The sequence below is a fragment of the Enterobacter sp. 186315 genome (assembly GCF_053290175.1).
Map to the genome: position 1 here is coordinate 56,022 of NZ_JBPTTK010000004.1, position 56,462 is coordinate 112,483.

Annotated in this window: 54 protein-coding genes (2 of these 54 cut by a window edge); 40 read left to right on the top strand and 14 right to left on the bottom strand. The window is 58.4% G+C overall.

The genetic code is table 11. The features are described 5' to 3' along the window. The 6 genes from ACSVHP_RS06145 to ACSVHP_RS06170 all read right to left on the bottom strand — a co-directional run. On the bottom strand, positions 1-14 hold the 5' end (the start) of the coding sequence (locus ACSVHP_RS06145) for a hypothetical protein (protein WP_447551277.1). It extends 832 nt beyond the left edge of the window; 14 of the gene's 846 nt are visible here — the first part of the coding sequence; its start codon is at positions 12-14; its stop codon lies off the left edge, out of view. 30 nt (positions 15-44) lie between these two features. Further along, positions 45-908, bottom strand: a complete 864-nt coding sequence (locus ACSVHP_RS06150; RefSeq protein ID WP_417316031.1) for a helix-turn-helix transcriptional regulator — start codon at positions 906-908, stop codon at positions 45-47. Positions 909-1,151: 243 nt separating this feature from the next. Next, entirely contained in the window at positions 1,152-1,859 is a 708-nt protein-coding gene (locus tag ACSVHP_RS06155; protein WP_447551278.1) for an SAM-dependent methyltransferase, read from the bottom strand. A 9-nt stretch (positions 1,860-1,868) separates the two neighbouring features. Next, positions 1,869-2,126 (bottom strand): YjhX family toxin, encoded by a 258-nt coding sequence (locus ACSVHP_RS06160; protein ID WP_234675802.1) that lies wholly within the window; start codon positions 2,124-2,126, stop codon positions 1,869-1,871. 361 nt (positions 2,127-2,487) lie between these two features. Further along, positions 2,488-4,272: a diguanylate cyclase gene (locus ACSVHP_RS06165; RefSeq protein WP_447551279.1), complete on the bottom strand. Its 1,785-nt coding sequence runs from the start codon at positions 4,270-4,272 to the stop codon at positions 2,488-2,490. Positions 4,273-4,372: 100 nt separating this feature from the next. Beyond that, positions 4,373-5,482, bottom strand: a complete 1,110-nt coding sequence (locus ACSVHP_RS06170; RefSeq protein ID WP_234675798.1) for an AI-2E family transporter — start codon at positions 5,480-5,482, stop codon at positions 4,373-4,375. Positions 5,483-5,951: 469 nt separating this feature from the next. Between ACSVHP_RS06170 and mmuP the strand changes: the two genes are divergently transcribed. The 15 genes from mmuP to tauD all read left to right on the top strand — a co-directional run bounded on the left by mmuP (position 5,952) and on the right by tauD (position 19,637). After that, positions 5,952-7,352, top strand: a complete 1,401-nt coding sequence (gene mmuP, locus ACSVHP_RS06175) for an S-methylmethionine permease (protein ID WP_447551280.1) — start codon at positions 5,952-5,954, stop codon at positions 7,350-7,352. Beyond that, on the top strand, positions 7,339-8,271 hold the full coding sequence (mmuM, locus tag ACSVHP_RS06180; RefSeq protein ID WP_447551281.1) for a homocysteine S-methyltransferase: 933 nt from the start codon (positions 7,339-7,341) through the stop codon (positions 8,269-8,271). Before mmuP ends, mmuM begins: the two co-directional genes overlap by 14 nt. Before the next feature lie 260 nt (positions 8,272-8,531). After that, on the top strand, positions 8,532-9,920 hold the full coding sequence (locus ACSVHP_RS06185; protein ID WP_447551282.1) for a cytochrome-c peroxidase: 1,389 nt from the start codon (positions 8,532-8,534) through the stop codon (positions 9,918-9,920). 42 nt (positions 9,921-9,962) lie between these two features. Continuing rightward, the gene (gene ccmA, locus ACSVHP_RS06190; protein WP_447551283.1) at positions 9,963-10,574 is read left to right on the top strand and encodes a cytochrome c biogenesis heme-transporting ATPase CcmA; all 612 of its coding nucleotides are present in this window, start codon (positions 9,963-9,965) and stop codon (positions 10,572-10,574) included. After that, a complete protein-coding gene (gene ccmB, locus ACSVHP_RS06195; RefSeq protein WP_447551284.1) occupies positions 10,565-11,224 on the top strand; it encodes a heme exporter protein CcmB in 660 nt (219 codons plus the stop codon). Before ccmA ends, ccmB begins: the two co-directional genes overlap by 10 nt. A 23-nt stretch (positions 11,225-11,247) precedes the next feature. Beyond that, positions 11,248-11,985, top strand: coding sequence for a heme ABC transporter permease (locus ACSVHP_RS06200; protein ID WP_447551285.1), 738 nt, complete (start codon positions 11,248-11,250; stop codon positions 11,983-11,985). After that, positions 11,982-12,161, top strand: a complete 180-nt coding sequence (gene ccmD, locus ACSVHP_RS06205) for a heme exporter protein CcmD (RefSeq protein ID WP_447551286.1) — start codon at positions 11,982-11,984, stop codon at positions 12,159-12,161. The genes ACSVHP_RS06200 and ccmD overlap by 4 nt, the downstream gene beginning before the upstream one ends. Continuing rightward, complete coding sequence (gene ccmE, locus ACSVHP_RS06210; protein WP_234675782.1) at positions 12,158-12,619, top strand: cytochrome c maturation protein CcmE; 462 nt, start codon at positions 12,158-12,160, stop codon at positions 12,617-12,619. The genes ccmD and ccmE overlap by 4 nt, the downstream gene beginning before the upstream one ends. Then, positions 12,616-14,532 carry a heme lyase CcmF/NrfE family subunit gene (locus ACSVHP_RS06215; protein ID WP_447551287.1) on the top strand — a complete coding sequence of 639 codons (1,917 nt, stop codon included), beginning with the start codon at positions 12,616-12,618 and terminating at the stop codon, positions 14,530-14,532. The genes ccmE and ACSVHP_RS06215 overlap by 4 nt, the downstream gene beginning before the upstream one ends. After that, positions 14,529-15,074 (top strand): DsbE family thiol:disulfide interchange protein, encoded by a 546-nt coding sequence (locus ACSVHP_RS06220; protein WP_447551288.1) that lies wholly within the window; start codon positions 14,529-14,531, stop codon positions 15,072-15,074. The genes ACSVHP_RS06215 and ACSVHP_RS06220 overlap by 4 nt, the downstream gene beginning before the upstream one ends. Next, on the top strand, positions 15,071-16,093 hold the full coding sequence (locus tag ACSVHP_RS06225) for a cytochrome c-type biogenesis protein CcmH (RefSeq protein ID WP_447551289.1): 1,023 nt from the start codon (positions 15,071-15,073) through the stop codon (positions 16,091-16,093). Before ACSVHP_RS06220 ends, ACSVHP_RS06225 begins: the two co-directional genes overlap by 4 nt. Positions 16,094-16,224: 131 nt before the next feature. Then, positions 16,225-17,187 (top strand): taurine ABC transporter substrate-binding protein, encoded by a 963-nt coding sequence (gene tauA, locus ACSVHP_RS06230; RefSeq protein WP_234675097.1) that lies wholly within the window; start codon positions 16,225-16,227, stop codon positions 17,185-17,187. Between the two features lie 10 nt (positions 17,188-17,197). After that, positions 17,198-17,965 (top strand): taurine ABC transporter ATP-binding subunit, encoded by a 768-nt coding sequence (tauB, locus tag ACSVHP_RS06235; RefSeq protein WP_417314240.1) that lies wholly within the window; start codon positions 17,198-17,200, stop codon positions 17,963-17,965. Continuing rightward, the gene (gene tauC / locus ACSVHP_RS06240; RefSeq protein ID WP_234675099.1) at positions 17,962-18,789 is read left to right on the top strand and encodes a taurine ABC transporter permease TauC; all 828 of its coding nucleotides are present in this window, start codon (positions 17,962-17,964) and stop codon (positions 18,787-18,789) included. The genes tauB and tauC overlap by 4 nt, the downstream gene beginning before the upstream one ends. Further along, the gene (gene tauD, locus ACSVHP_RS06245) at positions 18,786-19,637 is read left to right on the top strand and encodes a taurine dioxygenase (RefSeq protein ID WP_447551290.1); all 852 of its coding nucleotides are present in this window, start codon (positions 18,786-18,788) and stop codon (positions 19,635-19,637) included. The genes tauC and tauD overlap by 4 nt, the downstream gene beginning before the upstream one ends. Positions 19,638-19,720: 83 nt before the next feature. Here tauD and hemB read toward each other — a convergent pair whose 3' ends face one another. Beyond that, entirely contained in the window at positions 19,721-20,695 is a 975-nt protein-coding gene (gene hemB / locus ACSVHP_RS06250; RefSeq protein WP_447551291.1) for a porphobilinogen synthase, read from the bottom strand. 562 nt (positions 20,696-21,257) lie between these two features. On the opposite strand from hemB, the gene ACSVHP_RS06255 reads away from it, so the two are divergent. Beyond that, positions 21,258-24,032 (top strand): autotransporter outer membrane beta-barrel domain-containing protein, encoded by a 2,775-nt coding sequence (locus tag ACSVHP_RS06255; protein ID WP_417314246.1) that lies wholly within the window; start codon positions 21,258-21,260, stop codon positions 24,030-24,032. Between the two features lie 96 nt (positions 24,033-24,128). Then, positions 24,129-24,755, top strand: a complete 627-nt coding sequence (locus ACSVHP_RS06260; RefSeq protein WP_234675105.1) for a helix-turn-helix domain-containing protein — start codon at positions 24,129-24,131, stop codon at positions 24,753-24,755. Here the strand turns inward: ACSVHP_RS06260 and ampH are convergent. Next, positions 24,752-25,918 carry a D-alanyl-D-alanine-carboxypeptidase/endopeptidase AmpH gene (gene ampH / locus ACSVHP_RS06265; RefSeq protein WP_447551292.1) on the bottom strand — a complete coding sequence of 389 codons (1,167 nt, stop codon included), beginning with the start codon at positions 25,916-25,918 and terminating at the stop codon, positions 24,752-24,754. The genes ACSVHP_RS06260 and ampH overlap by 4 nt on opposite strands. 339 nt (positions 25,919-26,257) lie before the next feature. On the opposite strand from ampH, the gene sbmA reads away from it, so the two are divergent. Both sbmA and ACSVHP_RS06275 read left to right on the top strand, forming a co-directional pair. Next, on the top strand, positions 26,258-27,478 hold the full coding sequence (sbmA, locus tag ACSVHP_RS06270) for a peptide antibiotic transporter SbmA (protein ID WP_447551294.1): 1,221 nt from the start codon (positions 26,258-26,260) through the stop codon (positions 27,476-27,478). A 14-nt stretch (positions 27,479-27,492) separates the two neighbouring features. Further along, positions 27,493-28,590, top strand: a complete 1,098-nt coding sequence (locus tag ACSVHP_RS06275; protein WP_447551296.1) for a DUF1615 domain-containing protein — start codon at positions 27,493-27,495, stop codon at positions 28,588-28,590. On the opposite strand, the gene ACSVHP_RS06280 is transcribed toward ACSVHP_RS06275, so the two are convergent. After that, on the bottom strand, positions 28,587-28,892 hold the full coding sequence (locus ACSVHP_RS06280; RefSeq protein WP_234675109.1) for a DUF2755 family protein: 306 nt from the start codon (positions 28,890-28,892) through the stop codon (positions 28,587-28,589). The genes ACSVHP_RS06275 and ACSVHP_RS06280 overlap by 4 nt on opposite strands. 247 nt (positions 28,893-29,139) lie before the next feature. Here ACSVHP_RS06280 and ACSVHP_RS06285 point away from each other — a divergent pair, with 247 nt between their 5' ends. Next, complete coding sequence (locus ACSVHP_RS06285; RefSeq protein WP_447551298.1) at positions 29,140-29,376, top strand: DUF2754 domain-containing protein; 237 nt, start codon at positions 29,140-29,142, stop codon at positions 29,374-29,376. Here the strand turns inward: ACSVHP_RS06285 and ddlA are convergent. Beyond that, positions 29,373-30,473, bottom strand: coding sequence for a D-alanine--D-alanine ligase (ddlA, locus tag ACSVHP_RS06290; RefSeq protein ID WP_234675111.1), 1,101 nt, complete (start codon positions 30,471-30,473; stop codon positions 29,373-29,375). The two genes, ACSVHP_RS06285 and ddlA, sit on opposite strands and share 4 nt — an antisense overlap. Before the next feature lie 103 nt (positions 30,474-30,576). Between ddlA and ACSVHP_RS06295 the strand changes: the two genes are divergently transcribed. The 6 genes from ACSVHP_RS06295 (at position 30,577) to adrA (ending at position 36,283) form a co-directional block, all read left to right on the top strand. Beyond that, entirely contained in the window at positions 30,577-31,260 is a 684-nt protein-coding gene (locus ACSVHP_RS06295; RefSeq protein ID WP_447551299.1) for an extensin-like domain-containing protein, read from the top strand. Positions 31,261-31,430: 170 nt separating this feature from the next. Beyond that, positions 31,431-32,645: a multidrug efflux MFS transporter gene (locus ACSVHP_RS06300; protein ID WP_234675113.1), complete on the top strand. Its 1,215-nt coding sequence runs from the start codon at positions 31,431-31,433 to the stop codon at positions 32,643-32,645. A 244-nt stretch (positions 32,646-32,889) separates the two neighbouring features. Further along, positions 32,890-33,150, top strand: coding sequence for an anti-adapter protein IraP (gene iraP, locus ACSVHP_RS06305; RefSeq protein WP_234675114.1), 261 nt, complete (start codon positions 32,890-32,892; stop codon positions 33,148-33,150). 99 nt (positions 33,151-33,249) lie between these two features. Then, positions 33,250-34,665 (top strand): alkaline phosphatase, encoded by a 1,416-nt coding sequence (gene phoA / locus ACSVHP_RS06310; RefSeq protein ID WP_447551300.1) that lies wholly within the window; start codon positions 33,250-33,252, stop codon positions 34,663-34,665. 91 nt (positions 34,666-34,756) lie between these two features. Then, positions 34,757-35,077, top strand: coding sequence for a phosphate starvation-inducible protein PsiF (psiF, locus tag ACSVHP_RS06315; RefSeq protein ID WP_447551302.1), 321 nt, complete (start codon positions 34,757-34,759; stop codon positions 35,075-35,077). A gap of 102 nt (positions 35,078-35,179) precedes the next feature. Then, the gene (gene adrA / locus ACSVHP_RS06320) at positions 35,180-36,283 is read left to right on the top strand and encodes a diguanylate cyclase AdrA (RefSeq protein WP_447551304.1); all 1,104 of its coding nucleotides are present in this window, start codon (positions 35,180-35,182) and stop codon (positions 36,281-36,283) included. Between the two features lie 16 nt (positions 36,284-36,299). Here the strand turns inward: adrA and proC are convergent, their stop codons facing one another. Next, a complete protein-coding gene (gene proC, locus ACSVHP_RS06325; protein ID WP_234675198.1) occupies positions 36,300-37,109 on the bottom strand; it encodes a pyrroline-5-carboxylate reductase in 810 nt (269 codons plus the stop codon). 110 nt (positions 37,110-37,219) lie between these two features. Between proC and ACSVHP_RS06330 the strand changes: the two genes are divergently transcribed. The 5 genes from ACSVHP_RS06330 to ppnP all read left to right on the top strand — a co-directional run bounded on the left by ACSVHP_RS06330 (position 37,220) and on the right by ppnP (position 39,866). Continuing rightward, positions 37,220-37,681, top strand: a complete 462-nt coding sequence (locus ACSVHP_RS06330; RefSeq protein WP_234675118.1) for a YaiI/YqxD family protein — start codon at positions 37,220-37,222, stop codon at positions 37,679-37,681. Positions 37,682-37,822: 141 nt separating this feature from the next. Next, positions 37,823-38,347 (top strand): shikimate kinase AroL, encoded by a 525-nt coding sequence (gene aroL / locus ACSVHP_RS06335; RefSeq protein ID WP_447551306.1) that lies wholly within the window; start codon positions 37,823-37,825, stop codon positions 38,345-38,347. Between the two features lie 52 nt (positions 38,348-38,399). Then, complete coding sequence (yaiA, locus tag ACSVHP_RS06340; protein WP_234675120.1) at positions 38,400-38,591, top strand: protein YaiA; 192 nt, start codon at positions 38,400-38,402, stop codon at positions 38,589-38,591. Between the two features lie 237 nt (positions 38,592-38,828). Beyond that, the gene (locus ACSVHP_RS06345) at positions 38,829-39,506 is read left to right on the top strand and encodes an AroM family protein (RefSeq protein ID WP_447551307.1); all 678 of its coding nucleotides are present in this window, start codon (positions 38,829-38,831) and stop codon (positions 39,504-39,506) included. A 72-nt stretch (positions 39,507-39,578) separates the two neighbouring features. Then, entirely contained in the window at positions 39,579-39,866 is a 288-nt protein-coding gene (gene ppnP / locus ACSVHP_RS06350; RefSeq protein WP_234675122.1) for a pyrimidine/purine nucleoside phosphorylase, read from the top strand. A gap of 42 nt (positions 39,867-39,908) precedes the next feature. Here the strand turns inward: ppnP and rdgC are convergent, their stop codons facing one another. Further along, positions 39,909-40,823 carry a recombination-associated protein RdgC gene (gene rdgC, locus ACSVHP_RS06355; RefSeq protein ID WP_234675123.1) on the bottom strand — a complete coding sequence of 305 codons (915 nt, stop codon included), beginning with the start codon at positions 40,821-40,823 and terminating at the stop codon, positions 39,909-39,911. A 123-nt stretch (positions 40,824-40,946) separates the two neighbouring features. On the opposite strand from rdgC, the gene mak reads away from it, so the two are divergent. After that, a complete protein-coding gene (gene mak, locus ACSVHP_RS06360; protein WP_417314261.1) occupies positions 40,947-41,852 on the top strand; it encodes a fructokinase in 906 nt (301 codons plus the stop codon). A 110-nt stretch (positions 41,853-41,962) separates the two neighbouring features. On the opposite strand, the gene sbcC is transcribed toward mak, so the two are convergent. Both sbcC and sbcD read right to left on the bottom strand, forming a co-directional pair. Then, positions 41,963-45,094, bottom strand: a complete 3,132-nt coding sequence (sbcC, locus tag ACSVHP_RS06365) for an exonuclease subunit SbcC (RefSeq protein WP_447551309.1) — start codon at positions 45,092-45,094, stop codon at positions 41,963-41,965. Next, the gene (sbcD, locus tag ACSVHP_RS06370; RefSeq protein WP_447551311.1) at positions 45,091-46,296 is read right to left on the bottom strand and encodes an exonuclease subunit SbcD; all 1,206 of its coding nucleotides are present in this window, start codon (positions 46,294-46,296) and stop codon (positions 45,091-45,093) included. The genes sbcC and sbcD overlap by 4 nt, the downstream gene beginning before the upstream one ends. A gap of 185 nt (positions 46,297-46,481) precedes the next feature. Between sbcD and phoB the strand changes: the two genes are divergently transcribed. The 8 genes from phoB to ACSVHP_RS06410 all read left to right on the top strand — a co-directional run. Further along, positions 46,482-47,171 carry a phosphate response regulator transcription factor PhoB gene (phoB, locus tag ACSVHP_RS06375; RefSeq protein ID WP_234675127.1) on the top strand — a complete coding sequence of 230 codons (690 nt, stop codon included), beginning with the start codon at positions 46,482-46,484 and terminating at the stop codon, positions 47,169-47,171. A 21-nt stretch (positions 47,172-47,192) separates the two neighbouring features. Continuing rightward, positions 47,193-48,488 (top strand): phosphate regulon sensor histidine kinase PhoR, encoded by a 1,296-nt coding sequence (gene phoR / locus ACSVHP_RS06380; protein WP_417314265.1) that lies wholly within the window; start codon positions 47,193-47,195, stop codon positions 48,486-48,488. A gap of 409 nt (positions 48,489-48,897) precedes the next feature. Next, positions 48,898-50,217, top strand: a complete 1,320-nt coding sequence (brnQ, locus tag ACSVHP_RS06385) for a branched-chain amino acid transporter carrier protein BrnQ (protein WP_234675129.1) — start codon at positions 48,898-48,900, stop codon at positions 50,215-50,217. Positions 50,218-50,297: 80 nt separating this feature from the next. Then, positions 50,298-51,671, top strand: coding sequence for a proline-specific permease ProY (gene proY / locus ACSVHP_RS06390; RefSeq protein ID WP_447551312.1), 1,374 nt, complete (start codon positions 50,298-50,300; stop codon positions 51,669-51,671). Positions 51,672-51,811: 140 nt separating this feature from the next. After that, a complete protein-coding gene (gene malZ / locus ACSVHP_RS06395) occupies positions 51,812-53,629 on the top strand; it encodes a maltodextrin glucosidase (RefSeq protein ID WP_447551313.1) in 1,818 nt (605 codons plus the stop codon). A 201-nt stretch (positions 53,630-53,830) separates the two neighbouring features. Then, a complete protein-coding gene (locus tag ACSVHP_RS06400) occupies positions 53,831-54,472 on the top strand; it encodes a hydrolase (RefSeq protein ID WP_234675132.1) in 642 nt (213 codons plus the stop codon). 49 nt (positions 54,473-54,521) lie between these two features. Further along, on the top strand, positions 54,522-55,067 hold the full coding sequence (locus ACSVHP_RS06405; RefSeq protein WP_447551315.1) for an antibiotic biosynthesis monooxygenase: 546 nt from the start codon (positions 54,522-54,524) through the stop codon (positions 55,065-55,067). A 21-nt stretch (positions 55,068-55,088) separates the two neighbouring features. Continuing rightward, a protein-coding gene (locus ACSVHP_RS06410; protein ID WP_447551316.1) for an amidohydrolase crosses the window boundary here: on the top strand, positions 55,089-56,462 show its 5' portion. 495 nt of this gene lie beyond the right edge of the window; 1,374 of the gene's 1,869 nt are visible here — the first part of the coding sequence; it begins with the start codon at positions 55,089-55,091; its stop codon lies beyond the right edge, outside the window.

Below are 56,462 nucleotides of genomic sequence, written 5' to 3' on the forward strand. Positions count from 1 at the left end.
GATCCGCGTAACATGTTCTACTCCTGCTGTGTATGTTCAAAAGGTCACTCGCCGCACTGCGATTCCATCTCCGCCAGTTGCTGTGAAAGCTCCTGGAGAAAATGACGTTGCAGGCCAGGCGGGGAAATAATGGTGAGATTCGGGAACCAGTAGCGTAACAATGGAAATAGCTGGTTCTCATGCGCCATCTCGGTTTGCACAATCACATCGCCGTTTGATTCCTGACGTATTATTTTTTGTGAAGGCAGCACGTTTCTGCGCTGAAAGTAATAGCTGACCTGCGCGGCAATCTTTATTTGTACCGTCTGCTTATCCAGGGAAAACCACACGTCATCTTCTTCGGCAAAATATCTGGCGATATGCGCTTCTGGTGTGAAATGTTCAGACGTCAGGCTTAACCAGCGAATTTTACTTAGCTGATAGCCTTTGACGTTGCCATTCTCGACCGCGCCGAGATACCACACCCCTTTGATGTTCAAAAGCTGATAGGGGGCAACGGAGCGCAGCCTGTCTTTATAATGAAATTCACAGATGCTGTTCTGGCGAATCGCTTTATCAAACAGGCTGAAATTATTTTCCAGCGCGCGTTTTGCATCAGGATCGCCGGGTAGCGCACGAATACTGAGAGAGGTTAAATCAGGCTTGAGAATGAGCTTGTTAGCCGGAATAACCTCTTCCATACCCAAAAGACTAACCAAATTCCGAAGCTCTTTTAGGGTTTGCGGTTTGGCATAGGCCGGGGCCAGCCTGTAAATGCCGTTACCGTCATGGACAATGCGATCGCCAAGGCGGTTAAGATCGCGATACAGCGTGCGTTCGCTAATGTTGAACTCATCCAGCAGCTTTTGCCGGGAGACAAAACCGTGCTGATATAACGCCGAAATGATGACGGTTATCCGTTGAACCATAACCTCATGCCCGCTCATGCACTTTCCCCTGACAATTTTTTCTTAAGGCTACGCTCGCCATCTGACAGGTGGTGTCATAAACAAGCGAGGGCTAAATCATTTCCTGTTTATTCTCATATCGGCAGAACAGGGGCATTTCTTAAAGAAAATTGTTGATAAGGGTCAACGCGTTGCGTGTATCGCCTTTTTTAGTGAAGGGTCATGCCAAGAAGCGCCACCCTTAAGGTGGCGCTCGTCGTGGATCTACGTTTTCTGACCAACCAGCTGAATCATATTAAAATACGCCCCAGCCCCCGCATTCATAATCGGGACCATCATCTCCTGCGCAATTTCGCATTCCATAAATTCATCCCAGGCCTGCTGGCAGGTATCCATCTCCCGCACGCACGTCAGTGCAATACCCGGCTCTTGTTCCCACAGCGCTTTCCACCAGTTAAGCGGGTAGAAATACCACTCGGGTGTCCAGAACGGTTTTACCACCTCGGGCAAGTTGTCTTCGCTGTAATCGCCGATAAAGCCCGGGACGGCGACGGCAAAGTGGCCGCCCGGTTTAAGGTACGGCAACAGCGTTGCCAGCATGGTGTCGTTGCTGCCGAAATATTGATACGCATCGACGCTGACGATCAGGTCAAAGTAATCATCCGCAAAGGGGATCTCTTTGGTGGCATCCACCCGCAGCGGGAAAATTTTCCCGTCCAGCCCGAGTGAGGTGAAACGCTCTGCGTTCTCGGTCGGGGCGATCCACAGATCGGCGGCGAACACCGTCGCGTCATATTTTTCGGCGAGCAGAATCGAGGAGATCCCCTTCCCGCAGCCGAGATCCAGAATGCGCATCCCCGGCTTTATCGGAAGCTGGCTGACCAGCTCCTCGGTAAGCCGCATAGCGTTCGGCCCCATCATGGTGTCGAGTAAAAATGCGTAGTCGTAGCTGTCTGTAAAAGGTGTATTCATCACTGCTCCTTAGCGATTATCCAGCTGGGCGCGAACGTTGTTCAGCCCGGTGGTGTTGATGCGATAGGGCTGACCGTTGACGGATCGGATCAGCTTCTTGGTGCGGAGTTTTTTAAACACAGCGAGCGTGCAGTCGCTGAGAATGCTTCCTTCGCGGGTGTAGCACTCAACGGCGGTGACGCGGCCTGAGCTGTCGCGGACGTGCGCAATACGTCCACCTTTGGCGAGAACGTGTAAGGTACGTTGTTCCTGACGGGATAAATTCATACTGGAAAACCTGTTTCATCATCATGCGTAAAAACGAGCCCACACCAGCAGGTGCGTGCGTAAGGTTTAAGCGCAGCGATAACCAGTCCGTCCTGAAGAGGGCGGGAAACTGATTATCTGATGGTGACATTCTCCAGCATCAAAGCCTCGGTGAGAGTTGAAAAGGTATTTACGCGGTGAATGATACACCGCACTTTTTGTGAGGGAATAGACGAACCGCGAAAAATGTGAACTGTCTTCCATAACGTGCTTGTTTTCAAACCTGGACTGCATGGCGTCAAACGGGCGGCTATGCGCCCATCTGTTATAAAAATGAGGTAACGAACGAGATGGTGAAGCAGTGGCGCGAGCAGAATAACGGCTAGCCCGCCTCCAGCATCCCGAAGCTCACAATCCGCGAGCGGCCAAGCTCTTTCGCCCGGTACAGCGCCACATCCGCCGCGCGCAGCAGGTTATCGCTCTGGGCGTGCTGCGGATAGCTGGCGATGCCTATGGAGACATCCACCGGCCCAATCTCAGACAGCCCGTAGCGCAGCGATAGCTCGCGCACGCCGTTATAAATCGCGGTAGCGCAGGCGTGGGCCGCCGCCTCATCGGCACCGGTCAGCAGCGCCAGAAACTCCTCGCCGCCGTAGCGGAAGGCCAGCCCGTCGTCATGCACGGCGCGCTGAATAATCGTCGCCACGCTTTTTATCACCTGATCGCCCGCCTCGTGACCAAAGCGGTCGTTAATGCTCTTGAAGTGGTCGATATCGATCATCAGGCAGCTAATCGGCTCGTTGTTACGCGCCGCCTGGCTGATTTGCGTGCGCATCGTATCTTCCAGATGGTGACGATTACGCAGCCCCGTCAGCGGGTCGAAGAGCGCTTTTTCCAGCAGGGCGTCGCGCAGACGCTGGTTCGCCAGCGCCAGTCCAAGCGCCTCGGCCATCAGCTCCAGATAGGCGCGGGAAGGGGCCGTTTCGGGGGTGATATTCTGGAACGAGAGCAAACCAATCGCCTCGCCCTGAGCGATGAGCGGGACGCACAGGGACTGGTGCGCCTGAGCGTCTGGCAGGTGATAACAGGCGATATCCGGCTCGCCGTTAACCGGCGGATGGCTCTGGCCCCGCCGCACGGCCCAGCACGCGTCCGGATGGAACTCTTTTTTCTCGCCCTCCGGGGAGAGCCATTCGGCGGCGCATCGCATCTCCCAGCGGTCGCGCTCAAGAATATACAGCCGCCCGGCCACGCCCGGCGCGATGTTGGGCGCGAACAGCTCCGCCACGTTAATCACGTCGGCGAAGTTCTCGCAGCCCTGCAAGCGTTGCGTCATTCTTGCCAGCAGCTCGCGGATCGCCCAGTCGGCGTCGCGCTCCTTTTCCAGCCGCTGCCGCGCGAGGCCGTTTTCACGAAAGATACGAATGGCCTGCGCCATGTCGCCAATTTCGTCAATCTGGTTGAAGTTGGGCGTTTCGACGGCGTAATCCTGAGAGGCGAGGCGGTGAACCACGTCGCTCAGGCGTACAACCGGATGGAGCACGCGACGCTTGAGAATAAAGCCCATGACGAACAGGAATAGCAGCGCCGTCAGGCCCACCACCACTTCAGAAGCGGTGCGCAGGGTCTTTGATTTTTCGGTCGCGGCCTGCACGTTGGCAATAATGCGCTTATCCATCATCTGCCTGAAATGGTCGATCTGGCTTTGGGCGCGCTCAAGCTCTTGTTCATAGGCTGTGCCATAGAGCAGGCCTACGGCCTGCTGGTCTTCGCCCCGGGTGACGGCAGAAAGGGCGGCCTGCTGCTCATCCTGTAGCTCATCGATAATGTTCAAACCTTCCTGTAACAGCACCAGCTCTTCACCGGAGGCGCCGATGTCTTTGAGCCGTTCAATCCGCTGCTCCGTCCCTTTTATCTCGCTCTCTTTTTGCCGGTACTCTTCGAGGATGTCGGGCTCTTTTTTGATCACAAACAGGCGAGCCAAATCGGAGAGCATCCAGGCCTCTGTCTCAACGTCTTCCGTCAGCTGGTCAAATACCTGGCGCTGCTTCACCGCGGTGCGCTCGGCGTTGTCTGCGTTAGACGCCATCAGCATGACAATCCCGGACGCGAGGGTCAGACAGACCGTGGCACCGTAGGCCCAGTTCATTATCGTGGCGATTCTCACCTGTTGGGATCCTTCTACGGCAGAATGGGAGAGGTACTTTGAATTATAGAAAACGTCTGATTTATCGCGAAAAAAAAGGCGGCCAGAGCCGCCTGATTGACTACAGATCCGGCGGGTTTCGTCCTTCCTCGATGAACTCCGCGTCCAGCTCCTCGGCGTTGCCTTCGTGGTCGCGCCCGGAGAAGAGATTCCAGCAGGCGATAAACAGCGCCGCAATCAACGGGCCGATTACAAAGCCGTTAATGCCGTAAAGCTCCATCCCGCCAAGGGTGGAGATAAGAATGAGGTAATCCGGCATTTTGGTGTCTTTGCCCACCAGCAGCGGGCGCAGGATGTTGTCCACCAGCCCGACGATGATCACGAAGAAGCCGACGATAAACAGCCCCTGCCAGATCTGGTGCGTGGCAAACAGATAGATTGCCGCCGGAACCCAGACAATGGCCGAACCAACCGCAGGCACCAGCGAGAGGAACGCCATCAGCGCGCCCCAGAGAATGCTGCCGTCGATGCCGACAATCGCAAAGGCAATCCCGCCGAGCGTACCCTGTACCACCGCAACCACCGCCGTGCCTTTCACCGTGGCGCGGGAGACGCCGACGAATTTGGCGAACAGGTGCTGTTTGGCAAAATCCGACAGCGGCAGAGAGTCGAGGATCTGACGCACCAGATACGGCCCGTCTTTCAGCAGGAAGAACAGCAGATAGAGCATGATGCCGAAGCTGATCGCAAAGCCGAAGGTGCCTTTACCAATCAGGAACGCGCTGCCCGCCAGATACTGCCCGCCCTTTAACGCCACGTCGGAAAGTTTTTTCTGGATCTGCTCGGCGTTATTGAGGTTGTGATCGGCCAGGAAACCGCTCGCCCAGTCAGGCAGACGGTTAAAGATGCCCGCCACCACCTCCGGGAACTGGGTGTTGTTCTGCTGAAGCTTGGTGTAGACCACATTCAGCTCGATGGCGAGCGAGGAGAGGATCACCATCAACGGGATAAAAACGATCAGGCAGATGATGCACAGGGTCAGAAACGAGGCCAGCCCGTTGCGCTCGCCCAGCGCCGTTCGCAGCCTGTTTTTCACCGGGTTGAAAATGATGGTCAGGATCGCGGCCCACAGAATTGCAGAAAAGTAGGGCGACAGCACATCGAAGAAGGCCCAGGTCACAAGGGCGAGAATGAATATAAAGAAACCTTTGGTCAGTCCGTTAAAGCGCATAGTGAGTCCTGATATCGAATAAGCAGTGTCGACTATAGAACTGATTTACGGATTTACCAATATTGTGCGGTTTGCATTGCCGGGTGACAGCTGCGCCTTACCCGGCCTACGGACTGATTTACTGTATTGTGCGGTGTGCTTGCCGGGTGGCGGCTGCGCCTTACCCGGCCTACGGACTGATTTCCTATGTTGTGCGGTGTGCTTGCCGGGTGGCAGCTGCGCCTTACCCGGCCTACGGACTGATTTCCTGTATTGTGCGGTGTGCTTGCCGGATGGCGGCTTCGCCTTACCCGGCCTACGGACTGGTGTGCGTTGCCTTACCCGGCCTACGTATAATTGTAGGCCCTGCAAGCGAAGCGCCGCTGGGCAACTGAAGGCGACTCCGGCTAGTCGTCTGGCTTTTTGTTAACAATCACGGTATAACAGACCTTCTTTGGATGTTTAGATGTCCATACGTTTAGAAGGTAATATGCAAACACAACAAGAAAACGGGCAGCTTAAGCGCACCATGAAAACGCGCCACCTGATTATGCTTTCGCTGGGTGGCGTGATTGGCACAGGGTTATTCTTCAACACCGGATACATCATCTCCACCACCGGGGCGGCGGGCACGCTGCTGGCGTACCTGATTGGCGCGCTGGTGGTCTGGCTGGTGATGCAGTGTCTGGGCGAACTCTCCGTGGCGATGCCGGAAACCGGCGCGTTTCACGTCTACGCCGCCCGCTATCTTGGCCCGGCGACCGGCTATACCGTCGCGTGGCTCTACTGGCTCGCCTGGACGGTGGCGCTCGGATCGAGCTTTACCGCCGCGGGATTCTGTATGCAGTACTGGTTTCCGCAGGTGCCCGTCTGGGCGTGGTGCGTTGTCTTCTGTGCGGTGATATTCGGCCTCAACGTCATCTCCACCCGTTTCTTCGCCGAAGGGGAGTTTTGGTTCTCGCTGGTGAAAGTGATCACCATCATCGCCTTTATCATTCTCGGCGGCGCGGCGATCTTCGGCTTTATCCCGATGCAGGACGGCTCTCCCGCGCCGGGTCTGAGCAACATCACCGCCGAAGGCTGGTTCCCGCACGGCGGGCTGCCGATCCTGATGACCATGGTGGCGGTCAACTTTGCCTTTTCCGGGACGGAGCTGATCGGTATCGCGGCGGGTGAAACGCAAAACCCGCACAAGGTCATTCCGGTGGCGATCCGCACGACCATCGCGCGTCTGATTATCTTCTTCATCGGCACCGTGTTTGTGCTGGCGGCGCTGATCCCAATGCAGCAGGCGGGCGTTGAAAAAAGCCCGTTCGTGCTGGTGTTTGAGAAAGTCGGTATTCCCTATGCCGCCGATATCTTCAACTTCGTGATTTTGACGGCAATCCTCTCGGCGGCGAACTCCGGGCTCTACGCCTCGGGCCGTATGCTGTGGTCGCTCTCGAACGAGAAAACGCTGCCGCGCTGCTTTGCCCGCGTCAGTAAAAACGGCGTGCCGCTGACGGCGCTCTCCGTGTCGATGCTCGGCGGCGTGCTGGCGCTGTTTTCAAGCGTAGTGGCGCCGGACACGGTGTTTGTCGCGCTATCGGCTATCTCCGGATTTGCGGTGGTGGCGGTGTGGATCAGCATCTGCGCCTCGCACTTTGTCTTTCGCCGTCGCCATCTGCAATCGGGCCAGCCGCTTGAGGCGTTGCAGTATCGCGCGCCCTGGTATCCGCTTGTGCCCGTGCTGGGCTTTGTGCTGTGCGTGGTCGCCTGCGTCGGCCTGGCGTTTGATCCGAGCCAGAGAATTGCCCTTTACTGCGGGCTGCCGTTTGTCGCCCTGTGTTATGGTGCGTACTACCTGACCCGAAACCTGACAACGCAGGAGCCTGAACATGTCGCAGAATAATCCTCTGAGCGCCATCCTTGAAAAACAGCCGTTTGTGGTACTCGACGGCGCAATGGCAACGGAGCTGGAAGCGCGTGGCTGTAACCTGGCCGATAGCCTGTGGTCGGCCAAAGTACTGGTCGAAAACCCTGAGCTTATCCGCGAAGTGCATCTCGACTATTTCCGCGCGGGAGCGCAGGTGGCGATCACCGCCAGCTATCAGGCCACGCCGGCGGGCTTTGCCGCACGGGGTCTTGATGACGCGCAGTCCCGCGCGCTGATTGGCAAAAGCGTGGAGCTGGCGCGTAAGGCCCGCGAGGCGTATCTGGCGGAAAACGCCCGGGCGGGAACGCTGCTGGTGGCGGGATCTGTGGGGCCGTACGGCGCGTATCTGGCCGATGGCTCTGAGTATCGCGGCGACTACGTGCGTAGCGCAGACGAGTTCACCGCCTTCCACCGTCCGCGCGTTGAGGCGCTGCTGGATGCCGGAGCCGACCTGTTGGCCTGCGAAACGCTGCCCTCGTTTGCGGAAATCAAAACCCTCGCCGCGCTGATCGCAGAGTACCCTCGCGCCCGGGCGTGGTTCTCCTTTACCCTGCGCGACAGCGAGCACCTGAGCGACGGCACGCCGCTGCGTGAAGTGGTAAGCGTGCTGGCGAATTATCCGCAAATCGTGGCGCTCGGCATTAACTGCATCGCGCTGGAAAACACCACGGCGGCGCTTGACCATTTGCATAGCCTGACGTCCCTGCCGCTGGTGGTTTATCCTAACTCCGGTGAGCATTATGATGCGGTGAGCAAAACCTGGCATCACCACGGTGAAGCCTGCGCAACGCTGGCCGGCTATTTACCCGAGTGGTTAGCCGCAGGGGCGAAATTAATTGGCGGATGCTGTCGAACCACGCCAAAAGATATCGCCGGGCTGGTTTCTCAGCGCTAAAATGTGTTCCCCTTTTTCCGCTGGAAATAGGGGGATATTCTTAGGTTTCTATCAATCCGTTATTTTAATAAATCTCGCATTTATATTTCCTCCGCAAATTAGTAAAGCCACTCAATAGCTTATCCCTATTTAAACGATAGCTCTGCCCAATAGGTATTATTGATTGCTATCAACAAGCCCAACCCTTACCCCTTTATGATTAACGCGCAAAAATAATTCACTTTCTCTTCTGGGTGTTCCGTTTTTTTAAGGATAAAAAAATGAAGAAATGGCTCCGCATATCGGCCTTTTGCGCAGCGGGCGCAGCCGTCTGTTATTTAGGGTTATCTGGTTACGTCTGGTATCACGATAAAGGGCGTATACAGGAAAACGACGTTCAACTTTCCGCCGTCAGTGAAAACAACAAGGTATTAAGCTTCTTTCGTGAAAAGGGCTGCGACTATTGTCATACCCCGTCTGCCGCTCTGCCTTTCTATGCCTCTTTCCCCATTGCTAAACAATTAATGGAGTACGACACCCGTCTGGGCTACCAGTCTTTTAACCTGGATCCGGTGCGTAAGGCGTTAATTGACGACAAACCCGTTTCACAAAGCGATCTGAATAAAATTGAGTGGGTGATGCAGCATAAGACGATGCCGCCAACCCGCTACGTGGCGCTGCACTGGGCGGGCAAGATTGATGAAACCGAGCAGGCGACGATCCTCAACTGGATCAAAACCCAGCGCGAAAGCCATTACGCCAGCGGCGACATGGCGGCAGATAAACGCAACGAACCTGTACAGCCCATCCCGAAAAGCCTCCCGGTGGACGAGCAGAAGGTCGCGCTTGGCTTCCGCCTGTATCACGACACCCGCCTGTCGGGCGACAGCACGCTCTCCTGCGCAAGCTGTCACGCGCTCAACGCGGGCGGCGTCGACGGTCGCCAGACCTCCCTCGGCGTGAACGGCGCGGTAGGGCCAATCAATGCGCCAACCGTGTTTAACGCCACCTTCAACAGCGAACAGTTCTGGGACGGTCGCGCCGCCGATCTGCAAAAACAGGCCGGCGGCCCGCCGCTGAACCCTATCGAAATGGCCTCGAAATCCTGGGATGACATCGTCGCGAAGCTGGAGGCCGATCCGGCAATCACGCAGGCCTTCGTGTCCGTCTACCCGGACGGCTTCAGCGGGGAGAGCATCACCGATGCGATTGCCGAATATGAGAAGACGCTGATCACCCCCGATGCGCCGTTTGATAAATGGCTGCGCGGCGATGAAAACGCCCTGACCGCGCAGCAAAAGCACGGCTATGCACTGTTCAAAGAGAACAAATGCGCCACCTGCCACGGCGGTGTGATCCTCGGCGGGCGCTCCTTTGAGCCGCTGGGGCTGAAAAAGGCCTATGACTTTGGCGAGATCACCGACGCCGATATCGGGCGTATGAACGTAACCAGCGAAGTGCGCGACCGTCTGCGCCAGAAAGTACCGGGCCTGCGCAACGTGGCGCTGACCGCGCCGTACTTCCACCGCGGTGACGTTCCGACCCTCGACGAGGCGGTCAAGCTGATGCTGCGCCACCAGGTCGGCACCAGCCTGCCGCAGGGCGATGTGGACGATATCGTCGCCTTCCTCGACAGCCTGACCGGGGTGTACACCCCTTACCAGCCTTAATGGAGATGGCCGTCGCAGGGCGGCCAGTGACCGGGACGCCTCATGCTTGAAGCCCTGAACCTTTGCTGCGAACGCCACGAGCGAACGCTCTTTTCCGATCTGAGCTTTACCGTGTCGGCAGGCTCGCTGGTGCATATCACCGGGGAGAATGGCGCGGGTAAAACCACGCTGCTGCGCATTCTCACCGGGCTGGCGATGCCGGAAAGCGGCGAGGTGAGATGGCGCGGCGAGCCGCTGGGGCGCGTGCGCGAGCAGTTTCACCAGCAGCTGGTGTGGACAGGCCATCGGCCGGGGGTGAAGTCCCCCCTGACCGTGAGAGAAAACGTAGCTTTTTATCACCGCGCTCCCCGTGAGGCGCTGGATAACGCGTTGCGCTGCGTCGGGCTGGAGGGGATGGCGGACACGCTCGTTGCTCGCCTTTCTGCCGGGCAGCAGCGACGCGTGGCGCTGGCGCGCCTGTGGCTGAGCCACGCGCCGCTGTGGATCCTCGACGAACCTTTTACCGCGATTGATGCCGCGGGCGTTGAAACCCTCACCCGACATCTTGAGGCGCATACGCAACAGGGGGGCGCGGTGATTGTCACCAGCCACCAGCCGCTAGCGGTGGACAGGTTGCAGCAAATCGATCTCACGGCGGGGGCGTCATGCTGGTGAACATTATTGCGACGGAGCTGCGGGCAGGGTGGCGTCATCCGGCCGATCTGCTCAACCCGCTCGGCTTCTTCTTGATTGTGATTACGCTTTTCCCGCTCGGCATCGGCCCCGAGCCGCAGGTGCTGGCGCGCATCGCTCCCGGCGTGATTTGGGTGGCGGCGCTGCTCTCGTCGCTGCTGGCGCTGGAGCGGCTGTTTCGCGATGACTATCAGGACGGCAGCCTCGAGCAACTGCTGCTGCTGCCCGTGCCGCTGCCGCTGGTGGCGCTGGCGAAAATCACCGCCCACTGGCTGATGACCGGCCTGCCGCTGCTGCTCTTTTCGCCGCTCGCCGCGCTGCTGATGGGGATGGACAGCCACACCGGGTGGGTGATGGCCGGAACCTTGCTGCCCGGGACTCTGACGCTGAGCCTGCTCGGCGCGCCGGGCGTGGCGCTGACGGTGGGCGTAAAGCGGGGCGGCGTACTGCTGAGCCTGCTGGTGCTGCCGTTAACCATTCCGTTGCTGATTTTCGCGACGGCGGCGATGGAGGCCGCCGCAGGCCACCTGCCCGTGCAGGGCTATTTTGCCGTTCTGGGGGCGCTGCTTGCCGCCAGCGCCACGCTCAGCCCTTTTGCCACCGCCGCCGCGCTGCGCATCGGCCTTCACTAAACCGCGTCATAAGAGGGATCTTTATGTGGAAACGACTTCATCAACTCGCCGTGCCGTCGAGGCTCTATCGGCTCTGTAGCCTGTGCATTCCCGCGTGTGGGCTGGCAAGCGTGGCGCTGCTGGGCGCTGGCCTCGTCTGGGGGCTGGCGTTTGCTCCGGCTGATTATCAGCAGGGCGACGGGTATCGCATCATCTACATGCATGTCCCGGCGGCGATGTGCTCAATGGGCCTCTACGCCGCAATGGCGGGGGCGGCCTTTTTCGGCCTGGTCTGGCAGATGAGAATGGCGAATCTGGCCATCGCCGCGATGGCCCCGGTGGGCGCGGTCTGCACCTTTATCGCGCTGGCGACCGGATCGGCGTGGGGAAAACCGATGTGGGGGACCTGGTGGGTCTGGGACGCGCGCCTGACCTCTGAGCTGGTGCTGCTGTTTCTCTACATGGGGGCGATGGCCCTGTGGTCGGCGATTGACGACCGTAAACAGGCCGGGCAGGCGATGGGCATTCTGGTGCTGATTGGCGTGGTCAACCTGCCGATTATCCACTACTCGGTGGAGTGGTGGAACACGCTGCACCAGGGCTCGACCCGGATGCAGCAAAGCGTCGCGCCCGAAATGCGCGCCCCGCTGCGTATCGCCATCCTGGGCTTTTTGCTGGCCTGCGCCACCCTGACCTTAATGCGCCTGCGCACCTTAATTTTATCCCACGAACGCCGTCGTCCGTGGGTATCCGAACTTTTCACTCTGCGAGGCCGCCCATGACCAGCGCATTTTCCTCTTTAAACGCCTTTTTCGCGATGGGCGGCTACGCCCTGTACGTCTGGCTGTCGGTCGGCCTGACGCTGATCCCGCTAGCGGCGCTGGCGTTGCACAGCCATCAACAGCACCGGGCGCTGCTGCGCTCGCTTAACGCCACGCTGGCGAAGGAGAAAGGATGAACACGCGTCGACGAAATCGCCTGTGGGCCGCGGTGGCTATCGTCAGCGGCCTGAGCCTCACCGCCGGGCTGGTGCTGTACGCGCTCGGCAGCAATATCGATCTGTTTTACACCCCGGAGGAGATCCACACCGGCAAGCGGGAAACCGGCGTGCGCCCGGAAATCGGCCAGCGCCTGCGGGTCGGCGGCATGGTGAAATCCGGCAGCGTCGAGCGCGCGCGGGATTCGCTGGATATCCGCTTCCAGATTTACGACGCAAGTTCGGCAATCACCGTGCGCTACAGCGGCATTCTGCCGGATCTGTTCCGGGAGGAGCAGGGCGTCGTGGTACAGGGCGAGCTTCTGCCGGGCAACGTGGTGCTGGCGAAAGAGGTGCTCGCGAAGCATGACGAAAACTACACGCCGCCGGAAGTCTCGAAAGCGATGCAGGATAACCATCAGCGGGCGGCCCGACCATGATGCCGGAAGCGGGAAATGCGCTGCTGTGCGCGGCTATCGCCATCGCCCTTTTACTGACGGTGTTCCCTTTAGCTGGCGCGGCGCGGGGCGACGCGCGCATGATGAAGCTGGCGCGCCCGCTTGCCTGCCTGCTGTTTTTAAGCATTGGCGGCGCCTTTGTCCTGCTGATGATCTGCCTGGCGGACAATGACTTCACCGTGGTCTACGTGGCGGCGAACTCCAGTACGTTGCTGCCCGTGTGGTATCGGCTGGCGGCGGCCTGGGGGGCGCATGAAGGCTCGCTGCTGCTGTGGGTGGTGCTGATGGGCGGCTGGACCTTTGCCGTCGCCTGCTGGAGCGGTCAGGTGCCGATGAAAACCCTGGCGCGGGTGCTGGCGGTAATGGGGCTGATTACCTTCGGGATGCTGCTGTTCATCGTTTTTACCTCTAATCCCTTTGCCCGGACGCTGCCCGATTTTCCGCTCGAGGGGCGCGACCTGAACCCGATGTTGCAGGATCCGGGGCTTATTCTGCATCCGCCGCTGCTCTATATGGGCTATGTCGGCTTTTCCGTTTCGTTTGCCTTTGCGATTGCCGCGCTGCTGGGCGGCGAGTTCGATCGCGCCAGCGCCCGCAGCGTCAGACCCTGGGCGCTGGCGGCGTGGATCTTCCTGACGCTCGGCATCGTGCTTGGCTCGGCCTGGGCCTATTACGAGCTGGGCTGGGGAGGCTGGTGGTTCTGGGATCCGGTCGAGAACGCCTCGCTGATGCCCTGGCTGGTGGGAACCGCGCTGCTGCATTCGCTGATCGTCAGCGATAAGCGCGACGGCTTTAAGGCCTGGACGCTGCTGCTCTCCATCGCCGCCTTTTCGCTCTGCCTGCTCGGGACGTTCCTGGTGCGCTCCGGGGTGCTGGTGTCCGTTCACGCCTTCGCCTCCGATCCGGCGCGCGGAATGACGATCATGGCGTTTATCGCCCTGATCGTCGGCGGATCGCTGCTGCTGTTCGCCCTGCGCGGCTATCGCCTGCGCTCGCGGGTGAACAACGCCCTGTGGTCGCGGGAATCGCTGCTGCTCGGCAATAACGTGCTGCTGATGACCGCCATGCTGGTGGTGCTGCTCGGCACGCTGCTGCCGCTGGTGCATAAACAGCTTGGGCTGGGCTCAATTTCGGTGGGGGAGCCGTTCTTTAACTCCCTGTTTGTCGGGCTGATGGTGCCCTTTTCCCTGCTGATGGGGCTGGGGCCGCTGGTGCGCTGGGGGCGGGATAAACCGCAGGCGCTCAAGCTGCTTCTGCTGTGGGTCGCGGTCGTGACGCTGCTGGCGGCGCTGGCGCTGCCGTGGCTGTCGCAGGGGCGCGTTGTTCTTATTGCTTCTCTGGGCGTGGCGATGGCGCTGGTGATTGCCGGCCTGACGCTGGCGGTATGGCTGCGCTGGCGTCGTGCGGGGATCGCGATATCCGCGCGCCTGTGGGGCATGGCGCTGGCGCATCTGGGCGTGGCCGTGACGGTCGTCGGGATTGCGTTTAGCCAGAACTACAGCGTGCAGCGCGACGTGCGGATGCAGCCGGGCGAGAGCATCACCCTTCAGGACTACCGCTTTACCTTTACCGGCGTGAAGCAGAGCGTCGGGCCAAACTGGTCCGGCTCGACGGGCGCGATCGCGGTGACGAAAGACGGTAAGCCCGTCGCGACGCTGCTCGCGGAGAAACGCAATTACGGCAACCGAATGGTAATGACCGAAGCGGCTATCGACGGCGGCGTGACGCGGGATCTCTACGCGGCGCTGGGCGAACCGCTGGATAACGGCGCCTGGGCGCTGCGGATCTACATCAAACCCTACGTGCGTTGGATCTGGGCGGGTGGGCTGCTGATGGCGCTGGGTGGGCTGTTATGCCTTGCCGACGCGCGTCTGCGAACAAGGAGAACGACATGAAGCGCACGCTGTATCTGCTGCCGCTGGCGCTGTTTATCGTGCTGGCGGTTGCGCTGCTGGTGCAGCTTGAGCGCAACGCGCAGGGCGATGACCCTACGCTGCTGGAGTCTGCGCTGGTGGGCAAACCGCTGCCCGCGCTTTCGCTTCCCCTACTGGACGGGGGAGCAACCCCGTTTAGCGGCAAATGGCGCGGCCCGGCGCTGGTGAACGTCTGGGCGACCTGGTGTCCGACCTGCCGCGCCGAGCACCGCTTTTTGAACCAGCTGGCGGCGGACGGGGTATGGATTTACGGCATCAACTACAAAGACGACCGCCAGAAGGCGCAGGCCTGGCTTAAAGAGCTGGGCAACCCCTACGCCGTGAGCCTGTTTGACGGCGACGGCATGGCGGGCATGGAGCTTGGGGTCTACGGCGCGCCGGAAACCTTTTTGATCGACGCCAAAGGCATCGTGCGCTACCGCCTCGCGGGGGCGCTGACGCCGGAAATATGGGAAGAGAAGATGAAAACGCTGTGGTTACAGGCGGGCGGGGAGGCGCAATGATCAAAGCACTGATGCTGGCCCTGCTGCTCTGCGCGACGTCGACGATGGCGAGCGAAGAGGTGCGGGTCTTTGCCAGCAGCGAGCAGGAGCAAACCTGGCGCGAGCTAACCGCCGGGCTGCGCTGCCCGAAATGCCAGAACAACAGCATTGCCGATTCGGACGCGATGATTGCCGCCGACATGCGCCAGAAGGTCTGGACGCTGCTTCAGGAGGGTAAAAGCCGCGACGAGATCGTCGAGTATATGGTGGCGCGCTACGGGCAGTTTGTCACCTACGATCCGCCGTTCACCCCTGCGACCTCGCTGCTGTGGCTGCTGCCCGCGCTGGCGCTGCTTACCGGAGGCGCGGTAATCTATCGCCGCTCGCGCCGTCGCGTTGCCCCGATGCGCCCGGTTGAGCAGCCCGCTTCGACGGAAAAACCGCTCAGCCCGTGGCTGCTGGTGCCGGGCGTGGCGCTGGCGGCGGGGTTGGGCCTTTTCTGCTATCTGCACACCGGGAGCTATACCCAGGTGCGCGCCTGGCAGACCGCGGTTAACGCTACGCCCGACCTGCTGCTCAGGCTGAAAAACCCGCAGGCCACGCCGTTAAGCGGCGAAGAGGTGTCGCAGCTGACGCTCGGCCTGCGCACCCGGCTGGCGCAGGGGGAGCAGTCGGCGCAGCGCTGGATGCTGCTGGCGCGTCTTGCCTCGCTGGCGGACGACGGTGAAACCGCGCTGTACGCCTGGCGGCAGGGCTATCGGCTGGATCCGGAGAACCGGGAGGCGCTGCTCGGATACGTGAAGGGGCTGACCCAATCCTCCCGCCCGGAAGATAAACAGCGTGGCGGCGAGCTCTTGCGCGCGCGTATTCAGGCCGGGGAAGCCGATCCGCGTCTGATGATGCTGTACGCCGTCAACGCCCTGGAGCAGGGGCGGCGCGATGAGGCGGTTAAAGCGTGCGAGGCGCTGCTGCGCGCGCTGGCGCAAAACGATCCGCGACGCGCGATGGTGGAAAATCTGCTTTCGGAGGCGCGGCGCTAATCGTCATTTTTTAGCATTGCTTTGCCGGTTTTTATCTAAAAACGATTTGATATTAGCGATGCTTTTTAATTCCTTTATCAAAATTCCCGCGCCGGAAATACTGCCCCCATAACAACAAGGGGGCAGGCACTATGGCAATTTCATCGCGTATTACGTTACTCGGCGCACTGGCGCTGTGGGCATTTCAGGCGCAGGCGGTTGACGTGACCGTCGCGTATCAAACCTCTGCGGAACCGGCGAAAGTCGCGCAGGCGGATAACACCTTCGCCAAAGAGAGCGGGGCAAAGGTCGACTGGCGTAAGTTCGACAGCGGGGCGGCGATTGTCCGCGCGCTGGCGTCCGGCGACGTACAGATTGGCAATCTCGGCTCCAGCCCGCTGGCGGTCGCCGCCAGTCAGCAGGTGCCGATTGAGGTCTTCCTGCTGGCCTCGCAGCTCGGGAATTCCGAAGCGCTGGTGGTGAAGAAAAACATCACGAAGCCGGAAGATCTGATTGGCAAGCGCATCGCCGTGCCGTTTATCTCCACCACCCACTACAGCCTGCTGGCAGCGCTCAAACACTGGGGCATCAAGCCGGGTCAGGTGCAAATTCTCAACCTGCAACCGCCTGCGATTATCGCCGCCTGGCAGCGGGGCGATATTGACGGCGCTTACGTCTGGGCGCCTGCGGTTAACGAACTCGAAAAAGACGGCACCGTGCTGACCGACTCGGAAAAAGTGGGCCAGTGGGGCGCGCCAACCCTCGACGTGTGGGTGGTGCGTAAAGACTTCGCCGAGAAACATCCTGAGGTCGTTAAGGCCTTCGCCAAAAGCGCCATCGACGCCCAGCAGCCCTATATCAGCAACCCGGATGAGTGGCTGAAACAGCCTGCCAACCTGGAAAAACTGTCGCGCCTGAGCGGCGTGCCGGAAGCGGACGTGCCGGGGCTGGTGAAGGGCAATACCTATCTCACCCCTGCCCAGCAGGTACAGCAGCTGACCGGGCCGGTGAATAAGGCGATTGTCGACACCGCGACCTTCCTGAAAGAGCAGGGCAAAGTGCCTGCGGTCGCGGCGGATTACAGCCAGTACGTAACCGATCGCTTTGTGAAATAAGGGGGCTGCCATGCTGACTATCTCAAACCTGCACGCCAGCTATGGCGGAAAACCCGCGCTGGAGGATATCAACCTGACGCTGGACAGCGGTGAGCTGCTGGTGGTGCTGGGGCCGTCCGGCTGCGGCAAAACCACGCTGCTGAACCTGATTGCCGGGTTTGTTCCCTATCAGCATGGCACCATCCAGCTTGAAGGCAAAAAGGTTGACGGCCCCGGCGCAGATCGCGGGGTGGTCTTTCAGAACGAAGGGCTGCTGCCCTGGCGCAACGTGCAGGAAAACGTGGCGTTTGGGCTACAGCTGGCAGGTATCGGGCGCGAACAGCGTCTGGACACCGCGCGGCAGATGCTGAAAAAGGTTGGGCTGGAAGGGGCGGAAAAACGCTTTATCTGGCAGCTTTCGGGCGGCCAGCGCCAGCGCGTCGGGATTGCCCGCGCGCTGGCGGCAAATCCCCAGCTGTTGCTGCTGGATGAACCCTTTGGCGCGCTGGATGCCTTTACCCGCGAACAGATGCAAACCCTGCTGCTGCGCCTCTGGCATGAAACCGGCAAGCAGGTGCTGTTGATTACCCACGATATCGAAGAGGCGGTGTTTATGGCCACCGAACTGGTGCTGCTTTCGCCGGGGCCGGGCCGCGTGCTGGAGCGACTGCCGCTGGATTTCGCCCGTCGCTATGTCGCGGGTGAACCGGTGCGCAGCATCAAGTCCGATCCGGCCTTTATCGAACAGCGTGAATACGTCCTGAGCCGGGTGTTTGAACAGCGGGAGGCCTTCTCATGAGCATCGTCGTCAGTGAAAAAACGCGCCGCACGCGCCCGACGCTGCGCTGGCCTTTCTCCCGGCAGCTGACCCTGAGCATTGCCACACTGCTGGTTCTGCTGGCGGTGTGGTGGGCAGTCGCGGCGCAGCAGTGGGTCAGCCCGCTGTTTCTGCCGCCGCCGGGGCAGGTGCTGGCAAAACTTATTACCATCGCCGGGCCGCAGGGGTTTATGGACGCCACGCTGTGGCAGCACCTGGCGGCGAGTCTGGGACGAATTCTGGTGGCGCTGCTGGCCGCCGTACTGATCGGCATTCCGGTGGGGATCGCGATGGGGCTGAGCCCGACGGTGCGCGGCATTCTCGATCCGCTGATTGAGCTGTATCGCCCGGTGCCGCCGCTGGCCTATCTGCCGCTGATGGTCATCTGGTTCGGCATCGGGGAAACCTCGAAGATCCTGCTCATCTATCTGGCGATATTTGCCCCGGTGGCGATGTCAGCGCTGGCGGGGGTGAAAAGCGCCCAGCAGGTGCGTATTCGCGCGGCGCAGTCGCTCGGGGCGAGCCGCACCCAGGTGCTGTGGTTTGTGATTTTGCCGGGCGCGCTGCCGGAGATTTTAACCGGGCTGCGCATCGGGCTTGGCGTGGGCTGGTCGACGCTGGTGGCCGCCGAGCTTATCGCCGCCACGCGCGGTCTGGGGTTTATGGTGCAGTCGGCCGGGGAGTTTCTGGCGACTGACGTGGTGCTGGCAGGGATCGCGGTCATCGCCGTGATTGCCTTTGGTTTAGAACTGGGGCTGCGCGCGCTACAGCGCCGCCTGACGCCCTGGCATGGAGAGATACAATGAGTGAACGTCTGACCATTACCCCGCTGGGGCCGTACATTGGCGCGCAGATTTCGGGCCTGGATGTCTCGCGCCCGCTGAGCGATAACCAGTTCGAGCAGCTCTATCACGCGGTGCTGCGCCATCAGGTGGTCTTTTTGCGCGAGCAGGCGATTACCCCGCAGCAGCAGCGCGCGCTGGCGCTGCGCTTTGGGGATTTGCACATTCACCCGGTCTATCCGCACGCGGAAGGGGTTGAAGAGATTATCGTGCTGGACACCCACAACGATAACCCGCCGGATAACGACAACTGGCATACGGACGTGACCTTTATTGATACCCCGCCTGCGGGCGCCATTCTGGCGGCAAAACACCTGCCGGAGACCGGGGGCGATACCCTGTGGGCGAGCGGCATTGCGGCGTTCGAGGCGCTGTCCGCACCCTTTAAAACGCTGCTGAGCGGCCTGCGGGCGGAGCATGATTTTAAAAAATCATTCCAGGAATATAAGTACCGCAAAAGCGAAGAGGAGCATCGGCGCTGGCTGGAGGCGGTGGCGAAACACCCGCCGCTGCTGCATCCGGTGGTGCGTACCCATCCGGTCACGGGCAAGCAGGCGCTGTTTGTGAACGAAGGGTTCACCACGCGGATTGTGGACGTGAGCGAGAAAGAGAGCGAGGCGCTGCTCGGGTTCCTGTTTGCGCATATCACTAAACCGGAGTTCCAGGTGCGCTGGCGCTGGCAGGAGAACGATCTCGCGATTTGGGATAACCGCGTAACGCAGCACTATGCGAATGCGGACTATCTTCCGCAGCGCCGGATCATGCAGCGCGCAACGATTCTGGGGGATAAACCGTTTTATCGTGTGGGGTGATGTTGCCGGGTGGCGCTGCGCTTACCCGGCCTACAAAACCCTGGTGCCGAGTAAGCGAAGCCGCCACCCGGCACCACAGCGGATCAGCGCAGAACTTTCTTCTCGGCCAGATCCAGCGCGAAGTAGCTGAAGATCAGATCCGCGCCCGCGCGTTTGATCGCGCCGAGGCTTTCCAGAATCACCTTCTCTTCATCAATCGCACCCGCCTGGGCGGCGAACTTGATCATCGCGTATTCACCGCTCACCTGATAAGCGCCCAGCGGCAGCTCGGTGCGCTCGCGAATATCACGCAGGATGTCCAGATACGCGCCCGCAGGTTTCACCATCAGGCAGTCAGCGCCCTGGGCTTCATCCAATAGGGATTCGCGGATCGCTTCCCGGCGGTTCAGCGGATTCATCTGGTAGGTTTTACGATCGCCTTTCAGCGCCGTGCCCGCCGCTTCACGGAACGGGCCGTAGAAGGAGGAGGCGAATTTGGTGGAGTAGGACATGATCGCCGTGTCGGTGAAACCGGCCGCGTCCAGCGCCTGGCGGATCGCCTGCACCTGGCCATCCATTGCCGCCGATGGGGCGATAAAGTCGGCACCTGCCGCCGCCGCAACAACCGCCTGTTTGCCGAGGTTCAGCAGCGTTGCGTCGTTATCCACGCCGTGATCGCACAACACGCCACAGTGGCCGTGGGAGGTGTATTCGCAGAAGCAGGTATCGGACATGACGATCATCTCCGGCACGGTCTGCTTGGCGATACGCGACATGCGCGCGACCAGGCCGTCCTCTTTCCACGCGTCGCTGCCGGTGGCATCGGTGTGGTGAGAGATCCCGAAGGTCATGATGGAGCGAATGCCCGCGTTGGCGATGCGTTCGATTTCACGCGCCAGATGCTTTTCCGGGATACGCATAACGCCCGGCATCGCATCGATGGCTTTGTAGTCATCGATCTCTTCTTCAACAAAAATCGGCAACACCAGATCGTTTAAGGTCAGTGTTGTCTCTTCAAACATAGCGCGCAGTGCAGGGGACTTGCGCAGGCGACGGGGACGAGCAATTAAATCGGTCATGGTATGCCTGACGTTGAGGAACAAAGAGCCGTAGTGTACCTCAAATGTTGCCCGTCCGTTTTACTAAAGTGGTCGTTTAGCGGCGCGCGCCTATCGGTGGAAGCAATATCAGAAAAATTGATCTGTATAAAAGAAATTCCTTTTAAAGGAAAGGGTCTGAACCCCCTTAATATCAGAATATGATTTATTGTGGATATGATTTAAGACCTCGCTGTAATTAATTTTTTAAACTTCATCGCGTATTGTGGGTGGAATATGTATGTGATTCATTATTTTTATATTTGCTCGGTTTCTGGATGTGGTTGTATTTATACGTTTGGGTGATCATTTAAGTGTTTTTTCAAATTTACATTGACCGGTTATTTTTCTTAACGTGTTGTTTTTATGTTCATTTTTATATTCTTAACTTTCTTTTTTGAAATATTGTCCGTATTCGGACTTACTTGAAACATTCATTGAACCTTTTTCCCATGAGACTGCATAATCTTTTCCGCAATAGAAACTTGTTGCATGAATTATTTGATGGACAATCTTGCTTACGTCCCTGAGGAGGGATGACTCAATGCAAACATGGAAAAAGAAACTGGTCGTATCGCAAATTGCATTAGCCTGCACATTGGCTATCGCTTCTCAGGCAAATGCTAAAGATATCTCCGGCACGACGTATAATACTTTTGGTTATGATAATTCCACCTCTGCGCCGGTGTATTATGGCTATGCAGACTGGAATTATTCCGGTTCAGCGCACGACGCTGATATCTATCCGGTGATCAACAAATCCACCGTAAACGGTGTGATTTCGACCTACTATCTGGACGATGGTGCGGGCGGTCGCGCGAATGCGCTGAAAATTACCAACAGTAAAATCAACGGTATGATCACCTCTCAGTGCATGACCTCTACATGCGTTGACGGTCTGGATGCCGATGGCACTGCGCACACCCAGTACGATCGTTTTGGCCTGATCGTGGATAACTCCACCATTAACGATCTGTATGAGCATTACGCTTATAACGTGACCGAGGGTGACAAAACGGAAGCGCGTACGCTGGATACCCATGCGCTGGGTAACGCCATCACGCTTAATGTGGAATCCGACATTGTTATCCAGAACAACTCACGCGTAGCGGGTATTACCCTGACGCAGGGCTATCATCAGCTGGATAATACCCCGTACGACAGCACCGAAGGCGTGGCTAACAACAGTCATGTCTTCCGCAACACGCTGGTCGTGAAGGATTCCGTACTGACGTCAGGCGCGTCCCGCGATCTGGGTGCCAGCGGCTTCTACGGTCAGTCTGCTAAGCCGAGTGACTATGCTGAATCAAACGCGACGGCGGCTGATGACGCGGCGCTGATCGTAGCGGCGAGTGCGGCTGATAACGCGATGCAAACCACGGCGGTGTTCGATCACTCGACCATCACCGGCGACATCCTGTTCTCCAGCACCTTCGATAATAACTTCTTCGCTAACGGCGACCCGGCAACCGATAAAACGGATGACGGCGTGTACAACCCAACCACCAACGGCTGGGACGATACCGACAAGCTGGACGTGACGCTGAACAACGGCAGCAAGTGGGTCGGTGCGGCGCAGTCAAGCGTTGAAGCGATCGGTACGGGCCAGATGTACGGTGAGGGCTATACCGGCGTTGACCACAAAGAGCTGTTACCAAACAGCATCTGGCCTGACTCTACCTTTGACAGCAACGGTCACGTTGCGGGCAACGAGGTGTATCAGAGCGGCCTGTTCAACGTCACCCTGAACAACGGTTCCGAGTGGGATACCCGCAAGGCGTCCAACATCGATAAGCTGACCGTGAACAGCGGCTCTCAGGTTAACGTTGAAGACTCCAGCCTGCTGGCTGACAGCATCACCTTGAACGGTTCCTCTACCCTGAATATCGGCGACAGCGGTGAAGTGGCTTCACACAGCCTGTATCTGGACAGCGGCAGCCGTGCAACCCTGACGCAGGAAACCGCAGAGCTGTATGCCAACACCATCACCGTGGATAACGGTGCGGAGCTGGCGCTGGGCCTGGGTCAGGTTGACACCCATAAAATGGTGCTGACCGATAACGGCGTTCTGAACGTGGGCAGCCGTGACTACGTGCTGAACGCGGATCTGAATAACGCCCGTTATGTGACTAACGATCGTCATGTGAAGGGCTACGATCAGGGCGTGATCGCGCTGAATGCCGACGGCCACCTGGCGGTGAACGGCGACGTATCAGGCAACTACAAGGTGCGTGTTGATAACGCGACCGGTGAAGGCTCCGTTGCAGATTACAAAAACAACGAAGTGATCCGCGTTTACGACAACGACGCGAGCACCAAAGCGACCTTTACTGCGGCAAACAAAGCGGATCTGGGTGCTTACACCTATAAAGCGCAGCAGCAGGGCGACACCGTGGTTCTGCGTCAGCAGGAGCTGACCGACTACGCCAACATGGCGCTGAGCATCCCGTCTGCCAATGCCAACATCTGGAATATGCAGCAGGATACCCTGGGCGCACGCGTGACCAACAGCCGTCATGGCCTGGCGGATAACGGCGGCGCGTGGGTGAGCTACTTCGGCGGCAACCTCGACGGCGACAACGGCGTTATCAACTATGACCAGAATGCCAGCGGCATTATGGTGGGTCTGGATACCCAGATCGACGGTAACAACGCCAAATGGCTGATCGGTGGAGCGGCGGGCTTCGCGAAAGGCGATCTGAGCGATCGTTCTGGTCAGGTCGATCAGGACAGCCAGACCGCAATGGTTTACTCCTCTGCGAAGTTTGCGAACGATATCTTTATTGACGGCTCCCTGAGCTACTCACGCTTCAATAACGATCTCTCTGCCACCATGAGCAACGGCAAATACGTCGATGGCAACACCACGACCGACGCCTGGGGCTTTGGCATGAAGCTGGGCTACGACTGGAAGCTGAACCAGAACGGCTACGTAACACCATACGCAGCGGTGTCCGGTCTGTTCCAGGGCGGCGACAACTATCAGCTGAGCAACGGCCTGAAAGTGGGCGATCAGTCCTACGACAGCCTGCGCTACGAGCTGGGTGTGGATGCGGGTTATACCTTCAACTACGGCGGCGATCAGGCGTTGACCCCTTACTTCAAGCTGGCATACGTGTATGACGATGCGGACAACAGTGCGAACGTGAACGGCGATCGTATTGATAACGGCGTCGAAGGTTCTGCGGTTCGCGTAGGCCTGGGTACACAGTTCAGCTTTACCAAAAACTTCAGTGCATACACCGATGCAACCTATCTGGGCGGCGGCGACGTCGAGCAGAACTGGGGTGCAAACGTGGGCGTGAAGTACACCTGGTAATCAGCGCTTTTTTGGGGAGGCTTGCCTCCCCCTTTTCCTATCGAATAATAATAAACCGCGCTAAAGAGCCATCAGGAAAGATGACTTGAGGTTGGAATGAACCAGTACGCAAAACCAATTTCCGAATTCAGCCGGCTGGAAAAATATCTGGCGCCTTACGGTACGTCCTTTCATCTTAACGGCCATCAGACCCTGTTTGGTGATTGCTACGATGAAGATCACTACACGCTTTTCCTCCAGAGCGGCACGCTCTCCATCAACCGCCAGCAGGACGACCTGCTTGTCGAAATCGTCACCGCGCCCTTTATCCTGGGATTAAATGCGGGCATGGCGGGCAGCGGTTTGCAATACACGCTAATCACGCAGACCCCCTGCACCGGCTTCTATCTTCCGGCTGACGCCACCCGCAGCTATATCCAGCAGGGCCACCTGTGGCGCGACGCCTTCTGTTGGCTCTCCTGGAACCACCGAATGATGGAGGTGCGCGACAGGCAGCTGGTGGGGAATAACTCCTACAGCCAGATCCGTTCGACGCTGCTTGATATGGCGGGCTGGGACGAAACGCTGCGCGCGCGGGTTGGGGTGATGAACTACATTCAGCGACGCACGCGTATCTCACGATCCGTGGTCGCTGAAGTGCTGGCGGCGTTAAGGCAGGGAAACTACATCAATATGAGCCGGGGCAAACTGGTCAGCATCAACCGTTTGCCCGCGGAATATTAAGGCTGGACCGAGGCCGTCAGCACCTCGGCTTTATTGGCGCTCAGTTCGGCCACCAGGTTGTTAACGCCGTCGCTCATATTGACGAAGCGCGTGTTCGCGGAGCGCGTCACCACGACAAATGCCCCCACGTTTGACTGCGGGATCATCGCCATATAGGTGATGAACCCGCCACCTCCGCCGGTTTTCTGAATAATGCCCGGACGGCCGTTTTTCGGCGCCATATAGACCCAGCCCAGACCGAGCGCATCGGCTTTCCCCGGCACGTCCATGCCAATCACCTTACGCAGCTGCGCGCGCTGATAAATCAACGTCTGCATCCGGTCGGCCTGGCTGTTGCGGGCGTAGAAATCGGACGCGAGGAACTGCTGCATCCAGCGCATCATATCGTCCGGCGTGGAGTAGACGCCGCCGCTGCCGATCGCCGCCAGGGTGTTGTTGCACGGGCTGGCCCCTTTTTCCGCCACCATCAGGCGCTTGCACTGATCCGGCGACGGGGTAAAGGTGGTGTCCTTCATGCCCAGCGGACGGGTAATTTGCTCTTCAAACATCTGCGGATAGGGCTTACCGGCCGCATTGGATAACGCGTCGGCCAGCAGATCGAACGCGAGGTTCGAATAGGCCGCCTGCGAGCCCGGTGCCGTTTTCAGTGTGGTGTTGCTCAGGTAGTTCCAGCGCTGTTCGCGGGTTGGCCAGACGAAGACCGGGCGATGCGCCGCGCCGCCGGGCTGTTCACGGGGCAGGGCGCTGGTGTGGGTCGCCAGATTCACCAGAGTGATTGGTGTGCCCTGATATGTCGGGACATGCGCCCCCGGCGGAGCGTATTTGCTGAGCGGATCGTTGAGTTTCACCACGCCCTGATCGAGCAGTTTCACCAGCATTTCGCTGGTCATCAGCTTGGTCAGGGAGGCGATGCGGATAACCGAATCCAGCTGCGGGTGAACGTTGCTGCCCGGGCGCGTTTCACCGAAGCTGCGAAACACGCGCTGGTTGCCGTCAATCACCACCAGCGCCATGCCGGTTGCGCCGCTGCCGTAGTAGATCAGGTTGGCGTAGCGATCGGCGATATCAGAGGCTAAAGCAGGCGCCGTCAGCGGTTGGGCCGCCCGGGCGGTAGACAGGCTCAGGGCGCACAGCGCGACGAAAGATAACAGACCACGTTTCAACGAAAAGCATCCATAAAGTAAATGAAGAAAGTAATGGGTATTTATACTACTAATCGGAGCGGTGCAATGGCCCGAATTGCATAACCATAGCGAGAAAAACGTAACCGCGGGTAAATAAGAACGATTTCGTTGCAACCGGTCTCCCATTTTGTGACATCGGGCTTATGATAGGCACCTTCGGTGAAACGCGCCGAAACACTTCCCGTAAAACCGGAAGCGAACTAATAATAAACCCTCGGGTCTGACCTTTTTGCCACGCGCCCTCCAGCCGGCGCGTGTCTGATTTCGCGTGGTGATTGTTGAACACAGCAACAGCCATAACTACAAGAAGGAAGCATTATGTTTAAGTCTTTTTTCCCAAAGCCGGGGCCATTTTTCCTGTCGGCATTTATTTGGGCGCTGGTAGCCGTTGTTTTCTGGCAGGCGGGCGGCGGCGCGTGGTTCGCGCGTATCGCCGGTGCGACGGGCGATGTGCCCATTAGCGCCGCGCGCTTCTGGTCCCGTAGCTATCTGCTGTTTTACGCCTACTATGCGGCCTGCGTGGGGCTGTTTGCCCTTTTCTGGTTTAACTATGCGCCGCACCGCTGGCAGTACTGGTCGATTCTCGGCACGGCGCTGATTATCTTCGTCACCTGGTTTCTGGTGGAAGTGGGCGTGGCGGTTAACGCCTGGTATGCGCCGTTCTACGATCTGATCCAGACCGCGTTGAGTTCGCCGCACAAGGTGACGATTCACCAGTTCTATCACGAGGTGGGGATTTTCCTCGGCATCGCCCTGATTGCGGTGATCATCGGCGTGATGAACAACTTCTTCGTCAGCCACTACGTCTTCCGCTGGCGTACCGCGATGAACGAACACTATATGGCGCACTGGCAGCACCTGCGCCATATTGAAGGTGCCGCCCAGCGTGTGCAGGAAGACACCATGCGCTTTGCCTCGACCCTGGAGGATATGGGCGTGAGCTTTATCAACGCCATCATGACCCTGATCGCCTTCCTGCCGGTGCTGGTCACGCTCTCCGCGCACGTGCCGGATCTGCCGATCGTCGGCCACCTGCCGTACGGTCTGGTGATTGCCGCCATCGTCTGGTCGCTGATGGGGACCGGGCTGCTGGCGGTGGTGGGTATCAAGCTGCCGGGTCTGGAGTTTAAAAACCAGCGCGTGGAAGCGGCCTACCGTAAAGAGCTGGTGTACGGCGAAGACGATCCCGAGCGCGCCTCCCCGCCAACCGTGCGCGAGCTGTTTGGCGCCGTGCGCCGCAACTATTTCCGCCTCTATTTCCACTACATGTACTTCAACATTGCGCGCATTCTCTATTTGCAGGTGGATAACGTTTTCGGCTTGTTCCTGCTGTTCCCGTCGATTGTTGCGGGTACGATTACGCTCGGCCTGATGACGCAGATCACCAACGTCTTTGGTCAGGTTCGCGGTTCGTTCCAGTATCTGATCAGTTCATGGACTACGCTTGTTGAGCTGATGTCCATCTATAAGCGTTTACGCAGTTTCGAACGCGAGCTGGACGATAAAGATTTGCAGGAAGTGACCAACACATTCAGTTAATACAGGGAGTTGCTATGTCTTTTGCCGTACCGCGCGCGTTATCCATCTCGCTGCTAGCCGCCTTCGTGCTGGCGGGCTGCGCCGAAAAAGGGGCCGCGCCGCTGAAAGAGGGCGAAAAGCCTGTCGACGTGGCGAGCGTGGTGCGCCAGAAAATGCCCGCCAGCGTGAAGGACAAAAACGCGTGGGCAACGGCATTAGCAAAGACCTTTGAAAGCCAGAAAATCGCCCCCACCGAGGAGAATATCTGCTCGGTGCTGGCGGTGGCGCAGCAGGAGTCCATGTACCAGTCCGACCCTGCGGTGCCAGGCCTGAATAAGATCGCGTGGAAAGAGATCGACCGCCGGGCGGAATCGATGCATATCCCGGTGTTCCTCGTCCACACGGCGCTGAAAATCCCCTCGCCGAACGGCAAAAGCTACAGCGAACGGCTGGATACGGTGAAAACCGAGAAACAGCTGAGCGCCATTTTTGATGACTTCATCAATATGGTGCCGATGGGCCAGAAGCTGTTCGGCTCGCTTAACCCGGTGCATACCGGCGGGCCGATGCAGGTCAGCATCGCGTTTGCGGAAAAACACACCGACGGCTATCCGTGGGACATCGACGGCACGGTGCGCCAGGAGGTCTTCTCCCTGCGCGGCGGGCTGTGGTTCGGGACCTATCATCTGCTGAACTATCCGGCGAACTACAACGAACCGCTCTACCGCTTTGCGGACTTCAACGCGGGCTGGTACGCCAGCCGTAACGCGGCGTTCCAGAGTGCGGTCAGCCGGGCGAGCGGCGTCAAGCTGGCGCTGGACGGCGATCTGATCGCCTACGGCAGCAGCAGTGCGGGAACGACGGAGCTGGCGGTGCGCAAGCTGGCGACAAAGCTGGGGATGAGCAACAGCGAAATCCGCCGTCAGCTGGAGAAGGGCGACAGCCTGGCGTTTGAGAAAACGGATCTCTATCAGCAGGTCTTTAAGATGGCGGAGCAGAAGAGCGGGAAAACCTTACCGAAGGCGATACTGCCGGGGATCCAGCTTGAAAGCCCGAAGATTACGCGTAATCTCACCACGGCGTGGTTTGCGAAGCGCGTGGACGATCGTCGGGCTAAGTGTATGGCGCTTTAACGGTGACGGCGGCGCAGGCGCAGAACCAGCGCGGCAACGCCTAACACCACGCAGCCTGCGAGGAAGGGGATAACGCCGAAGATGGTGCTGACCCCTAAACCTATCTCAACGCGCGGGCGGCCCGTGTCCTGAACCTGCATCAGGTGTTCGTAGACTCCCGGCGCATGGACCAGCATGTTTAAAAGCTGTGTACCCGCCCAGAAGCAGAAGAGCACAAACAGGGCATAGGCAATGTTACCCGCCGTGGAGGTTTTTGGTTGGTTGCCGCCAAAAATCGGCCTCGACAATGTAAAATCAGCCATAAAGACCTCCCGAAATTCACTCTGTTCAGAAACGCGTCGTACAGGTGAAGTGTGACAGGTCATAGCATTTGTCAATATCAGAATCGTGGTAATTTGGCCCAGGGAATTCTCCTGGATTGTCGATTTCTGCATCGCATCACAGTTTTGTTACTTAAGTGAAATTGCGACACATTTGAGAATTTCCGCATCCGCCACAGACCTGGCCGAAAAACTGTGAGAGGATAGCTTTTTTTCTGCCGGGGTCTCCATGAAGCTCACTTCTAAACTACGCCGTGACTGGCACTACTACGCCTTTGCTATCGGGCTTATCTTTATTTTTAACGGGATTGTGGGGCTGCTGGGATTTGAAGCGAAAGGCTGGCAAACCTACGCGGTGGGGCTGGTGACGTGGGTGATAAGCTTCTGGCTGGCGGGATTCATCATCCGCCGTCGGCCTGAAGAGGCGACGGCAGATGACCACACAACGGTCGAGAAAGTCGATTAACCCTTCATCGAGCTTTTAAGGGCGCTGTCGGCGGCGTGACGCTCCAGCGCCAGTTCAATCAGGCGGGTGATTAAATCGGTATAGCCAAGCCCGCTGGCCTGCCACAGTTTTGGATACATGCTGATGTTGGTAAAGCCCGGCAGCGTGTTGATTTCGTTAATCACCACGTCGTTTTCTGGCGTCAGGAACACGTCCACGCGCGCCATGCCGCAGCAGCCAAGCGCCTGATAGGCTTCAATGGCGATCGCGCGGATCTTATCGTTAATCGCCGGATCGATATCCGCAGGCACCACCACCTGTGCGCCTTTGTCGTCGATGTATTTGGTGTCGTAAGAGTAGAAATCGCTGTTCAGCACCACTTCGCCGCAGGTGCTGGCCTGTGGGAAATCGTTGCCCAGCACCGCACACTCAATTTCACGGCCTTTAATGCCCTGCTCAACCACCACTTTATGATCGAATTCGAACGCCAGACGAACGGCCTCGGCGTACTGTGCTTCGCTGCTCACCTTGCTCACGCCCACAGAAGACCCCTGATTGGCAGGCTTCACGAACAGCGGCAGACCCAGCTGTGCGCTGATGCTGGCGAAGCTGTGCTTATCACGGTTGGCGCGGGTGAGGGTAACAAACGGCGCGATATGCAGACCGGCGTCGCGCAGCAGACGCTTGGTGACGTCTTTGTCCATGCAGGCGGCAGAGCCCAGCACGTCAGAGCCGACAAACGGCAGGTTCGCCATGCGCAGCATCCCCTGAAGGGAGCCATCTTCGCCCAGCGTACCGTGAACAATCGGGAACACCACGTCGATTTGCGCCAGCGACTGCGCGTTGCCCGCGTCGATAAACTGTCCTTCAATCACGCCGGGAACGGTAGCCACGCTGACGTCAGAAGGGTTAAGCGCGATGCGGGACGGATCGTTGGCATTCAGCAGATACTGGCTGGCGTCGTTGACATGCCATTGCCCCTGTTTATCAATGCCCAGCAGAACCACCTCGAAGCGGGTTTTATCGATCGCATCGACAATATTTTTTGCCGATTGCAACGACACCTCGTGCTCCGCTGATTTTCCCCCAAAGACAATACCCACGCGCTGCTTAGCCATTTCACTCTCTTCCAGTCTGACGAAAAGCCTATAACATACCACGATGCCCGGCGGGTTTCGCGGCCTTCTGCCATAATGTTTTAGAGGGTGACGAGGGGGGAGTGTGAAAGGAAAAAACCTGCTGATTATGTGCATTATTGGCGCTGCCGCAACGGTGGGATACCGCTGGCTGCCGTCCCATTACAACCCCCTCACGCCGCTGTCGCTCGACGATCCGCCCGGCAAAATCACCCAGTTCAAACTTCGGCGTCTGTCCCCTGAGGATTGCGCGAGCCTGTTGTCGCAGGCCAACCAACGAAAGCTTATCCGCTCCCAGGCCGTAGCCGACACTACCGGCGAGTGCCCGCTTAGCAACGTGGTGCGCGTGCGCGACTTCGGCCCGGTTGCCCTGAGCGGCAGCTTTTTAGCCAGCTGTCCGCTGGCGCTGAGCTCGGCGCTGTTTGTCAGCCAGCAGGCGCGGCCGCTCACCCGGTCGATGATGGGCAGCGAGCTGGCCCGCATTGACCACGTTGGCAGCTTTGCCTGTCGCAACATCTACCATCGCCAGAACGCGCGGCGCAGCGAACACGCCACCGCAGAGGCGCTGGACATCAGCGGATTCCGGCTGGCCGACGGACAGCGTATCACCGTCCTTCGCGGCTGGCAGTCCGCTAAAACGCAGCCGTGGCTTCAGGCATTGCTGGCGGCCAGCTGCGACTATTACGGCAACGGTCTGGGGCCGGAATATAACGCGGCGCACGCCAACCATTTTCATCTGGGAATGCGCGGATACGGGCTGTGTCGCTAAAGCATAATCTGCGGCTATGAATTGGATAATATGTGACTTGTTTCACAAATATGATGACTGGGAAGATAAAACACCAAAGTCATTGAGGCCCGCACCTCTGGCGCTACGTGATGACACGTAACTTGCTAATCTGTGGACGAATTCGCCTAAAAATGAAGATTGCGCCCGCTATGGAATCCTGGAAAGTTAACCTTATATCGGTCTGGTTTGGCTGTTTTTTTACCGGACTCGCCATTAGCCAGATTTTACCCTTCCTGCCGCTGTACGTGGCGCAGCTTGGCGTGACGTCCCACGAAGCGCTCTCGATGTGGTCGGGCCTGACCTTCAGCGTCACCTTCCTGGTTTCCGCAATCGTATCGCCCATGTGGGGCAGCCTGGCGGACAGAAAAGGGCGCAAGCTGATGCTGCTGCGCGCCTCGCTGGGCATGGCGGTGGCGATCCTTCTTCAGGCCTTTGCCACCAACGTCTGGCAGCTGTTTTTGCTCCGCGCGCTGATGGGGCTCACCTCCGGCTACATCCCCAACGCGATGGCGCTGGTGGCCTCGCAGGTGCCGCGCGAGCGCAGCGGCTGGGCGCTAAGTACGCTTTCTACCGCGCAAATCAGCGGCGTGATCGGCGGCCCGCTGATGGGCGGCTTCCTGGCCGACCACGTTGGCCTGCGGGCGGTATTCTTTATTACCGCCGCACTGCTGGTGATCAGTTTCCTGGTCACGCTGTTCCTGATTAAAGAAGGCGGGCGTCCTAAGGTCAGTAAAGCGGAGCGCCTCAGCGGGAAAGCGGTCTTCGCCACGCTGCCCTATCCGGGGCTGATGATTAGCCTGTTTGTCACCACCATGGTGATCCAGCTCTGCAACGGCTCCGTCGGCCCGATTCTGGCGCTGTTTATCAAATCTATGGAGCCGGACAGTAACAATATCGCTTTTCTCAGCGGGATGATCGCCGCCGTGCCGGGCGTGTCGGCGCTGATCTCCGCGCCGCGTCTGGGCAAACTGGGCGACCGAATCGGTACCGCGCGCATCCTGATGGGCACCCTGATTATCGCCGTGGTGCTCTTCTTCGCCATGTCGTTTGTCACCTCGCCGCTCCAGCTTGGCGTGCTGCGCTTCCTGCTCGGCTTTGCCGACGGAGCGATGCTGCCTGCGGTGCAAACCCTGCTGGTGAAATACTCCAGCGACCAGGTGACCGGACGCATCTTTGGCTACAACCAGTCGTTTATGTATCTCGGGAACGTCGCCGGGCCGCTGATTGGTGCGTCCGTATCGGCAATGGCAGGCTTCCGCTGGGTATTTGCCGCCACGGCGGTGGTTATTCTGATCAATATCATTCAGCTGGCATTTGCATTACGCCGTCGCCAGCAAATAGCGGACGCGAAATCTGCACGCTAGCCGGTCAGGGATGCATTATATATTCTTATGGCTCTCGCATATATATATAACTAAATGCGAGGCCACATTCTCCGCTATTCGATCTTCGTTGATGGATTTCATTAATAGAAAAACGTTTCGCTGATAATCAACGTCACATATTTGAACGTAAAGCCAATATTTACATGAGATAATACTTAACGCTGCTTTGCATTATTGATTCGGAGTGATAACGTCATGAAAAATGGCAAAAGGAAATAGCACGATGAAAAATCTTATTGCGGAGTTGCTGGTTAAGCTTGCCCAAAAGGAAGAAGAGTCTAAAGAGCTGGTCGCTCAGGTTGAGGCGCTGGAGATTGTGGTCACGGCACTGCTGAGACAGATGGCGCAAACCGACCAGCAGGCGTTAATTGATAGTATCGAAGGGGCGCTGGATAGCGCCAAACCCAACTCTCAGGTGCCTGCCCAGGATGCGGAGATGCTCAACCAGTACGTAAAAAAGCTGTTAAGGCATCCTCGCACCTAAACTGTTAGCGGTTCTGACAGCGTGTAATCGAACTGTCACGCAGGTTGCCTATAGTCGCTCTGTTTTATTTTTTATGTATTTGTACATGGAGAAAATAAATTGAAACAGAGCGCACTCGTTATTGCATTAATGCCCCTTATTTTTACCCCTGTTATTCATGCCGACACCGTCAATACGCAGGTTCTGGATAATCGCGCCGCTAAGGGCGATATCACGCAGCCCGGCGGCGCACGCCGACTGTCGGAAGATCAAACTGCTGCCATTCGCGCGTCGCTAAATGATAAACCCGCAAAAAATATTATTTTACTGATTGGCGACGGCATGGGGGATTCCGAAATTACCGCCGCGCGTAATTACGCCGAAGGCGCGGGCGGTTATTTTAAAGGTATCGATGCGTTACCGCTGACCGGACAATATACCCATTACGCTCTGAATAAAAAAACCGGCAAACCGGACTACGTGACCGACTCTGCGGCATCGGCAACCGCGTGGTCAACCGGGGTGAAAACCTATAACGGGGCGCTGGGCGTGGATATCCACGAAAACGACCATCAGACCATTCTGGAGATGGCAAAAGCGGCGGGGCTGGCCACCGGTAACGTATCCACGGCTGAACTTCAGGACGCGACGCCCGCGGCGCTGGTCGCCCATGTGACCTCGCGTAAATGCTACGGCCCGTCCGTCACCAGCGAAAAATGCCTGACCAACGCGCTTGAGAAGGGCGGTAAAGGATCGATTACCGAACAGCTGCTGAACGCCCGTCCGGACGTTACCCTGGGCGGCGGTGCGAAAACCTTCGCAGAAACCGCCACCGCCGGGGAGTGGCAGGGCAAAACTCTGCGCGAGCAGGCGCAGGCGCGCGGCTACCAGCTGGTGAGCGACGCGGCGTCGCTGGCGGCCATCACCGACGCGAATCAGGATAAACCGCTGCTGGGGCTGTTCTCGGACGGCAACATGCCGGTGCGCTGGGTAGGGCCGAAAGCCTCTTATCACGGCAATATCGACAAACCCGCGGTGACCTGTACGCCAAATCCGAAGCGCGACGAAAGCGTACCAACGCTGGCCGCCATGACCGACAAGGCTATCTCCCTGCTGAGCAAAAGCGAGAAAGGCTTCTTCTTGCAGGTGGAAGGCGCGTCAATCGATAAGCAGGATCACGCGGCGAACCCGTGCGGGCAAATTGGCGAAACGGTCGATCTCGATGAAGCGGTGCAAAAGGCGCTTGAATTCGCGAAGAAGGACGGCAACACCCTGGTGGTGGTGACCGCCGACCACGCCCACTCAAGCCAGATTATCCCGCCGGATACCAAAGCGCCGGGGCTGACCCAGGCGCTGAACACCAAAGACGGCGCGGTGATGGTCATGAGCTATGGCAACTCTGAGGAGGAGTCTATGGAGCACACCGGTACGCAGCTGCGTATTGCCGCCTACGGCCCGCACGCGGCGAACGTGGTCGGCCTGACCGATCAGACGGACCTGTTCTACACCATGAAAGCAGCGCTGGGTCTGAAATAATCCCGACGCCCGGCAGAAATCGCCTCTGCCGGGTGGTTTTTTTCCCACCGCGAACCAGACTTAATGTGAATGTTCACAAAAGGATGGTGCAATGAAAACAACAATACTGCTTACCCTGCTCTCCGGCGCGTTCCTGATGTCCTCTGCGAACGCGGCAGACAAAACCCCAACCCCTCAGCAGCAGCGCATGACCACCTGCAACCAGCAGGCAACGGCTAAAACGCTGAAAGGCGACGAGCGTAAAACCTACATGAGCGACTGCCTGAAAAACGGCGCATCCAAACCGGATGAAAAAAGCCTGACGCCGCAGCAGCAAAGAATGCGCGAATGTAACGTTCAGGCCACCGAACAGTCGCTTAAGGGTGACGATGGTAAAAAATTCATGAGCGGCTGCCTGAAAAAACAGGCGTAGTTCTAACGGGTGAGCGCCCCTCGCGGCTCACCCAAAATTTCATACTTCCCCCGCAGGTCCCCTCTCTATAATTTGGGAAATTGTTACAGAATATTCCCAAAAATGATGAATGATGAAGATTTTTACCAAAATGAAAACATTCGGGAAGAGTGGCACCAGAGCCTTTCTCAGGATGATACCCACCGCACCGGGATCCAGTTTGCCCGGCGGCTAAGGCTGGCGCGAATGGTCGGGCTGGCGGCGCTCTTTTTCCCGATTGCGGGCGTGCTGGTCAGCCACTTCCACACCGGGGGCTGGTGGCTCCTGCTGGTCGGCTGGGCGTTCGTCTGGCCGCATCTTGCCTGGCAGCTCGCCTGCCGTACGCCTGAACCTCTTCAGAGTGAAATCAGGAACTTAAAGATCGATGCCATTATCGCTGGCGTGTGGATTGGCCTGATGGGGCTGAGCGCGCTCCCCACGGCGGCGCTGGTGATGATGGTCGGCATGAACATGATGGGGGCGGGGGGCTGTCGGCTGTTCTTCGCCGGGCTCGCGCTGACCGCCGCCGCTGCGCTGGCGACCCTACCGCTGACGGGCAGCGCGCTGGCGTTTGCGCCTGAGCCGATAGCGTGGTGGCTGACGCTCCCCGTTCTGGTGCTTTACCCGATGCTGTTCGCCTGGCTGAGCCACCGCACGGCGATGCGCCTTGCGGAGCATAAGCGGCGGCTGGAGCTAATGAGCACCCGCGACGGCATGACCGGCGTCTTTAACCGCCGCCACTGGGAAACGCTGCTGCGTAACGAGTTCGACGCGTGTCGCCGACACCATCGCGTCGCGACGATTTTGATTATCGATATCGACCACTTTAAGACCATCAATGACACCTGGGGACACGACGTGGGGGACGAGGCGATTATTGCCATTACGCGTCAGATCCAGATGACCCTACGCTCGGGCGACCGAATTGGGCGCTTTGGCGGGGATGAATTTGCGGTGATCATGTCGGGCACGACGGCGGAGAGCGCCAAAGCGGCGATGTCGAGGGTGCACGAGCGGCTGGAAAAAATGTCGCTGCCCGGCGCGCCAAAAGAGCGGTTACGCATTAGCGTTGGCGTTGCGCCGTGGGGGCCGCAGTTTGGGCACTATCGTGAATGGCTGAAGGCGGCGGACGTGGCGCTCTATAAGGCGAAAAATGCCGGACGCGGCCGCACCGAAGTGGCGGCCTGACGTCCGGCATGTCGCATCAGGACTTGCTCAGTTTTTCTGATTTTTCCATGCACTTCGTCATCGCTTCGATGACCGCCGCCCGGAACCCGCGCTCTTCAAGCACGCGAACGGCTTCAATCGTGGTGCCGCCAGGCGAGCACACCATATCCTTCAGTTCACCCGGGTGTTTCCCGGTTTCGAGCACCATTTTGGCGGAGCCCATCACCGCCTGCGCTGCAAACTTGTACGCCTGCGCGCGCGGCATCCCGCCAAGTACGGCAGCATCGGCCATCGCTTCGATAAACATAAAGACATAGGCTGGCGCAGAGCCGCTCACGCCCACGACCGGATGGATCATCGACTCGGCAATCACCTCGGCCTCACCGAAGCAGCGGAAGATATTCAGCACGTCGGCGGTATCTTCTGACGTCACCAGCGCGTTCGGGGTGACGGAGGTCATCCCGGCGTTCACCAGCGACGGGGTGTTTGGCATGGCGCGCACGATTTTGCGGTCATGGCCCAGCGCGCGCGCCAGCTGATCCAGCGTCACGCCAGCGGCAATCGACACCACCAGCGTCTCTTTATTCAGGCTGGAGGTGATTTCGCTCAGCACTTTAATCATGATGTTGGGCTTCACGGCGCCAAAGACGATATCCGCCACCTGAGCTACTTCCTGCGCGCTTTCCGCAGCGTTAATACCGTATTCATCACGCAGCGCGGCGACTTTATCGGGCGACGGGGTATACACCCAAATCTGGCCCGGCAGCACCTGACCGCTGGCGATTAATCCGCCAAGAATGGCTTTTCCCATATTGCCACAGCCGATAAAACCGATTTTCTTCTCCATCATGCCTCTCCGTTCTTATGCGTTGTTGTTTATGATCGATAGCGTTGGGTTATAGCTTAACAACGAAAAGCGGGGGACAATAGTCGGCAAGATCATTAAGGGGAGACAATATGGCGATTTGGGTTGATGCGGACGCGTGTCCGAACGTAATCAAAGAGATCCTGTTCCGTGCCGCCGAGCGCGTACAGATGTCGTTAACGCTGGTGGCGAACCAGAATATCCGCGTTCCGCCGTCGCGGTTTATCCGCTCCCTGCGCGTGCCTGCGGGTTTTGACGTGGCGGATAACGAGATTGTGCGCCTGTGCAGCCCTGAAGACCTGGTGATCACCGCCGATATCCCCCTGGCGGCTGAAGTGCTGGAGAAAGGCGCCGCCGCGCTGAACCCTCGCGGGGAGCGTTATTCCCCGGCGACCATTCGCGAAAAGCTCACCATGCGCGACTTTATGGATACCCTGCGCGCCAGCGGCGTGCAGACCGGCGGGCCGGACAGCCTGTCCCAGCGCGACCGCCAGCAGTTTGCCGCCGAGCTGGATAAATGGCTGCTGGAAGTCAAACGCCGCAGCGCTAAATGATAATAATTGTCAATTTGTGGTACAGTGGGGCGACCGCAGGGTTGTCATCACGTACCGCTTTGCAGTAAAGTAAACGCAACATCTTCTGCAATGATTTCTTTACACTCTTCGGCCATCCGGCATCAAGGGGAACACCTGGTTATGACCCAACCCATCTTTTTAGTTGGCCCCCGCGGCTGTGGGAAATCCACCGTTGGCCTTGAACTGGCTCACGCCTGTCACAGCGCATTCGTGGATACCGACCACTGGCTTCAGACCCATGCAGGACGATCTATTGCCGACATCGTGGAAGACGAGGGCTGGGAAAGCTTTCGCGCCCGTGAAACCGCCGCGCTTAAAGCGGTCACCGCGCCATCCACGGTTATCGCGACCGGCGGCGGCATTATTCTGGCGCAGCATAATCGCCAGTTTATGCGTGAGAACGGAATTGTGATTTATCTTTGCGCGCCGGTTTCAACCCTGGTTGAGCGCCTCGAAGCCTTCCCGGAAGAGGGGCAACGTCCCACGCTGACCGGCAAGCCTATCAGCGAAGAGGTGAGCGACGTGCTGGCCGAGCGCGATGCGCTGTACCGCGAGGCGGCACACCACGTGGTGGATGCATCCGCGTCACCCAAAGAGGTTGTGATTCAGATTATTACCGCCCTGCGTTTGGCGTGCGCCAGCTAAGCGCCGTCTATACTCATAGTTCAGACAATAAAATCTTTAAAAAGGATGAACTATGCCAACCAGACCTCCCTATCCGCGTGAAGCACGCATTGTGACCGTTGAAAAAGGTGCCAGCGACCAGACCGTGACCTGGTATCAGCTGCGTGCCGATCACCCGAAGCCGGATTCCCTGATCAGTGAACATGAAACTGAGCAGGAAGCGCTCGATGCGAAACGGCGCTACGAAGATCCTGAGAAGTCCTGATAAAAATCCTAAAGCGTCCTTAATCGTGCCTTAATCACACTTTTCAACCATCCAAAATGTTAAGCAGGAGTTAAAGTTCAGTTATTACAGGCAGATTCGGTAATGGCCGTGGATCTTTACACTATGGGGTAAAGATCTGCTGCTACTCTTGGTGCTGTTTTGTAGAAAAAATGAACAGTGCAGAGTGCTGAGCCTGTACCTGTGTGGCAGCAGTAGCAGTAACGGAAGGCGATCAACATGAAGGCGACGTTGGCGATCCTCACTATCGGTGTGGTGCCTGTAAGCGAAGTATTACCGCTCCTGACGGAGCATGTCTCTGAACAACAGATCACGCATCTTAGCCTGCTCGGGAAGATGAGTCGGGCAGAGGTCATGGAAGACTACGCTATCGACGAGGGGGATGACCCTCTGCCGACGTTGTTAAACGACGGTCACATGGCGCACGTGTCGCGCCAGAAAATTGAGCGCGCGCTGCAAGGCGTGATTGAGGTGCTCGATAATCAAGGTTACGACGTGATTTTGCTGATGAGCACCGCGCCGATTAAGGGGCTGTCGGCGCACAACGCGATTTTACTTGAACCTATGCGCATTATCCCGCCGCTGGTGGCCTCCATTGTAGATGGTCATCAGGTGGGGGTGATTGTCCCCATCGAAGAACTTCTTGCGCTCCAGGCCGCGAAGTGGAGCACGCTTGAGAAGACCCCCCTCTATGCGCTGGCGCACCCTATCCACGATAGCGATGCGGCGCTTATCGCCTCCGGGCAGTCGCTGCTGGACAGGGGCGCCGACGTGCTGATGCTGGATTGCCTGGGTTTTCATCAGCGCCACCGGGATTTACTGCAAAAAGCGCTCGATGTCCCGGTCCTGTTATCTAACGTCTTAATGGCGCATCTGGCGTCTGAACTGCTGGCGTAATGATTTTGCGTGACAGTTCATGAGCATGGCCCCTATAGTGGATTTTTCTCTAATAAATATAAGGGCCAGTACATGCTTCAGAGTAACGAATACTTTTCCGGTAAAGTGAAATCCATTGGTTTTACCAGCAGCAGCACTGGCCGCGCCAGCGTTGGGGTGATGGCTGAAGGGGAATATACCTTTGGCACGGCGGAAGCCGAAGAGATGACGGTTGTCAGCGGTGCGCTGAACGTCTTACTGCCGGGTGAAACCGAGTGGAAAGTCTTTGCTGCCGGGCAGGTTTTCAACGTCCCTGCGCACAGCGAGTTCCATTTGCAGGTGGCTGAACCAACCTCTTATCTGTGCCGCTACCTGAAATAACCTTTTTCTTCCCTCTCCCCATTGGGGGAGAGGGATACCGGATTATCTCTGCGCTTCGCCGCCGAGACCTTCCACCAGGCTCTGGATCAACGCAGCCAGTTCGCCCGTCATCAGAATAAAGTCCGCGTCAAAACGCTGAGCGTAATCTTCCCGATCGATATCTTCGTTCTGATCGCGCAGTTCGTCGCAGAACTTCAGGCGCTTCACGGAGCCATCGTCGCACATCACAAACTGGATGCGCTGCTGCCAGTCGAGCGCCAGCTTGGTTACTACTTTGCCCGCTTCGATGTGAACCGCGATCTCGTCGCTCACCAGATCCTGCTTTTTCGCGCGGATCACGCCGCCGTCTTCCAGCAGCGCTTTCAGCTCGGCTTCGTCGAGGATCTGGAAGCCCTGAGCGGCCGTTCCGCTGCGCACCCACTCGGTCAGCGTCAGCTCAATCGGGGTTTCTAGCGCCAGCGGCACAACCGGCAGCGAGCCAAGGCTCTTACGCAGCAGCGCCAGCGTATCTTCCGCTTTCTTCGCGCTGGCGCAGTCGACCATGATCAACCCGTTTACGGTGTCGATCCACATCATGGTCTGGCTGAAACGGCTAAAGGCGCGCGGCAGCAGGGAGTGCAGCACTTCGTCCTTCAGGGAATCTTTTTCAGTTTTTTTCAGCTTGCGGCCCTGTTCGGCCTCGAGCTTGAAGATCTTCGCTTCGAGCGCCTGCTTTACCACCGGCGTGGGCAGGATCTTCTCTTCTTTACGCGCACAAACGACGATTTGACCCGTGCTGCTGGCGTGGGTCAGCGCATCGCTTTGTGAACCCATCGGCGGAACCCAGCCGGTCTTCGCCATGTCCTGGCTACCGCAAGGGGTGAAGGTGTAAGCGGCTAACTGTTTTTCCATCTCTTCAGCACGCAGCGAAACGTCGCGGCTAAGACGGTAAACCATCAAATTTTTGAACCACAGCATGATAATTTCCACGGCCTTGTCGTTAAATCAGCGGGCATGATAGCGAATTGTCGCCTCGCTTGCATTGCTAATCGGGTAGCGGACTTCTACTCTGTTGATAATCAAAATAAAGAGGAGCGTGCTGTGCGTATTGGGATTGATTTAGGCGGGACGAAAACAGAAGTGATTGCACTGAGCGAGCAGGGGGAGCAGCTGTTCCGCCACCGTTTGCCGACACCGCGCGACGACTATCATCAGACCATTGAAACCATTGCCCACCTTGTCGAGATGGCCGAGCAGGAGACCGGGCAGACCGGCACCGTGGGGCTGGGGATCCCCGGCTCTATTTCGCCCTATACCGGGGTGGTTAAAAACGCGAACTCCACCTGGCTCAACGGCCAGCCTTTTGACAAAGATCTCAGCGCGCGCCTGAAGCGCGAGGTGCGTCTGGCGAACGATGCTAACTGTCTGGCGGTGTCCGAGGCCATCGACGGCGCGGCCGCTGGCGCGCAGACGGTGTTTGCGGTGATTATTGGCACCGGCTGCGGCGCGGGCGTGGCTTTTAACGGTCGTGCGCACATCGGCGGCAACGGCACGGCGGGCGAGTGGGGACACAACCCCTTGCCGTGGATGGACGAGGACGAGCTGAAGTATCGCGCCGAAGTGCCCTGCTACTGCGGCAAGCAGGGCTGCATTGAGACCTTTATTTCCGGCACCGGCTTTGCCACCGATTACCATCGCCTCAGCGGAAATCCGTTAAAAGGTAACGAGATCATGCGCCTGGTTGAGGAGCAAAACCCGGTTGCCGGACTGGCGCTCAGCCGCTACGAAATTCGCCTCGCGAAGTCGCTCGCGCACGTGGTGAATATTCTCGATCCCGACGTGATCGTGCTGGGCGGCGGCATGAGCAACGTGGATCGTCTGTATGCCACGGTGCCTAATCTGGTGAAGCAGTGGGTGTTCGGCGGGGAGTGTGAAACGCCGATCCGCAAAGCGGTACACGGGGATTCCAGTGGCGTGCGGGGCGCCGCGTGGCTGTGGCCGGAATGAAACATCTCCTCGAAGATGGATAGGAACATACGGCCGGAGTCGCTGGAACAGTTCCCTCTCCCTGTGGGAGAGGGCCAGGGTGAGGGCACCAGACCGCACCGTCCCCCCATTCAATTCACCGCAAACTCCCTGTCCAGCCGGCTATACCCCAGCCCGTTGATCTTCTTCACCTTGATCTGCACCGGAATGCGCTCTTTCATCGCCTCGACGTGGCTGATCACCCCGATCGTTTTCCCCGTAGCATTAAGCGCGTCGAGCGCATCCAGCGCCGTATCCAGCGTTTCGCTGTCCAGCGTGCCGAACCCCTCATCCAGGAACAGCGAATCGATCCGCGTTTTGTGGCTTACGAGGTCGGAAAGCGCCAGCGCCAGCGCCAGGCTCACCAGGAAGCTTTCGCCGCCCGACAGCGTGCGTGTGTCGCGCACCGCGTCGGCCTGCCAGGTATCCACCACCTCCAGCTCCAGCGCATCGCTTGCCTTGCGTTGCAAGAGATAGCGCCCGTGCAGGCGGTTAAGCTGCTGGTTTGCCAGCCACACCAGATTATCCAGCGTCAGTCCCTGAGCGAATTTGCGGAAGCGATCGCCGGTGCTGGAGCCGATCAGCGCGTTAAGATATCCCCAGTCGTCGGCCAGCCGCGCGGCCTCGTCAATTTGCTGCATCAGCGCCTGCTGATGCAGACGGTTATCGCTATCCTGCTTCAGCTGCTGGCGGATTTCGCCCTGATGGGTGGTGTTCTCACGCAGCCGCTGCGCCAGCCGTTGCAGCTCGGCTTGTAAGGTCGCAGCGTCAGCGTTCAGCCCTTCCGGGCGCTGTGCCTGATGCGCCTCACGCTGCCGGTTCGCCTGCACGAGCAGCGCCGTTGTCTGCTGGTTCTGGTTCTCCAGCGTCTGCTTAAGCTGCTCAAGACGCATCAGCGTGTCGTTATCGAGCAGCGCGGCGAGGAACGCCTCCTGGCTGCTGAACGCGCTTGCCGCCAGCGCCGTTGCGAACTGCGCCTGCGACTGCTGCAACCGTTCGCTTTCCAGCCCTTCCTGCTGCTGAAGCGTGGCGAGCTGGCTTTGCAGAGAAACGCACTCGTTATGCACGTCGCGCCAGTTGTCCGGGATCGTCGCCTCAGCGTCGGCGTTCTCGCTCAGAGGTAGGGTGTCGAGAAGCGGCGTCAGGGCGTTAATACGCTCCTGAATGGCGTTGTGCCGGGTCTGAATTTCCTGCCAGCGTGCGGATTCACCTTCGCGCTCGGCGAGCCACGCCGGTTCGGTTCCCGCTTCCGGCACGGCCAGGCCAAGCCGGTGCAGCGCGCTTTCCAGCGTCTGGCGGTTCGCGTCCAGCTGTTGCTGGTACTGGCGCTGCTGCTCTTCCTGCTCGTTAAGCTGATTTTGCAGCGTCAGGCGCTGGCTGAGCTGATAAAGCTGACGCTCGTAGTGTTCCTGCTCGTTCATCCACGGCGCGATATCATCCTGAATATTCAGGGTTACGTTCAGGCTGGCGCACACCACCTGCCACTCTGTGCCCAGCGCCTGCGCCTCCTGCGCTAATGTCTGCGCCGCGTCCGTTTCACGCTGGATCTGCTGGGTAAGCGCGTTAACCTGCCCCAGAACTAATAGCCCCTCGTCTTTTAGCGCGGCGACCTCTTTTGCCATCTCGTCGCGACGGCGCTGGTTCGCGCTCAGCTCCAGCGCCTGATAGGCCGTGACCGCCGGATGCGTCGTGGAGCCGCACAGCGGGCAGGGCTGCCCGGACTGCAACAGCGCGCGCTCTGCCTCCAGGCTTTTGATCTTCTCTTCCTGCCTGCACAGCAGCTCAACATCCTGATAGTGCTGGTTTTTCTCTTTATACTGCTGCCTGCGCAGGGCCAGGGTTTCGTTAAGGCGGGTCTGCTCCGCCTGCGCTTTTTGCAGGCTTTCGCCGTTTTGCGCTATGCGCTGTTGCAGCGGCTGATAGCGGGCATGAAGCGCGGTCAGGCGCTGACGCCCGGCGCGCGAGCGGGTCTGTTGCTCCATCGCCATCGCAACCTCATCGGCATTCAGCCTCAGGCTGGTTTCCGGCAGGCTGCTGAGCTTTTGGCGCAGCTCATGAATACGGGCGGCGAGCGTTGTAAGCTGCTGATTATCCCGATGAAGCTGGGCAAAATGCGCGCGCCATCCGGCAATTTCCTGGCCCCAGTAACGGAAACGGTCGTGCTCGGCCAGCCAGCGGGCAACGGACGTCAGCTCGGCCTGTAACTGCTCGCGAGCGTGTAGCGCGGCGGTGCGAATACGCCCGCGCAGCGCGGTTCTGGCATGTAAGCGAGTGTTTACTTCGTCGATCTGCTGGCGGGTTTGCGTCAGGCGCGCGGTCTGCTCCTGCTGACGCTCCCAGAGCGGGCGCAGCTGCGCCGCAGGCTGTGCCAGCTGGAGTTTCGCCAGCTCGGGCCCGGCGTCTGCCAGCGCCTGCTGCGCCTGCTGCTGCTGAGCGGTTGCACGCTGCTGCGCCTGAATCAGCTCATCGCTGCGCGTAAGCCATTGAAACTCTTTCTGCTGATGCTGCTGTTGCGCCAGCAGGATTTTCTCTTCGTCAGTGAGTACCTGCAAACTTTGCTGCAACTGCTGTTGCTGCTCTTCACTGAGCAGCACGACGCCCGCGGCCTGCGCTTCACACTTCTCCAGCGCGCTGCGGGCGGCTTTATGCTGTTCAAAGACTTTGGCCGAAATCTGGCCGTAGATCTCCGTGCCTGTCAGCTCTTCCAGCAGCTCCGCCCGGTCGCCGGGTCTGGCGTTAAGGAACGCGGCAAACTGCCCCTGCGAGAGCAGCATGGAGCGGGTAAAGCGATCGTAATCCAGCCCGGTTAAGGCGGCGGTCTGTTCCAGCTTGTCCGTGACTTTATCCGCCAGAATTTTACCGTCTTCACAGCGCGCCAGCTCTACGCGCGGCGCCTGTAAGTTCCCGTCCGGCTGGTTGCGCGCGCGGTTCTGGCTCCAGAATGCGCGATAGGCGACCCCTTTGACCTCAAATTCCACCTCGGCCAGGCACTCGGCGGTATCCCGCGTCATGAGATCGTTTTGCGCCTGCGAGACTTTTTGCAGGCGCGGCGTTTCGTGGTACAGGGCCAGACAGATGGCGTCGAGCAGGGTGGTTTTCCCCGCGCCGGTCGCGCCGGTAATGGCAAACAGGCCGTTGCTGGCAAAGGGCTCAGCGGTAAAGTCGATTTTCCACTCGCCTTTCAGGGAGTTGAGGTTTTTCAGACGCAGGCTCAGGATTTTCATGCGTTTTCCTCCTCATCGTTCAGCGTGGCGAGCGTGTAGCTGAACAGCTCGTTGAGCCTCGCGCGCTTCTCATCGTCAATCTCTTCATGCGCCAGACGACGCTCGAAAACCTCTTCGACCTTCAGCTCGCTCAGGGTTTCGCGCTGCGCGCCGAGCAGAATTTTCTCGCGCTGTTCGCGGCTGCGGCGCACCAGCAGCACCTCGACGGGGAGGTCTTCCGTCAGGGCCTGGATTTTACGCTGCATATCGTGCAGGTATTCGTCGGTGGTGATTTCGATATCCAGCCAGACGGGCGGGTTAAGCTCTTTGTCGCGCCACTGTTCCAGCTGCGCGGTGATGGCCGCTAAATCTCCTTTCAGCACCGCCAGCGGCTGGGTAACGGGCACTTCCAGCGACTCTACCGTACCGAGCCTGCCGTCGTTAAAGGTCACCAGATGCACGCATTTAGCCTTGCCGGTTTCGTCAAAGCTCAGGGAAATCGGCGAACCGCAGTAGCGAATGTGCTCGCAGCCGCCAATTATCTGCGCGCGGTGAATATGCCCCAGCGCGATGTAGTCGGCCGGGGGGAAGTTTTGCGCCGGGAAAGCGTCCAGCGTGCCGATATAGATGTCACGTACCGCGTCACTTTTGCTGGCACCGACGGTGGTCAAATGCCCTGTAGCAATCACCGGAATTGGCTGCGCGCCGCGCAGGGCGCAGGCCTCGGCGTGCTGCTGGTGATAGTAGTCGGTGATGGCCTGAAGCAGATGCTGCTGCTTTTCGCTGCCGGAAAGCCCCGCCTGGCTCTGCACGATATCCCGTGGACGTAAAAACGGTATCGGACAGAGCACCGCCCCCGGCGTGCCGTCGCGTTTTTTGAGGATCTGCGGCGCGTGTCCGGCGCTGGCCACCACCGTGGTATTCAGGAAGGCGAGAATGTCGCGAGATTCGTTAAGGGTTGCCACCGAGTCGTGATTGCCCGCAACAATCACCAGATGACAGCCGGTTTGCTGCAAATTAACGACAAAGCGGTTGTAAAGTTCGCGCGCATAGCTCGGCGGCTGCCCGGTATCAAAAATATCGCCCGCCACGATAATGGCATCCACCTCATGCGACCGGGCCGCGTCCAGCAGCCAGGTGAGGAAAGCTTCATGTTCAGCGGCGCGGCTTTTACTGTAAAAGTTTTGGCCCAGATGCCAGTCCGAGGTGTGAAGTATGCGCATAGCGGTTCCGTGGCAAAAAAAGATGGAGGGGATTATAAACGTTAAGAACGGAAATTATCCGCTGTAATAAAACAACGGTTTGCCATTTTTAGTGATATCGTTTTTCATAAATCTGTCATAAATCTGACGCATAATGACGCCGCATTACAAACTTGTAACTTAAATAAGATAAGACAGGGCAAAGTATGGCGAGACGTATTCTGGTCGTAGAAGATGAAGCTCCGATTCGTGAGATGGTGTGCTTCGTGCTCGAACAAAATGGCTTCCAGCCGATCGAGGCGGAAGATTATGACAGCGCGGTGAATCAACTTAACGAACCCTGGCCTGATTTGATTTTACTCGACTGGATGTTGCCCGGCGGCTCGGGGTTGCAGTTTATCAAACACCTCAAACGTGAAGCCATGACCCGCGATATTCCGGTCGTCATGCTGACGGCGCGCGGTGAAGAGGAAGATCGCGTGCGCGGTCTGGAAACCGGCGCGGACGATTACATCACCAAGCCTTTCTCCCCGAAAGAGCTGGTGGCCCGCATTAAAGCCGTGATGCGCCGCATTTCGCCGATGGCGGTGGAAGAGGTGATTGAGATGCAGGGGCTGAGCCTTGATCCTACCTCACACCGCGTCATGACCGGCGAAAACCCGCTCGATATGGGCCCTACCGAATTCAAGCTGCTGCACTTCTTTATGACCCACCCGGAGCGCGTTTACAGCCGCGAGCAGTTGCTGAACAACGTCTGGGGAACTAACGTCTATGTCGAAGACCGGACGGTTGATGTCCACATTCGCCGCTTGCGTAAAGCGCTGGAGCTGAGCGGCCACGATCGTATGGTGCAGACGGTCCGCGGCACGGGTTATCGTTTTTCTACCCGTTTCTGAACAATGACAGGAGTGTGACGCGTGCTGGAACGTCTGTCATGGAAAAGGCTCGTTTTTGAACTGATCTTATGCTGTATCCCGGCCCTCATTCTGGGGGCGTTTTTTGGCCATTTGCCGTGGTTTTTGCTGGCGGCGGTGACCGGCCTTCTGATCTGGCATTTCTGGAATTTACTGCGCCTTTCCTGGTGGCTGTGGGTTGACCGAAGCATGACGCCACCGCCGGGAAGCGGCAGCTGGGAGCCGCTGCTCTACGGCCTGCACCAGATGCAGATGCGTAATAAAAAGCGCCGCCGCGAGCTGGGCAGCCTGATCAAACGTTTTCGCAGCGGGGCGGAATCGCTGCCGGATGCGGTGATCCTCACCACGGAAGAGGGCACCATGTTCTGGTGCAACGGCCTGGCGCAGCAGCTGCTGGGCCTGCGCTGGCCGGACGATAACGGGCAAAATATCCTCAACCTGCTGCGATACCCGGAATTTACCCTGTACCTGAAAAAGCGCGATTTTACGCGGCCGCACAATTTGAAGCTCAACAACGGGCGTCATCTTGAGATCCGCGTAATGCCCTATAGCGATAATCAGTGGCTGATGGTGGCGCGCGACGTCACCCAGATGCACCAGCTTGAGGGGGCAAGGCGCAACTTCTTTGCCAACGTCAGCCACGAGCTGCGCACCCCGCTCACCGTGCTTCAGGGCTATCTGGAGATGATGCAGGAGCAAACGCTAGAGGGCGCGCCGCGCGAGAAAGCGCTCCACACCATGCGCGAGCAGACGCACCGTATGGAAGGGCTGGTGAAGCAGCTGCTGACCTTATCGAAAATCGAAGCCGCGCCCGCGCTGGCCCTCAACGAAACCATCGACGTGCCGATGATGCTGCGCGTGGTGGAGCGTGAAGCGCAGACCCTGAGCCACGGAAAGCATCAGCTGACGTTTAACGTGGATAACGCGCTGAAGGTGCGCGGCAGCGAAGACGAGCTGCGCAGCGCCATCTCAAACCTTGTCTATAACGCGGTGAACCACACGCCGGAAGGGACGCACATTGTCGTGACGTGGCAACATCTGCCGTCAGGAGCGGAGTTTAGCGTCGAAGATAACGGGCCGGGGATTGCGCCAGAGCATCTTCCACGGCTGACCGAGCGCTTCTATCGCGTGGACAAGGCGCGCTCGCGGCAGACCGGCGGCAGCGGGCTGGGGCTGGCGATTGTGAAGCACGCGCTTCATCATCACGATAGCCGTCTTGATATTCAGAGCACGTTAGGGAAGGGCACGCGTTTCAGCTTTATTATCCCGGAAAGATTGATTGCCAGAATGAGTGCCTGACAGCAGGCGTGTCATCTTACCTTTCCACGGGCCAGCGACTGCTGGCCCGTTTGCGTTGCAGTTAAGCGAAACGCGAATGAATAATATACGGTTGATGGTTTTTTGTTCGCATGATTAACCACGGGTTTTTCCAGTATTTAGCGTAATGTGCTGGTCTGTGTTTTCATGCTGGCATATTGTTCCGGTTTTAAGATCCCACCTTGCCTTTAAACGTTATAAGCGTTTAAATTGCCCCCCATATACTGTCATACCGACTGTATTTGCGTGGTAAATCGAAAAACTATTCTTCGCCACGCCAGGACGGGAGCATTTCCCGCTGAAATTGAGCAAATTTTCCGCTGTATCGTCCCGTCAGGGATAAGGGAAATCTCAACGTTTTCAACACCACATCCACAGGCAGTAAGGTTCTATGACCCATCACTTGAAATCGCGCGACATCATCGCGCTGGGCTTTATGACATTTGCGCTGTTCGTTGGCGCAGGCAACATCATCTTTCCACCAATGGTTGGCTTACAGGCAGGCGAACACGTCTGGACGGCGGCCATTGGTTTTCTGATTACCGCTGTGGGTCTACCTGTGCTGACCGTTGTCGCGCTGGCGAAAGTGGGTGGCGGCGTGGACAGCCTTAGCACGCCAATCGGTAAAGTGGCGGGCGTTCTGCTGGCGACCGTGTGCTATCTGGCCGTCGGTCCGCTGTTTGCGACCCCGCGTACGGCAACCGTGTCTTTCGAAGTGGGGATCGCCCCGCTGACCGGTGACGGCGCGATGCCGCTGTTTATCTACAGCCTCGTGTACTTCGCTATCGTGATTCTGGTCTCCCTCTATCCGGGCAAGCTGCTGGATACCGTGGGCAACTTCCTGGCACCGATGAAAATCATCGCGCTGATCGTGCTGTCCGTGGCCGCCGTCATGTGGCCTGCGGGTCCTATCAGCGACGCGATGGACGCCTATAAAAACGCCGCGTTCTCTAACGGCTTTGTGAACGGCTATCTTACGATGGATACGCTGGGTGCGATGGTGTTTGGTATCGTTATCGTTAACGCCGCGCGTTCCCGTGGCGTGACCGAAGCGCGTCTGCTGACCCGTTACACCATCTGGGCTGGCCTGATGGCGGGCGTGGGCCTGACGCTGCTGTATCTGGCGCTGTTCCGTCTGGGTTCAGACAGCGCAATGCTGGTCGATCAGGGCGCGAACGGTGCGGCAATCCTCCACGCTTACGTGCAGCACACCTTTGGTGGCGCGGGCAGTATGCTGCTGGCGGTGCTGATCTTCCTGGCGTGTCTGGTGACCGCGGTTGGCCTGACCTGTGCGTGCGCTGAGTTCTTTGCGCAGTATCTGCCGCTCTCTTACCGTACGCTGGTGTTCATTCTGGGCATCTTCTCAATGGCGGTATCGAATCTCGGTCTGAGCCACCTGATCCAGGTTTCTATTCCGGTGCTGACGGCGATTTATCCGCCGTGTATCGTGCTGGTGGTGCTGAGCTTCACCCGCCCGTGGTGGAATAATTCCTCCCGAATTATTGCGCCAGCCATGTTTATCAGCCTTATTTTTGGTATCCTTGACGGGATAAAAGCATCAGCATTCGGTGACGTGCTGCCAGCCTGGACGCAGCGTCTGCCGCTGTCCGAACAAGGCCTGGCATGGCTGATGCCTACCGTTGTAGCGCTGGTTCTGACCATTATCTGGGACCGTGCAGCAGGGCGTCAGGTTACTTCTAACGCGCATTAATCAACGGCAACAAACTGTTTAACCACGGGGCTTAAGGCCCCGTGGTTTTTTGTTTTTTCGAGTTGAATGGCAAGACGTAAATGGAAAGCACTAACAAACTAAAACGTGGACTGAGCACCCGCCACATTCGCTTTATGGCGCTGGGTTCAGCAATCGGTACTGGCCTTTTTTATGGCTCGGCAGATGCCATTAAAATGGCCGGTCCCAGCGTGCTGCTGGCCTACATCATTGGCGGCGTCGCGGCGTATATCATCATGCGTGCGCTGGGTGAAATGTCCGTGCATAACCCCGCTGCAAGCTCCTTCTCCCGCTACGCGCAGGAGAACTTAGGCCCGCTGGCCGGGTATATCACCGGCTGGACCTACTGCTTTGAGATCCTGATTGTCGCCATCGCCGACGTCACCGCGTTCGGCATCTACATGGGCGTCTGGTTCCCGACGGTGCCGCACTGGATTTGGGTGCTAAGCGTGGTGCTGATAATCTGCGCCATTAACCTGATGAGCGTGAAGGTGTTCGGCGAGCTGGAGTTCTGGTTCTCGTTCTTTAAAGTCGCCACCATTATCATCATGATCGCCGCCGGTTTCGGCATCATCATCTGGGGTATCGGCAACGGCGGTCAGCCAACCGGCATCCATAACCTGTGGAGCAACGGCGGCTTCTTCAGCAACGGCTGGCTCGGCATGGTGATGTCTCTGCAAATGGTGATGTTCGCCTACGGCGGCATCGAAATCATCGGCATCACCGCCGGTGAGGCGAAAAACCCTGAGAAGTCCATTCCGCGCGCGATTAACTCCGTGCCGATGCGCATCCTGGTGTTCTACGTGGGCACGCTGTTCGTCATTATGTCTATTTATCCGTGGAACCAGGTGGGGACCGAGGGCAGCCCGTTCGTGCTGACCTTCCAGCATCTGGGGATCACCTTCGCCGCCAGCATTCTGAACTTTGTGGTGCTCACCGCGTCCCTGTCTGCGATCAACAGCGACGTGTTTGGCGTGGGGCGTATGCTGCACGGCATGGCGGAGCAGGGCAGCGCGCCGAAAGTGTTCGCCAAAACCTCGCGTCGCGGTATTCCGTGGGTGACGGTGATGGTGATGACCATTGCGCTGCTGTTTGCGGTGTACCTCAACTACATCATGCCTGAAAACGTCTTCCTGGTGATTGCATCCCTGGCGACCTTCGCGACCGTGTGGGTGTGGATCATGATCCTGCTCTCGCAGATTGCGTTCCGCCGTCGCCTGCCGCCGGAAGAGGTGAAAGCGCTGAAGTTCAGAGTGCCGGGCGGGGTGGCAACCACCGTGACCGGGCTGATCTTCCTGGTCTTTATCATCGGGCTGATTGGCTATCACCCGGATACGCGTATCTCGCTGTATGTGGGCTTCGCGTGGATTGTGCTGCTGCTGGTGGGCTGGATGTTTAAATGCCGCCGCGACCGCCAGCTGGCGAAAGCACAGTAGTTTTTCGACCCCTCTTCCTGCGGGAGAGGGGACTTTTTGCCTCCTCCCCCGACCTCATCCCCCAATAAATCCTCTCGTGATGAACTAACCTTAACAACCCTGTGGCAAGGTGACGTCAATTTCATCAAAGGGGATTCGTGATGTTAAACGCCTGGCACCTACCGGTTGCCCCATTTGTTAAGCAAAACAAAGATAACCTCGTCATTACGCTGTGGCTGACGGGTGAAAACCAGCCCGAGCGGGTGACCCTTCGCGCGGAAGTGGATAACGAAGAAACCACGATCAAAATGCACAAGCAGCGCGCCCAGCCGCAGCCTGGCGTCACGGCGTGGCGCGCCAATATCGATCTGCGCAGCGGCCAGCCACGCCGTCGCTACGGATTTAAGCTGCTGTGGGCTAACCGTCAGCTGTGGTTCACGCCCCAGGGGTTTAGCCGTTTTCCCCCTGCGCGGCTTGAGCAGTTTGCCGTCGACTATCCGGACAATGGCCCGCAGTGGGTCAACGATCAGGTCTTTTATCAAATCTTCACCGACCGCTTTGCCCGTAGTGAAGAACGCACGGCGCAGCAGGATAAGATCTATTACCACCACGCCGCCGGGCACGACATCATTCTTAAAGGTTGGGACGAACCGCTGAGCGCACAGGCGGGCGGCTCGACCTTTTACGGCGGCGATCTCGACGGAATTAGCGAAAAGCTGCCCTACCTGAAAAAGCTCGGCGTCACGGCGCTCTACCTCAACCCGGTGTTCAAAGCCCCGAGCGTGCATAAATACGATACGGAAGATTATCGCCACGTTGACGAGCAGTTTGGCGGGGATGAGGCGCTCCTGCGCCTGCGGGAAAATACCCAACGGGAGGGAATGCGCCTGATTCTGGACGGCGTCTTCAACCACAGCGGGGATTCCCACGCCTGGTTCGACAGGCACAATCAGTCGATGGGCGGCGCCTGCCATAACCCCGACTCGCCGCAGCGGGAGTGGTACAGCTTTGATGAAGAGGGGCGCGCGCTGGACTGGCTGGGCTACGCCAGCCTGCCTAAGCTCGATTTTCAGTCTCAGACCCTGGTGAATGAAATTTATGGCGCGGAAGACAGCATCGTGCGCCACTGGCTCCAGCCGCCGTGGAATATGGACGGCTGGCGTCTGGACGTGGTGCATATGCTGGGCGAAGCGGGGGGCGCGCGGAATAACCTTCAGCACGTTGCCGGTATAACCCGCTCGGCAAAGGTGGCGCAGCCCGAGGCGTTTGTCTTTGGCGAGCACTTTGGCGATGCGCGCCAGTGGTTGCAGGCCGATGCCGAAGACGCGTCGATGAACTATCGCGGCTTTACCTTCCCGCTGTGGGGATTCCTCGCCAATACCGATATCTCTTACGATCCTCAGCATATCGACGCCGAAACCTGTATGGCGTGGATGGACAACTACCGCGCCGGGCTGTCGCAACAGCAGCAGCTGCGGATGTTTAACCAGCTCGACAGCCACGACACCGCGCGCTTTAAATCCTTGCTCGGCAAAGACGTGGCGCGCCTGCCGCTGGCGGTCACCTGGCTCTTTACCTGGCCGGGCGTGCCCTGCATCTACTACGGCGACGAAGTGGGGCTGGACGGTAACAACGATCCGTTCTGCCGTAAAACCTTCCCGTGGAACGCGGAACGGCAGGACGCGTCGCTCTTCAGCCTGTACCAGCGCCTGACGACGCTGCGTAAGCAAAGCCAGGCTCTGCGCTACGGCGGCTGTCAGGTGATATATGCCCACGATAACGTGGTGGTGTTTGTTCGCGTTTATAACCAGCAGCGCGTGCTGGTAGCGATTAACCGGGGCGAGGCCTGTGAAGTGGTGCTGGACGACTCTCCGCTGCTCAACGTGAAGGCGTGGCAGCTGAAAGAGGGCAAAGGCACGTTGCAGGAGGGCATTTTGTCTCTGCCTGCGATTTCTGCCTGCGTGTGGTTCGGTAATTAATTCCCGTCAGCAGCCGGTGTTATTCACCGGTAGCTGACTATTTTTTCAGGTCATTCTGTTTAATTAAACAGAGCCGACAAATTTCTTTAATATCCCCAAATTCAATTCTCGCTATACTCACTTTGCTTTATCAGTCAGGGCCCTTTCTCATATAGCACACAAAACCTTATGCTTTTAACATATTGATTAAAAGGTACTTTTATGTCTATTCGTGAACTGATTGACCCATCCAATTCCGCACTGATTTTTATCGATCACCAGCCGCAAATGTCATTTGGCGTAGCCAATATCGATCGTCAGTTGTTGAAGAATAATACGGTCGCCCTGGCGAAAGCAGGCAAAATATTTGATGTTCCGGTTATCTACACGTCGGTGGAAACGAAAAGTTTTAGCGGCTATATCTGGCCGGAATTACTGGCCGTTCACCCTGATGTTAAACCTATCGAACGGACGTCTATGAATTCCTGGGAAGATGAAGCGTTTGTTGCGGCGGTAAAAGCGACGGGCCGCAAAAAACTCATCATCTCTGCCCTGTGGACCGAAGTGTGCCTCACCTTCCCAGCGCTGATGGCATTGGATGAAGGCTTCGAAGTGTACGTGGTGACCGATACCTCCGGCGGCACCTCCGTTGATGCCCACGAACGCGCCATCGACCGCATGGTGCAGGCGGGCGCCGTGCCGGTGACCTGGCAGCAGGTTCTGCTCGAATACCAGCGTGACTGGGCACGCAAAGGCACTTATGACGCGGTGATGGATCTGGTGCGCGAGCACAGCGGCGCCTACGGGATGGGCGTTGATTATGCCTATACCCTCGTTCACGGCGCGCCAGAGCGCAAAGCGTAATCCTTTCCGGGCGGGGCCATCCCGCCTTTCAATAATCCAGGGAACCTTTATGGCGCAAAATTCACATGTGACGCTGGTGATCACCCATACGTTGCTTCCGGGGCAAACCGAGCGTTATGAGCAGTGGCTAGGCAAAATTATGCCCATCGCGGCGGAATTTCCCGGTCATCTTGGCGCGAACGTCATTCGTCCGTCCGGGGATCAATCCCTGTGGACGGTGATTATCCGCTTCGACAATCTCGAACACCTCTACGCCTGGACGCAGTCCGACACCCGTAACGCGCTGGTGAAAAAGATTGAACCGCTGCTGGCGGAAGGGGATAAAACCGAGGTTCGTACCGAAGCGGCGTTCTGGTTTACCCCGCCGGAGCCGCACGTGCGTAAGCCGAAGCAGTGGAAGCAGTTTCTTATTACGCTGCTGGTGATCTTCCCGAGCACTAACGTGGTGCCGCTCGTCACCGGGGCGCTCCTGCCCGGCCTGAAAGGTTCTTTACTGCTGCATTTGATTAACGATGCCTGTGTGGTCGCGCTGGTGGTCTGGCTGTGGATGCCCATCGTGACCCGTCTGTTTGCCGGATGGCTTAAAAAAGCCTGATCCGGCCCAAAGGAGTACGTTATGTCTCAAACTGCTACGCTGATCTTAACCAAAGGTCAGATCCATACGCTTGACCGCGAAAATCCGATAACGGAAGCGGTGGCGATCGCTAACGGTAAGATCCTCGCGACCGGAAACCACGATCGCATCATGAGCTATGCCGCCCAGGGCACGCAGATTGTCGATTTGCAGGGAAGCACGGTGATACCGGGTCTTAACGACTCGCACCTGCACCTGATCCGCGGGGGCCTGAACTACAACCTTGAGCTGCGCTGGGAGGGCGTACCGTCCCTGGCCGATGCGCTGCGTATGCTGAAAGATCAGGCCGATCGCACGCCGTCGCCGCAGTGGGTGCGGGTGGTGGGCGGCTGGAGTGAATTCCAGTTCGCCGAGCGCCGAATGCCCACCGTTCAGGAGCTTAACGATGCCGCGCCGGATACCCCGGTGTTTGTCCTCCACCTGTACGACCGCGCATTGCTGAACCGCGCGGCGCTGAGGGCGGTGGGCTACACCAAAGACACGCCAAATCCGCCGGGCGGTGAGATCGTGCGCGACAACAACGGCAACCCGACGGGGATGCTGATCGCCAAACCGAACGCCATGATCCTCTACTCGACGCTGGCGAAAGGGCCGAAGCTGCCCCTTGAGCAGCAGGTAAACTCGACGCGCCAGTTTATGCGCGAGCTAAACCGTCTGGGGCTGACCAGCGCCATCGACGCGGGCGGCGGTTTCCAGAACTATCCGGAAGATTACGAAATCATCGAGCAGCTGCACGCCAAAGAGCAGATGACGGTGCGTATTGCCTATAACCTTTTCACCCAGCGTCCGAAACAGGAGCTGGACGATTTTGAGCGCTGGACCGACATGCTCAAGCCCGGGCAGGGAACCGATTTCTACCGCGCCAACGGGGCGGGTGAAATGCTGGTCTTCTCGGCGGCCGATTTTGAAGACTTCCTCCAGCCGCGTCCGGATCTGCCGGAAGGCATGGAGGACGAGCTGGAGCGCGTGGTGCGTCACCTGGTGGAAAACCGCTGGCCGTTCCGCCTGCACGCCACCTACGACGAATCCATCAGCCGGATGCTGGACGTGTTCGAGAAGGTCAACCGCGATATTCCGTTTAACGGGCTGCACTGGTTCTTTGACCATGCTGAAACCATCACTGAGCGTAATATCGAGCGCGTGAAGGCGCTGGGCGGCGGGATTGCGGTGCAGCACCGTATGGCGTTCCAGGGGGAATATTTCGTCGATCGCTACGGCAAAGAGGCGGTGAAACACACGCCGCCGGTGGCGAAAATGCTGGAGCTGGACGTGCCCGTCGGGTTAGGTACGGACGCCACCCGCGTGGCGAGCTATAACCCGTGGACGGCGCTCTACTGGCTGGTGTCCGGGCGCACC

Excerpts from the sequence above, each read along its gene's own strand:
- mmuP (WP_447551280.1), top strand. The coding sequence starts at position 5,952 with ATGCAAACACAACAAGAAAACGGGCAGCTTAAGCGCACCATGAAAACG.
- tauD (WP_447551290.1), top strand. The coding sequence starts at position 18,786 with ATGAGTGAACGTCTGACCATTACCCCGCTGGGGCCGTACATTGGCGCG.
- ACSVHP_RS06280 (WP_234675109.1), bottom strand. The coding sequence starts at position 28,892 with ATGGCTGATTTTACATTGTCGAGGCCGATTTTTGGCGGCAACCAACCA.
- ACSVHP_RS06220 (WP_447551288.1), top strand. The coding sequence starts at position 14,529 with ATGAAGCGCACGCTGTATCTGCTGCCGCTGGCGCTGTTTATCGTGCTG.
- tauB (WP_417314240.1), top strand. The coding sequence starts at position 17,198 with ATGCTGACTATCTCAAACCTGCACGCCAGCTATGGCGGAAAACCCGCG.
- hemB (WP_447551291.1), bottom strand. The coding sequence starts at position 20,695 with ATGACCGATTTAATTGCTCGTCCCCGTCGCCTGCGCAAGTCCCCTGCA.
- ACSVHP_RS06160 (WP_234675802.1), bottom strand. The coding sequence starts at position 2,126 with ATGAATTTATCCCGTCAGGAACAACGTACCTTACACGTTCTCGCCAAA.
- aroL (WP_447551306.1), top strand. The coding sequence starts at position 37,823 with ATGACCCAACCCATCTTTTTAGTTGGCCCCCGCGGCTGTGGGAAATCC.
- ACSVHP_RS06260 (WP_234675105.1), top strand. The coding sequence starts at position 24,129 with ATGAACCAGTACGCAAAACCAATTTCCGAATTCAGCCGGCTGGAAAAA.
- tauA (WP_234675097.1), top strand. The coding sequence starts at position 16,225 with ATGGCAATTTCATCGCGTATTACGTTACTCGGCGCACTGGCGCTGTGG.
- ACSVHP_RS06215 (WP_447551287.1), top strand. The coding sequence starts at position 12,616 with ATGATGCCGGAAGCGGGAAATGCGCTGCTGTGCGCGGCTATCGCCATC.
- sbmA (WP_447551294.1), top strand. The coding sequence starts at position 26,258 with ATGTTTAAGTCTTTTTTCCCAAAGCCGGGGCCATTTTTCCTGTCGGCA.
- ccmB (WP_447551284.1), top strand. The coding sequence starts at position 10,565 with ATGCTGGTGAACATTATTGCGACGGAGCTGCGGGCAGGGTGGCGTCAT.
- mmuM (WP_447551281.1), top strand. The coding sequence starts at position 7,339 with ATGTCGCAGAATAATCCTCTGAGCGCCATCCTTGAAAAACAGCCGTTT.
- brnQ (WP_234675129.1), top strand. The coding sequence starts at position 48,898 with ATGACCCATCACTTGAAATCGCGCGACATCATCGCGCTGGGCTTTATG.
- ACSVHP_RS06345 (WP_447551307.1), top strand. The coding sequence starts at position 38,829 with ATGAAGGCGACGTTGGCGATCCTCACTATCGGTGTGGTGCCTGTAAGC.
- proC (WP_234675198.1), bottom strand. The coding sequence starts at position 37,109 with ATGGAGAAGAAAATCGGTTTTATCGGCTGTGGCAATATGGGAAAAGCC.
- ACSVHP_RS06300 (WP_234675113.1), top strand. The coding sequence starts at position 31,431 with ATGGAATCCTGGAAAGTTAACCTTATATCGGTCTGGTTTGGCTGTTTT.
- psiF (WP_447551302.1), top strand. The coding sequence starts at position 34,757 with ATGAAAACAACAATACTGCTTACCCTGCTCTCCGGCGCGTTCCTGATG.
- ACSVHP_RS06225 (WP_447551289.1), top strand. The coding sequence starts at position 15,071 with ATGATCAAAGCACTGATGCTGGCCCTGCTGCTCTGCGCGACGTCGACG.
- ccmE (WP_234675782.1), top strand. The coding sequence starts at position 12,158 with ATGAACACGCGTCGACGAAATCGCCTGTGGGCCGCGGTGGCTATCGTC.
- sbcC (WP_447551309.1), bottom strand. The coding sequence starts at position 45,094 with ATGAAAATCCTGAGCCTGCGTCTGAAAAACCTCAACTCCCTGAAAGGC.
- ddlA (WP_234675111.1), bottom strand. The coding sequence starts at position 30,473 with ATGGCTAAGCAGCGCGTGGGTATTGTCTTTGGGGGAAAATCAGCGGAG.
- ACSVHP_RS06330 (WP_234675118.1), top strand. The coding sequence starts at position 37,220 with ATGGCGATTTGGGTTGATGCGGACGCGTGTCCGAACGTAATCAAAGAG.
- ACSVHP_RS06255 (WP_417314246.1), top strand. The coding sequence starts at position 21,258 with ATGCAAACATGGAAAAAGAAACTGGTCGTATCGCAAATTGCATTAGCC.
- ACSVHP_RS06185 (WP_447551282.1), top strand. The coding sequence starts at position 8,532 with ATGAAGAAATGGCTCCGCATATCGGCCTTTTGCGCAGCGGGCGCAGCC.
- ACSVHP_RS06285 (WP_447551298.1), top strand. The coding sequence starts at position 29,140 with ATGAAGCTCACTTCTAAACTACGCCGTGACTGGCACTACTACGCCTTT.
- ccmD (WP_447551286.1), top strand. The coding sequence starts at position 11,982 with ATGACCAGCGCATTTTCCTCTTTAAACGCCTTTTTCGCGATGGGCGGC.
- rdgC (WP_234675123.1), bottom strand. The coding sequence starts at position 40,823 with ATGCTGTGGTTCAAAAATTTGATGGTTTACCGTCTTAGCCGCGACGTT.
- phoB (WP_234675127.1), top strand. The coding sequence starts at position 46,482 with ATGGCGAGACGTATTCTGGTCGTAGAAGATGAAGCTCCGATTCGTGAG.
- ACSVHP_RS06275 (WP_447551296.1), top strand. The coding sequence starts at position 27,493 with ATGTCTTTTGCCGTACCGCGCGCGTTATCCATCTCGCTGCTAGCCGCC.
- ccmA (WP_447551283.1), top strand. The coding sequence starts at position 9,963 with ATGCTTGAAGCCCTGAACCTTTGCTGCGAACGCCACGAGCGAACGCTC.
- ACSVHP_RS06150 (WP_417316031.1), bottom strand. The coding sequence starts at position 908 with ATGGTTCAACGGATAACCGTCATCATTTCGGCGTTATATCAGCACGGT.
- iraP (WP_234675114.1), top strand. The coding sequence starts at position 32,890 with ATGAAAAATCTTATTGCGGAGTTGCTGGTTAAGCTTGCCCAAAAGGAA.
- ACSVHP_RS06200 (WP_447551285.1), top strand. The coding sequence starts at position 11,248 with ATGTGGAAACGACTTCATCAACTCGCCGTGCCGTCGAGGCTCTATCGG.
- proY (WP_447551312.1), top strand. The coding sequence starts at position 50,298 with ATGGAAAGCACTAACAAACTAAAACGTGGACTGAGCACCCGCCACATT.
- ppnP (WP_234675122.1), top strand. The coding sequence starts at position 39,579 with ATGCTTCAGAGTAACGAATACTTTTCCGGTAAAGTGAAATCCATTGGT.
- malZ (WP_447551313.1), top strand. The coding sequence starts at position 51,812 with ATGTTAAACGCCTGGCACCTACCGGTTGCCCCATTTGTTAAGCAAAAC.
- adrA (WP_447551304.1), top strand. The coding sequence starts at position 35,180 with ATGATGAATGATGAAGATTTTTACCAAAATGAAAACATTCGGGAAGAG.
- ACSVHP_RS06155 (WP_447551278.1), bottom strand. The coding sequence starts at position 1,859 with ATGAATACACCTTTTACAGACAGCTACGACTACGCATTTTTACTCGAC.
- tauC (WP_234675099.1), top strand. The coding sequence starts at position 17,962 with ATGAGCATCGTCGTCAGTGAAAAAACGCGCCGCACGCGCCCGACGCTG.
- ACSVHP_RS06400 (WP_234675132.1), top strand. The coding sequence starts at position 53,831 with ATGTCTATTCGTGAACTGATTGACCCATCCAATTCCGCACTGATTTTT.
- sbcD (WP_447551311.1), bottom strand. The coding sequence starts at position 46,296 with ATGCGCATACTTCACACCTCGGACTGGCATCTGGGCCAAAACTTTTAC.
- ACSVHP_RS06405 (WP_447551315.1), top strand. The coding sequence starts at position 54,522 with ATGGCGCAAAATTCACATGTGACGCTGGTGATCACCCATACGTTGCTT.
- yaiA (WP_234675120.1), top strand. The coding sequence starts at position 38,400 with ATGCCAACCAGACCTCCCTATCCGCGTGAAGCACGCATTGTGACCGTT.
- ACSVHP_RS06170 (WP_234675798.1), bottom strand. The coding sequence starts at position 5,482 with ATGCGCTTTAACGGACTGACCAAAGGTTTCTTTATATTCATTCTCGCC.